Source organism: Siccibacter colletis, from assembly GCF_025914095.1.
GTDB lineage: Bacteria > Pseudomonadota > Gammaproteobacteria > Enterobacterales > Enterobacteriaceae > Siccibacter > Siccibacter colletis.
This window is the reverse complement of the sequence record NZ_CP074352.1, coordinates 1,664,134-1,719,561: the sequence shown is the minus strand read 5'-3', so window position 1 is coordinate 1,719,561 and position 55,428 is coordinate 1,664,134. Positions and strand designations below refer to the sequence as shown.

General features: G+C 57.9%; 58 protein-coding genes, 1 other RNA gene, 1 pseudogene and 1 other annotated feature (2 of these 61 cut by a window edge). Of the genes and pseudogenes, 25 read left to right on the top strand and 35 right to left on the bottom strand.

Annotated features, from left to right (window positions below; genetic code table 11):
- The 5 genes in view from sufS to sufA are tightly spaced (at most 19 nt apart) and all read right to left on the bottom strand, a layout consistent with a single transcriptional unit that may run on beyond the window.
- Positions 1-1,088: the 5' portion of a cysteine desulfurase SufS gene (gene sufS, locus KFZ77_RS08255; protein WP_264385956.1), read on the bottom strand. The gene continues 133 nt to the left of window position 1, outside the view; 1,088 of the gene's 1,221 nt are visible here — the first part of the coding sequence; it begins with the start codon at positions 1,086-1,088; its stop codon lies beyond the left edge, outside the window.
- Positions 1,085-2,359 (bottom strand): Fe-S cluster assembly protein SufD, encoded by a 1,275-nt coding sequence (sufD, locus tag KFZ77_RS08250; RefSeq protein WP_264385955.1) that lies wholly within the window; start codon positions 2,357-2,359, stop codon positions 1,085-1,087. The genes sufS and sufD overlap by 4 nt, the downstream gene beginning before the upstream one ends.
- Positions 2,334-3,080: a Fe-S cluster assembly ATPase SufC gene (gene sufC / locus KFZ77_RS08245; protein WP_031522423.1), complete on the bottom strand. Its 747-nt coding sequence runs from the start codon at positions 3,078-3,080 to the stop codon at positions 2,334-2,336. Before sufC ends, sufD begins: the two co-directional genes overlap by 26 nt.
- Positions 3,081-3,099: 19 nt before the next feature.
- Entirely contained in the window at positions 3,100-4,584 is a 1,485-nt protein-coding gene (gene sufB, locus KFZ77_RS08240; RefSeq protein WP_264385954.1) for a Fe-S cluster assembly protein SufB, read from the bottom strand.
- An 8-nt stretch (positions 4,585-4,592) separates the two neighbouring features.
- Positions 4,593-4,961 (bottom strand): Fe-S cluster assembly scaffold SufA, encoded by a 369-nt coding sequence (gene sufA, locus KFZ77_RS08235; RefSeq protein ID WP_031522420.1) that lies wholly within the window; start codon positions 4,959-4,961, stop codon positions 4,593-4,595.
- A 651-nt stretch (positions 4,962-5,612) separates the two neighbouring features.
- Here sufA and KFZ77_RS08230 point away from each other — a divergent pair.
- Both KFZ77_RS08230 and KFZ77_RS08225 read left to right on the top strand, forming a co-directional pair.
- Positions 5,613-5,861 (top strand): hypothetical protein, encoded by a 249-nt coding sequence (locus KFZ77_RS08230; protein ID WP_264385953.1) that lies wholly within the window; start codon positions 5,613-5,615, stop codon positions 5,859-5,861.
- Positions 5,862-5,868: 7 nt separating this feature from the next.
- Positions 5,869-6,174, top strand: a pseudogene (locus tag KFZ77_RS08225) (alpha/beta hydrolase); the annotation flags it as partial.
- 60 nt (positions 6,175-6,234) lie between these two features.
- Here the strand turns inward: KFZ77_RS08225 and KFZ77_RS08220 are convergent.
- From KFZ77_RS08220 to KFZ77_RS08205, 4 genes are all read right to left on the bottom strand, one after another.
- Positions 6,235-6,423, bottom strand: a complete 189-nt coding sequence (locus tag KFZ77_RS08220) for a YjfB family protein (RefSeq protein ID WP_031522415.1) — start codon at positions 6,421-6,423, stop codon at positions 6,235-6,237.
- 87 nt (positions 6,424-6,510) lie between these two features.
- Complete coding sequence (locus tag KFZ77_RS08215) at positions 6,511-6,870, bottom strand: TfoX/Sxy family protein (protein WP_264385952.1); 360 nt, start codon at positions 6,868-6,870, stop codon at positions 6,511-6,513.
- 177 nt (positions 6,871-7,047) lie between these two features.
- The gene (locus tag KFZ77_RS08210) at positions 7,048-7,428 is read right to left on the bottom strand and encodes an anti-adapter protein iraM (protein WP_264385951.1); all 381 of its coding nucleotides are present in this window, start codon (positions 7,426-7,428) and stop codon (positions 7,048-7,050) included.
- 318 nt (positions 7,429-7,746) lie between these two features.
- On the bottom strand, positions 7,747-8,175 hold the full coding sequence (locus tag KFZ77_RS08205; RefSeq protein WP_264385950.1) for a PACE efflux transporter: 429 nt from the start codon (positions 8,173-8,175) through the stop codon (positions 7,747-7,749).
- Between the two features lie 115 nt (positions 8,176-8,290).
- On the opposite strand from KFZ77_RS08205, the gene KFZ77_RS08200 reads away from it, so the two are divergent.
- From KFZ77_RS08200 to KFZ77_RS08180, 5 genes are all read left to right on the top strand, one after another.
- Entirely contained in the window at positions 8,291-8,827 is a 537-nt protein-coding gene (locus KFZ77_RS08200; RefSeq protein WP_264385949.1) for a TetR/AcrR family transcriptional regulator, read from the top strand.
- Positions 8,828-9,046: 219 nt separating this feature from the next.
- The gene (locus KFZ77_RS08195) at positions 9,047-9,367 is read left to right on the top strand and encodes a hypothetical protein (protein WP_051640530.1); all 321 of its coding nucleotides are present in this window, start codon (positions 9,047-9,049) and stop codon (positions 9,365-9,367) included.
- Between the two features lie 214 nt (positions 9,368-9,581).
- Positions 9,582-9,827 carry a regulatory protein YcgZ gene (ycgZ, locus tag KFZ77_RS08190; protein WP_031522405.1) on the top strand — a complete coding sequence of 82 codons (246 nt, stop codon included), beginning with the start codon at positions 9,582-9,584 and terminating at the stop codon, positions 9,825-9,827.
- A gap of 160 nt (positions 9,828-9,987) precedes the next feature.
- Positions 9,988-10,278: a hypothetical protein gene (locus KFZ77_RS08185; protein ID WP_031522403.1), complete on the top strand. Its 291-nt coding sequence runs from the start codon at positions 9,988-9,990 to the stop codon at positions 10,276-10,278.
- A gap of 35 nt (positions 10,279-10,313) precedes the next feature.
- Entirely contained in the window at positions 10,314-10,568 is a 255-nt protein-coding gene (locus tag KFZ77_RS08180) for a biofilm/acid-resistance regulator YmgB/AriR (RefSeq protein WP_031522402.1), read from the top strand.
- 56 nt (positions 10,569-10,624) lie between these two features.
- On the opposite strand, the gene KFZ77_RS08175 is transcribed toward KFZ77_RS08180, so the two are convergent.
- The gene (locus tag KFZ77_RS08175; RefSeq protein WP_264385948.1) at positions 10,625-10,828 is read right to left on the bottom strand and encodes a hypothetical protein; all 204 of its coding nucleotides are present in this window, start codon (positions 10,826-10,828) and stop codon (positions 10,625-10,627) included.
- A 225-nt stretch (positions 10,829-11,053) separates the two neighbouring features.
- Between KFZ77_RS08175 and KFZ77_RS08170 the strand changes: the two genes are divergently transcribed.
- The 5 genes from KFZ77_RS08170 (at position 11,054) to KFZ77_RS08150 (ending at position 14,211) form a co-directional block, all read left to right on the top strand.
- Positions 11,054-12,265: a diguanylate phosphodiesterase gene (locus KFZ77_RS08170; protein ID WP_264385947.1), complete on the top strand. Its 1,212-nt coding sequence runs from the start codon at positions 11,054-11,056 to the stop codon at positions 12,263-12,265.
- A 323-nt stretch (positions 12,266-12,588) separates the two neighbouring features.
- Positions 12,589-12,900, top strand: coding sequence for a hypothetical protein (locus KFZ77_RS08165; RefSeq protein ID WP_051640528.1), 312 nt, complete (start codon positions 12,589-12,591; stop codon positions 12,898-12,900).
- Between the two features lie 228 nt (positions 12,901-13,128).
- Positions 13,129-13,368 (top strand): regulatory protein YcgZ, encoded by a 240-nt coding sequence (ycgZ, locus tag KFZ77_RS08160; protein WP_031522397.1) that lies wholly within the window; start codon positions 13,129-13,131, stop codon positions 13,366-13,368.
- Positions 13,369-13,544: 176 nt separating this feature from the next.
- The gene (locus tag KFZ77_RS08155; RefSeq protein ID WP_264385946.1) at positions 13,545-13,838 is read left to right on the top strand and encodes a hypothetical protein; all 294 of its coding nucleotides are present in this window, start codon (positions 13,545-13,547) and stop codon (positions 13,836-13,838) included.
- 124 nt (positions 13,839-13,962) lie between these two features.
- Complete coding sequence (locus KFZ77_RS08150) at positions 13,963-14,211, top strand: biofilm/acid-resistance regulator YmgB/AriR (protein ID WP_031522395.1); 249 nt, start codon at positions 13,963-13,965, stop codon at positions 14,209-14,211.
- Positions 14,212-14,242: 31 nt separating this feature from the next.
- Here the strand turns inward: KFZ77_RS08150 and KFZ77_RS08145 are convergent, their stop codons facing one another.
- The 5 genes from KFZ77_RS08145 to ydiJ form a co-directional block, all read right to left on the bottom strand.
- On the bottom strand, positions 14,243-14,434 hold the full coding sequence (locus KFZ77_RS08145) for a hypothetical protein (RefSeq protein WP_152548391.1): 192 nt from the start codon (positions 14,432-14,434) through the stop codon (positions 14,243-14,245).
- 245 nt (positions 14,435-14,679) lie between these two features.
- Positions 14,680-14,868, bottom strand: a complete 189-nt coding sequence (gene ymcF / locus KFZ77_RS08140; RefSeq protein WP_264386166.1) for a cold shock small protein YmcF — start codon at positions 14,866-14,868, stop codon at positions 14,680-14,682.
- Between the two features lie 10 nt (positions 14,869-14,878).
- Positions 14,879-15,091, bottom strand: a complete 213-nt coding sequence (gene cspE, locus KFZ77_RS08135; protein ID WP_031522393.1) for a transcription antiterminator/RNA stability regulator CspE — start codon at positions 15,089-15,091, stop codon at positions 14,879-14,881.
- A 372-nt stretch (positions 15,092-15,463) separates the two neighbouring features.
- Positions 15,464-15,874 (bottom strand): 1,4-dihydroxy-2-naphthoyl-CoA hydrolase, encoded by a 411-nt coding sequence (menI, locus tag KFZ77_RS08130; protein WP_264386165.1) that lies wholly within the window; start codon positions 15,872-15,874, stop codon positions 15,464-15,466.
- Entirely contained in the window at positions 15,871-18,927 is a 3,057-nt protein-coding gene (ydiJ, locus tag KFZ77_RS08125; RefSeq protein WP_264385945.1) for a D-2-hydroxyglutarate dehydrogenase YdiJ, read from the bottom strand. Before ydiJ ends, menI begins: the two co-directional genes overlap by 4 nt.
- A gap of 294 nt (positions 18,928-19,221) precedes the next feature.
- Between ydiJ and ydiK the strand changes: the two genes are divergently transcribed.
- Positions 19,222-20,334, top strand: coding sequence for an AI-2E family transporter YdiK (gene ydiK / locus KFZ77_RS08120; protein ID WP_264385944.1), 1,113 nt, complete (start codon positions 19,222-19,224; stop codon positions 20,332-20,334).
- A gap of 182 nt (positions 20,335-20,516) precedes the next feature.
- An RNA gene (rprA, locus tag KFZ77_RS08115) (antisense sRNA RprA) lies at positions 20,517-20,624 on the top strand.
- 106 nt (positions 20,625-20,730) lie between these two features.
- Here rprA and ppsA read toward each other — a convergent pair.
- On the bottom strand, positions 20,731-23,109 hold the full coding sequence (gene ppsA, locus KFZ77_RS08110) for a phosphoenolpyruvate synthase (RefSeq protein WP_264385943.1): 2,379 nt from the start codon (positions 23,107-23,109) through the stop codon (positions 20,731-20,733).
- A 391-nt stretch (positions 23,110-23,500) separates the two neighbouring features.
- Between ppsA and ppsR the strand changes: the two genes are divergently transcribed.
- From ppsR to KFZ77_RS08070, 8 genes are all read left to right on the top strand, one after another.
- Positions 23,501-24,334 carry a posphoenolpyruvate synthetase regulatory kinase/phosphorylase PpsR gene (gene ppsR, locus KFZ77_RS08105; protein WP_031522382.1) on the top strand — a complete coding sequence of 278 codons (834 nt, stop codon included), beginning with the start codon at positions 23,501-23,503 and terminating at the stop codon, positions 24,332-24,334.
- A gap of 155 nt (positions 24,335-24,489) precedes the next feature.
- The gene (locus KFZ77_RS08100; protein ID WP_264385942.1) at positions 24,490-25,536 is read left to right on the top strand and encodes a 3-deoxy-7-phosphoheptulonate synthase; all 1,047 of its coding nucleotides are present in this window, start codon (positions 24,490-24,492) and stop codon (positions 25,534-25,536) included.
- A gap of 169 nt (positions 25,537-25,705) precedes the next feature.
- A complete protein-coding gene (gene hemP / locus KFZ77_RS08095; RefSeq protein ID WP_264385941.1) occupies positions 25,706-25,894 on the top strand; it encodes a hemin uptake protein HemP in 189 nt (62 codons plus the stop codon).
- Positions 25,895-25,969: 75 nt separating this feature from the next.
- Positions 25,970-27,946, top strand: coding sequence for a TonB-dependent hemoglobin/transferrin/lactoferrin family receptor (locus KFZ77_RS08090; RefSeq protein ID WP_264385940.1), 1,977 nt, complete (start codon positions 25,970-25,972; stop codon positions 27,944-27,946).
- Positions 27,947-27,992: 46 nt separating this feature from the next.
- A complete protein-coding gene (locus tag KFZ77_RS08085; protein ID WP_264385939.1) occupies positions 27,993-29,027 on the top strand; it encodes a hemin-degrading factor in 1,035 nt (344 codons plus the stop codon).
- On the top strand, positions 29,024-29,842 hold the full coding sequence (locus KFZ77_RS08080; protein WP_264385938.1) for a heme/hemin ABC transporter substrate-binding protein: 819 nt from the start codon (positions 29,024-29,026) through the stop codon (positions 29,840-29,842). Before KFZ77_RS08085 ends, KFZ77_RS08080 begins: the two co-directional genes overlap by 4 nt.
- 35 nt (positions 29,843-29,877) lie before the next feature.
- Complete coding sequence (locus tag KFZ77_RS08075; RefSeq protein ID WP_264386164.1) at positions 29,878-30,843, top strand: FecCD family ABC transporter permease; 966 nt, start codon at positions 29,878-29,880, stop codon at positions 30,841-30,843.
- Positions 30,833-31,609, top strand: a complete 777-nt coding sequence (locus tag KFZ77_RS08070; RefSeq protein ID WP_264385937.1) for a heme ABC transporter ATP-binding protein — start codon at positions 30,833-30,835, stop codon at positions 31,607-31,609. The genes KFZ77_RS08075 and KFZ77_RS08070 overlap by 11 nt, the downstream gene beginning before the upstream one ends.
- On the opposite strand, the gene selO is transcribed toward KFZ77_RS08070, so the two are convergent.
- The 6 genes from selO to KFZ77_RS08040 form a co-directional block, all read right to left on the bottom strand.
- The gene (selO, locus tag KFZ77_RS08065; protein WP_264385936.1) at positions 31,610-33,049 is read right to left on the bottom strand and encodes a protein adenylyltransferase SelO; all 1,440 of its coding nucleotides are present in this window, start codon (positions 33,047-33,049) and stop codon (positions 31,610-31,612) included.
- Between the two features lie 72 nt (positions 33,050-33,121).
- Entirely contained in the window at positions 33,122-33,832 is a 711-nt protein-coding gene (locus KFZ77_RS08060; protein ID WP_264385935.1) for an EAL domain-containing protein, read from the bottom strand.
- Positions 33,833-34,190: 358 nt separating this feature from the next.
- Complete coding sequence (locus KFZ77_RS08055) at positions 34,191-35,507, bottom strand: 6-phospho-beta-glucosidase (RefSeq protein WP_264385934.1); 1,317 nt, start codon at positions 35,505-35,507, stop codon at positions 34,191-34,193.
- A gap of 153 nt (positions 35,508-35,660) precedes the next feature.
- Positions 35,661-36,125 (bottom strand): C40 family peptidase, encoded by a 465-nt coding sequence (locus KFZ77_RS08050; protein ID WP_031522360.1) that lies wholly within the window; start codon positions 36,123-36,125, stop codon positions 35,661-35,663.
- A 115-nt stretch (positions 36,126-36,240) separates the two neighbouring features.
- Entirely contained in the window at positions 36,241-37,164 is a 924-nt protein-coding gene (locus KFZ77_RS08045) for a LysR family transcriptional regulator (protein ID WP_264385933.1), read from the bottom strand.
- Between the two features lie 142 nt (positions 37,165-37,306).
- Entirely contained in the window at positions 37,307-38,083 is a 777-nt protein-coding gene (locus tag KFZ77_RS08040) for an MBL fold metallo-hydrolase (RefSeq protein WP_035891298.1), read from the bottom strand.
- Between the two features lie 319 nt (positions 38,084-38,402).
- On the opposite strand from KFZ77_RS08040, the gene zinT reads away from it, so the two are divergent.
- Positions 38,403-39,071 (top strand): metal-binding protein ZinT, encoded by a 669-nt coding sequence (gene zinT / locus KFZ77_RS08035; protein ID WP_264385932.1) that lies wholly within the window; start codon positions 38,403-38,405, stop codon positions 39,069-39,071.
- Positions 39,072-39,194: 123 nt separating this feature from the next.
- On the opposite strand, the gene btuD is transcribed toward zinT, so the two are convergent.
- Complete coding sequence (btuD, locus tag KFZ77_RS08030) at positions 39,195-39,938, bottom strand: vitamin B12 ABC transporter ATP-binding protein BtuD (RefSeq protein ID WP_264385931.1); 744 nt, start codon at positions 39,936-39,938, stop codon at positions 39,195-39,197.
- Entirely contained in the window at positions 39,938-40,486 is a 549-nt protein-coding gene (locus tag KFZ77_RS08025) for a glutathione peroxidase (protein ID WP_264385930.1), read from the bottom strand. Before KFZ77_RS08025 ends, btuD begins: the two co-directional genes overlap by 1 nt.
- Positions 40,487-40,703: 217 nt before the next feature.
- On the opposite strand from KFZ77_RS08025, the gene KFZ77_RS08020 reads away from it, so the two are divergent.
- On the top strand, positions 40,704-42,122 hold the full coding sequence (locus KFZ77_RS08020; protein ID WP_264385929.1) for a glutamine synthetase family protein: 1,419 nt from the start codon (positions 40,704-40,706) through the stop codon (positions 42,120-42,122).
- A 34-nt stretch (positions 42,123-42,156) separates the two neighbouring features.
- Positions 42,157-43,569 carry an alpha,alpha-trehalose-phosphate synthase (UDP-forming) gene (locus KFZ77_RS08015; protein ID WP_264385928.1) on the top strand — a complete coding sequence of 471 codons (1,413 nt, stop codon included), beginning with the start codon at positions 42,157-42,159 and terminating at the stop codon, positions 43,567-43,569.
- Positions 43,570-43,590: 21 nt separating this feature from the next.
- Here KFZ77_RS08015 and btuC read toward each other — a convergent pair whose 3' ends face one another.
- The 11 genes from btuC to KFZ77_RS19705 all read right to left on the bottom strand — a co-directional run.
- Entirely contained in the window at positions 43,591-44,574 is a 984-nt protein-coding gene (btuC, locus tag KFZ77_RS08010) for a vitamin B12 ABC transporter permease BtuC (protein WP_264385927.1), read from the bottom strand.
- Between the two features lie 158 nt (positions 44,575-44,732).
- A complete protein-coding gene (gene ihfA / locus KFZ77_RS08005; protein ID WP_024550574.1) occupies positions 44,733-45,032 on the bottom strand; it encodes an integration host factor subunit alpha in 300 nt (99 codons plus the stop codon).
- A 4-nt stretch (positions 45,033-45,036) separates the two neighbouring features.
- Positions 45,037-47,424, bottom strand: a complete 2,388-nt coding sequence (gene pheT, locus KFZ77_RS08000; protein WP_264385926.1) for a phenylalanine--tRNA ligase subunit beta — start codon at positions 47,422-47,424, stop codon at positions 45,037-45,039.
- A 15-nt stretch (positions 47,425-47,439) separates the two neighbouring features.
- A complete protein-coding gene (gene pheS, locus KFZ77_RS07995) occupies positions 47,440-48,423 on the bottom strand; it encodes a phenylalanine--tRNA ligase subunit alpha (RefSeq protein WP_031519782.1) in 984 nt (327 codons plus the stop codon).
- Between the two features lie 91 nt (positions 48,424-48,514).
- Positions 48,515-48,641 (bottom strand) — a sequence feature (Phe leader region).
- Positions 48,592-48,636 carry a pheST operon leader peptide PheM gene (gene pheM, locus KFZ77_RS07990; RefSeq protein WP_201770422.1) on the bottom strand — a complete coding sequence of 15 codons (45 nt, stop codon included), beginning with the start codon at positions 48,634-48,636 and terminating at the stop codon, positions 48,592-48,594. Its footprint overlaps the feature before it by 45 nt.
- Before the next feature lie 113 nt (positions 48,642-48,754).
- Positions 48,755-49,111, bottom strand: coding sequence for a 50S ribosomal protein L20 (gene rplT, locus KFZ77_RS07985; RefSeq protein WP_013366084.1), 357 nt, complete (start codon positions 49,109-49,111; stop codon positions 48,755-48,757).
- A gap of 46 nt (positions 49,112-49,157) precedes the next feature.
- Positions 49,158-49,355, bottom strand: a complete 198-nt coding sequence (gene rpmI / locus KFZ77_RS07980) for a 50S ribosomal protein L35 (RefSeq protein WP_001124225.1) — start codon at positions 49,353-49,355, stop codon at positions 49,158-49,160.
- Positions 49,356-49,447: 92 nt separating this feature from the next.
- Positions 49,448-49,990 (bottom strand): translation initiation factor IF-3, encoded by a 543-nt coding sequence (infC, locus tag KFZ77_RS07975; RefSeq protein ID WP_072001962.1) that lies wholly within the window; start codon positions 49,988-49,990, stop codon positions 49,448-49,450.
- Between the two features lie 3 nt (positions 49,991-49,993).
- Positions 49,994-51,922 (bottom strand): threonine--tRNA ligase, encoded by a 1,929-nt coding sequence (gene thrS, locus KFZ77_RS07970; RefSeq protein ID WP_031519786.1) that lies wholly within the window; start codon positions 51,920-51,922, stop codon positions 49,994-49,996.
- Positions 51,923-52,172: 250 nt separating this feature from the next.
- Positions 52,173-54,503, bottom strand: a complete 2,331-nt coding sequence (locus tag KFZ77_RS19710; RefSeq protein WP_319640969.1) for an NAD(P)-binding protein — start codon at positions 54,501-54,503, stop codon at positions 52,173-52,175.
- A gap of 54 nt (positions 54,504-54,557) precedes the next feature.
- Positions 54,558-55,428: the 3' portion of a beta-glucosidase gene (locus KFZ77_RS19705; protein ID WP_319640968.1), read on the bottom strand. It continues 518 nt past the right edge of the window; only the last 871 of its 1,389 coding nucleotides appear in the window; the start codon falls outside the window, past its right edge; it ends in the stop codon at positions 54,558-54,560.

Here is a 55,428-nt window from a genome sequence, read left to right as displayed (position 1 = left end):
TGGTGCCCGGTGCGCACGGCAATCCCGTAGTTATCGAGGAAGCTGCCCACGTCATAGGCATGATGCTTGCCGAGATTAAAGGAGATCACCCCGAGGCGTTCCGGCGGACCATAGATAGTGAGGTCCGGCACCTCGCGCAGGGCGTTAAGTGCATAGCGCATCAGCGTCTGCTCGTAGTCGGCGATATTATCGAGGCCCAGATTATGCACATACTCTATCGCAGCACCGAGACCGATAATCCCCGCCGTGTTCGGCGTACCGGCTTCAAAGCGCCACGGCGCGGCATTCCACGTCGTGCCTTCGGTCAGACTGACGGTGCCGATCATCGACCCGCCTCCTTCCCACGGCGGCATGGCGTTAAGAATGTCGCCCCGCACGTAGAGCACACCGATGCCGGTTGGCCCGTAGAGCTTGTGCGCCGAGAAAAGATAGAAGTCGCAGCCCAGCGCCTGCACGTCAACCGCGTGATGCATTACCGCCTGCGCACCGTCCACCAGCACCTTCACTCCTGCCGCATGGGCGGTAGTGATGATATCGCGTACCGGGTTCTCGACCCCCAGCACGTTGGAGACGTGAGACACCGCCAGCAGGCGGGTGCGCTCGTCAATCAGGGACGGCAATACCTCAAGGTTAAGCGTGCCGTCGTCGTTGAGCGGGATCACCCGCAGCTCGGCGCCGACGCGCTGGCACAGCATTTGCCACGGCACAATATTGGCGTGATGCTCCATGGTGGTGACGATAATGTTATCGCCCGGCCCGACGTTGCTCACGCCCCAGGTATTCGCTACCAGGTTAATGCCTTCCGTAGTACCGCGCACGAACACCAGCTCCTCATGGGAGCGGGCTTTGAGGAAGCGCGCCGCCAGCGTGCGCACGTTCTCCATCTGCGTCGTCGCGTCGGCGCTCAGGGTGTGAATGCCGCGATGTACTGCGGCATAGCCGGTGCGATACAGGCCCAGCTCGGCGTCAATCACCTGGTTGGGTTTCTGCGCGCTGGCCGCGCTGTCGAGGTACGCCAGCGGCTGGCCGTTCACTTCCCGGGCGAGGACCGGGAAATCGGCCCGCACCTGAGCTACGGAAAATGTCATGCTTCTCCCCCTGTCAGACGCTGACCGATACGGGCCAGCACCTGCTGTTTGAGCGTCTCGTCGTCAATGCTTTCGGTCAGCTCTGCGGCAAAGGCGTAAATAATCATCTGCTCCGCCGCCTGAGCCGTAATACCGCGCGAACGCAGATAGAACAGCTGCTCATCGTCGATACGGCCGATGGTGGCCCCGTGGCTGCACTTCACGTCGTCGGCATAGATCTCCAGCTGCGGCTTGGTGTCCACTTCTGACAGCTTGCCGAGCAGCAGGTTGTTGTTGGTCATCTGCCCGTCGGTTTTAATCGCGTGCTGGGCCACTTTAATCATGCCGTTGAACACTGCACGTCCGCGGTCGCGCACGATTATTTTGTGCATCTGACGGCTGTTGCAGTAGCCCTTGTTGTGCTCAAGCCAGGTGCGGGTGTCGCACACTTCGCTGTTCACCGGCAGCGCCAGGCTGTTGAGGCGCAGGTTGACGTTCTCGCCGTTGAGCTGGGTGCTGGTGTTGTGACGCAGCACCGCGCCGCCGAGCAGGAAGCTGCTGCTGTAAGCATCCACATCCTGCTCCGCCAGCAGATCGTTATGGGCGAAGTGGTAGCTGTTGGCATTCTCAAACGCCAGCTTGTAATGACGCAGCTGGCTGTTAGCCCCGGCGCGGAAGGTGAAGCGCGCGCCGGTAAAGTGGCGACGCTCATCCTGGCTGACAAAGTGCTCAATCACCGTGGCTTGCGCCCCTTCGGCGAGGTCGAGGTGGTGACGATAGTGCACCGTATTCAGCGTCTCATCGTCGCTGCCGCAGGTGATATGCATCAGCAGCAGCGGTTTCGCCGGCTGGGTATTGCGCGCGACGCGAATACGCGTCACGGTCGGCGCCAGGCTCTCGGTCAGATGCAGGAACACATCCGGCTGCACCGGCGCGGCCAGGCCCGCACGCTCGTCGTCGATGGTGACGTCAAAGCCGCTGCCGGTAAGATCGTCACTCAGCGCTGCACTGAACTGCCCGTCCACATACACCAGGCGCAGCGCGTCCAGTGGCAATGCCAGCGCGTCACGCTCGGCATGCGTCAGCTCGCGCGGCGTTGGCAGCACAAAGGTGTTATTGAGCAGGCCGTCCAGCGGCGTGTATTTCCAGTTCTCATGCTTGCGCGTCGGCAGGCCGAGACGCAGCATCTGCTGGAGGTGCTGCTGTGCTTCACCTGAGCGGTTAGCCCCCTGGGTTTCAAACAGGTGGTGCCACTGCTGTAGTGCGTTACTCTTGTTCTGTAAGCCAGCCATAGCCCTGCTCCTCCAGTTGTTTCACCAGCGAGAAGTCGCCTGATTTCACAATACGGCCCTGGTAAAGCACGTGCACGAAGTCCGGCTTGATGTAGTCAAGGATGCGCTGATAGTGCGTGACGATAACGAACGAGCGGTTGCCGTCGCGCAGGGAGTTGACGCCGTCAGAGACGATTTTCAGGGCATCGATATCGAGACCGGAGTCGGTTTCATCGAGGATGCACAGATCCGGCTCCAGCACCGCCATCTGCAGAATGTCGTTACGCTTCTTCTCACCGCCGGAGAAACCAACGTTCACCGAGCGGCTGAGCAGATCTTCTGGCATCTTCAGCAGTTCGATCTTCTCTTCCATCAGATCCTGGAAGTCGAAGCGGTCTAGCTGCTCCTGACCACGGTATTCACGCACGGCGTTCAGCGCGGTTTGCAGGAAGAACTGGTTGCTGACGCCCGGGATTTCAACCGGATACTGGAATGCCATGAAGATGCCTTCCCCGGCGCGATCTTCCGGTGCCAGCTCCTGCAGGTCTTTGCCCTTGAACAGGATTTCGCCGCCGGTGATCTCATAGTCTTCACGGCCAGCCAGCGTTGCCGAGAGGGTACTTTTCCCGGAGCCGTTCGGCCCCATGATGGCGTGTACTTCCCCCGGACGCACTTCGAGGTTCAAGCCGCGCAGGATGGCTTTGTCTTCAACGCTGACATGTAAATCTTTGATGCTTAACATGAAATATCCTTTATCGACATTACCCGACGCTGTGCTCGAGGCTGATGGCTAATAATTTTTGTGCTTCCACGGCAAATTCCAGTGGCAGTTCGGAGAAAACGTCTTTACAGAAGCCGTTAACGATCATTGAGATGGCGTCATCTTCGCTGATGCCGCGCTGCAGGCAGTAGAACAGCTGGTCTTCCCCGATGCGCGAGGTAGTGGCTTCATGCTCAAGCTGGGCACTGTTGTTGCGGCACTCGACGTACGGGAAGGTATGCGCCCCGCTGTCCGGGCCGATGAGCATGGAGTCGCACTGGGTGAAGTTACGCGCGTTAGTGGCGCTCGGCATGATTTTCACCAGCCCGCGGTAGCTGTTCTGGCTGTGCCCGGCAGAGATCCCTTTCGAAATAATGGTCGATTTGGTGTTCTTGCCGATGTGGATCATCTTGGTGCCGGTATCCGCCTGCTGGTGCCCGGCGGTCAGCGCCACGGAGAAGAACTCACCGATAGAGTTGTCACCGCGCAGCACGCAGCTCGGGTACTTCCAGGTGATGGCCGAACCGGTTTCCGACTGGGTCCAGGACATCTTGCTGTTTTCGCCTTCGCACAGCGCGCGCTTGGTCACGAAGTTCAGGATGCCGCCGGTGTTGTTGTCACCCGGGAACCAGTTCTGTACCGTCGAGTACTTCACTTCTGCGTCTTTATGGATGATAACTTCCACCACCGCGGCGTGCAGCTGGTAGCTGTCGCGCACCGGCGCAGAGCAGCCTTCGATGTAGCTGACGTAGCTGCCTTCATCGGCAATCAGGATCGTGCGTTCAAACTGACCGGTTTTTTCCGCGTTGATGCGGAAATAGGTAGACAGTTCCATCGGGCAGCGCACCCCTTTCGGGATGTAAATAAAGGTGCCGTCAGACGCCACCGCCGCGTTCAGGGCGGCAAAGAAGTTATCGTTCGACGGCACCACGGTGCCGAGATACTGCTTCACCAGCTCCGGATGATCGTGGATCGCCTCGCCAAAGGAGCAGAAGATAATGCCCTGCTCGCCCAGCTTCTCGCGGTAGGTCGTCGCCACCGAAACGGAGTCGAAGATGGCATCCACCGCAACTTCGCGCCCTTCACGTACCGGCACGCCGAGCTGGTTGAACGCTTCTTCGACTTCCTGTGTCAGCCAGGCATTTTCCCCGGACTGCTGCACCGCACCCGGCTGGGACGCGCAGGTATCGTCGCAGCTGCCGCAGGACGGCGCGGAGTAATAGCTGTAGTCCTGATAGTCGAGCTTGTCGTAGTGGGCTTTCAGCCAGTGCGGCTCTTCCATCTGCAGCCACGCGCGGAAGGCGTTGAGACGGAACTCCAGCATCCACTCCGGCTCATTGCGGCGCGCAGAGATGGCGCGCACCACGTCTTCATTAATGCCTTTGGCAAACTCTTCGGTTCGCACCTGAGTGAAGAAGCCCTCTTTATAGTTCAGAGGCCCGGTCCAGGTCTGCACATCATCGGTCGTTTCAGTGTTACGAGACATATTACCGCCTATACCCCAAAGCTTTCGCCGCAGCCGCACTCGTGCTGCGCTTTCGGGTTATTAAATTTAAATATCTGGTTCAGCCCTTCGCGTACGTAATCGACTTCGGTTCCGTCGATAAACGGCATGGCGTCGGCTGGCACCCACAGGCGCGCGCCGTCGCGCTCGAACAGCAGATCGTCTTCGCGCGGCTCGGTGACCGTTTCCAGCACGTAGCCAAAGCCGGCACAGCCGGTCTGCTTAATACCCAGACGCACGCCGAGGAAACCTGACTGCTGCTCCGCCAGGTCTCGGATATGCGCTGCGGCTTCAGGGGTCAGATGTAGCCCCTGCCAGCCCGGTTGGTTGGGATCAAAAGTTCCTGCTGACGTTTCCATAGGTGCACCTCATGTTTTAAGCCAGAAAGCGATAACGCCATGTTAGTGATAATAATTATCACTTCAACCTCTGCGGATGAGGGTTATTAGCAAAAAATCGTTTTTCAGGCGCGTGTATTAAGCATAGACGCTGTTAAAAAGACGATCGGCTATGCGTAAAACGGGATAACCTGCTGATGTGCAAGATAAATGTATTATACCTGATGCCACAGCGGATTATGTTAATAAGTTGTATAGATAATACCTATTTATAAGATAGGGTTCAAAGAAATGTGTGCGCTGATGTGCTCGCATTCCTGAAGCACGGTTAGCGGGCGGCGGCAGTCTGCCCTGCACATAACCTTACTTTTTGTGGCTCCGGCTTCGTTTATCGGCATTAAGACACATTCAGCAGCCTTTTAACCCGGCACGCCTTTGACGACGCGCTGACGCCGCAGTGCATTATTAATTATACCCCGCCCCGGCAAAATAACCTTTATCCCTCTCTGCGGTTCTCACCGGGCTGGGTCAGCATTCAATCATTAGCCCGATTTGAGTATTGCCGCCGCGCGCCAGGGTTTCATACCACGATTAATGGCAATGCAGAGTTGACGTCCGGGAAAAATTGTACGAAAAATCTAATGGATTACACATCACAAAGGGAATCTCTCTATGTCCGTTGAAGACAGGATCAAGCAGCTGGAACTGACCGTACACCGCTTAACCATCGAAACCAGAGTGCTGCGTGAACTTATGCAGGTACAGGTGGGTATCAACAACATCAATCTCAAGGGGCATTTTGATGATGTGATTATCAAACTGGCTACGGAATACCAGAACCGTGGGCTTGATAAAGACGATAATCAGGCGCTCCACGATACGCTTCGCGACTACCTGCGGGACAGCAAAAGCCAGCATTAATGCCGGCATGCCGCGCGGTTTCCATGCGCGCTCTGTTAACTCCACGGGTGCGTGGAACGCGACAATGCCGCTGTCGTTTATGAATATGCCGCTGCTCAGCTATGCCAGTGAGATTACTATCCCGACGCTGGTCGTGACGGGTGAAAAAGCGCACTCGCGCTATTTTGCGGAAGATGCCTTTAACGCCGTCGGCAGTAAACAGAAAGCGCTGGTGATTGTTCCGGGGGCCAACCACGTTGACCTGTACGATAACGTCGCCGGTAAAATTCCGTTTACCCGCTTCGGGCAGTTCTTTGAAACCAGCCTGAAATAACATCGGATCCTGAGCCATTAAAAGCCACCGCACGGTGGCTTTTTTGCGTTGGCTGCTGGTTCAGGCGGTGGTATTGATGTTCCGGCCGATGGCCGGGTTGGCGGGCAGCTGAGGAATGGCATCGAGGATACCGGATGCCACACTCTGCTGATTATCCAGTGCTTTCTTCAGTACTAACGTGCTCACCTGATTATTAAGCTGCATGCTATCGAGGCTGGTTGCAAGGGAAGCGATGTTCGCTGCGTCCATGATGTTCTCCTGTGTGATACGAGGTTAGCGGGAACGGATGCCGGCGCGTGATGACGCCTCAGGATAGTATCGGCAGCATCGGGCAAATCATAAGCGATCCCCTGCCGTCGCCCGGCGCGCTGCATCGATACCAGTTTTCACCCAGTTGATAAGCTCATCCTGTTCTTCAACCACCCCTTCCGGCAGCTGCGAAAACGACAGCGCCACTTCTCTGACGCCGGACGGCCCGCGCCGGGTATAAGTAAACGGCTGGCAGCCCGCCTCAGCAAAGCGATGCTGACTGGTAGCGTCAGTCTTTACATAGATCTCACCCTGCCGGGTAATCAGCAGCACCATCAGGCCATCAAGAAACAGCGCGGTACAGCCAAACATTGCCCGGGCGCTGAAGCGACCTGTCGGGCTGAGCTGATCGATAAGATAGTGGGCCAGTTCATGGGAAACTTTCATCGGCTATGCTCCTGAACGTATTCAGACGCATAATGCCTCCACATCACCGCGCATGAAAGAATGACGCTATAAGCTTTAAGGCCAAATTACCCACTTAAATAATCTTGAAAATTAAGTATTAGTGATAATTACTAATTAACATTCAGACACTTAACAATCAACCTTAATCCCACAAAGCTAAACTTCTGCCTTATTTTGGTCTTGATTCTTAACTTCAGGAATATACGACTTCATACCCCAGGGGCAGAGCGCAAACAGGCACCGTTTTCCGCGCGGGCATTCACTGTGAATCTCACCTTTGTTACCCGGACAATCCGTCATGGCCAGCAGGTTTTGCCACATCCGGGCGTTAAACGGCGAAGCATGTATCACGTTCAGTTCCTGAGGTTTACCATCCACATATAAACCGCTGTCATGGGTAGTGATGGTCTGCCCCTGCCGTAAAAAGTAATCGCCGCGAAACCACAAAACATATTTGAATGCCTTTGCGGTCTGGGCCACGGTAAAGATGGTCCCGGTGTCCGGGCTTGCCAGTGAATCTACGATCTTCCAGTCCATATTGCTCCACGATGGTATGTCATGCAGGCGGGTGGCATGTCCCCATGCCCTCGCCCTTGATGCGTTTTTACCCTGAATATTTGCGGGAAAAGAGGGTCACCTGCACCCACAAAATTCGCGATGTAAAAAAAGGCTAGAACAAAATGAGATTTCTACAAAAAAACTTACAATCCTTATGGGATACACGAGCGAGAGATATTTGCCCTCAGCCCGCTATCGCGCCACAGGTGTTAGACAGGCGCAGATTCAGGCAGCTGGAAGGGCGGTAGTAGCAGTGAAGTGGCGCTGCCGGGAATCGACAGCGCGGGGCTGGGCGAATCAGTGTTGCGAGGCGGCGGTGGGAACGATCTTGTCGAACAGCCAGGTAAATACAAAGGTGTACACCAGGAAGAAAACCAGGATCCCCAGTTCCATCATAAATGCCGTAACGAACGAGACATGGTACCACCACATAAACAAGGGCACGGCGAGCACGATAAAGCCGGCTTCAAACAGCACTGTGTGAGCCACTCTCAGCGTCACGCTCCTGTTTGTAATGCCCTTTTTCCGCTCCCATGATTCAAACAGCGTGTTGTAAACATAGTTCCAGACGACAGCAATCAGCGAAACGCCCACGGCGACAGGAAGCGAATCGGTTACCTGTCGATCGCTCATTCCTGAAAGGATCATAGATGACAGCATGACGGCAATCAGTTCGAAAATAACAACGTAGGTGATCCTGCGAGTAACGGGTTGTAAACTGAACATAAATATCCTCTTTCGCGATAACGAAGCCAGTCCATCGCGATACCATGTATTCTACCGGGCCGGTGCTGAGGAAAATTAACATACGGTCGTATCTAAATCAATTGCCGGAGAAGTCATGGCGCGTCCACGTAAAAATCATCGCGAAGATCTGCTTGATGCCGCTGAGGCTGTGCTGACTAAAGAAGGCGCTAAAGCCCTTTCGTTCGGGAGCATTGCGGTCGAATCTGGCCTCTCAAAGGCCAGCGTCCAGTCAGTTTTTGGTTCGCGGGAAAATATTCTTGATGCACTGCTGGCGCGCTGGATGCAGCGCGAGCAGGTAAAATATGAGCAGCTGGCAGGGGAACATCCTGATGCCCGTTCACGCCTGATGGCTCACATCAAGGCAACCAAAGAGGTGAATGATAAGGCGGGTAGCCGTATTTCGACGCTGCTGGCCGCCCAGGTGGGTTCCGGTTCACAAAGCGAGTATATGAAGCAGTGGTATCAGGAGAGAATCGGTGATTTCAGCGCTGACGATGAGCAGGCGCGTAAACGCCGGATCGCCTATTTAGCCGTTGAGGGCGCCATCCTGATCCGCAATCTGGTGGGCTACGACATCAGCGAGGAGGTGTGGGAAGACATCTTTTCCGATCTGGAACAATACGCACAATAGCGTTGCCCTGCAGCGTACCCGGCGGCGATTACCCGCCTGCCTGGTTATGTGGCGTGCCTCTCTTTCTTTAATCCTGAATCGCGCGTCGGAATAACGCACTGCCCGCCCGGCTATCAACCGCACTAAACCAGAATATTCTTGAGATTTTTACAGAAATAGCCGAAACAAATCACTACGGCCTGAAAAGTGCACCATTTTTTTATATACTCAACGTGCAGTATGTTTTTTACCAACCAATCGGAGGCATACGTGTTTATTTCTGACGAAGAACAGAGCAACATGCTAATTGGCCAGGCGGCAATGCAGCTCCTTCTCAGAAGCCAGGACGTGAACGTCCAGACCCTGCAGAAAGAGATGCTGACGATGGCGGAAACCGAGCACGATGAACAACGGCTGATGCTGATGCATGAAACACGCCGCTGGCTCGCAGGCTACTGCTCACTCAGCAGCCGCACCCCGGAACGGGCTGGCTGGCTGGAAGGGAAATTGCCCGGTGAGTTTCAATTTGCTGTGACACCCGAGCCCCGTGCCAAAAAGTAGCGCATCGCCACCACCGACACGCCACACGGTGGTGGTTTTCTAAGTATTTTAATGACTTAGAATCCACAACACCCCTTCACAAACACCCTCACATTGACAAAGTTTGACCAAAAAGATCCTGTACAACGCAGACTTCCCTGTACAAGAAGCACAAAGTTGTATAGCTTTGTAGTTATCAACAGGTTAATTTCAACTCAACGTGAAGGATATGCCAATGCGCCAGCACGGATACACTACGCTCCCCAACGCCGACATTGCACGTTACTTCAGCGAAGCGTCGCTTCCCTCTCAACAGGAAACGCTGGGCAGAGTCGTGGTGGAAATTCTCCGAGCGGGACGTACGCTGAATCGCAAAGCGATTTGCACTAAGCTGCTGGCACGCCTTGAGCACGCCGACACCAGCGAAGAAAAAACGCACTTCCAGGAACTCATTCGCCTGCTTTTCGTTCGGGATGCATAATGCCGGCTGGTCTCGTCTGCCCGTTTATTACCCGGTCGCGACGTGCCAGCTTTCATCTCTGAGCCTCTTCATCTGAAGCCAGCCCGGAATTTGCAGCACGCATTCCACCCCTGCCCCGAGAAACGAACAGCAGGGCAAACTGACTTCCAGAGAATCAGATATGAACAGAGATACAGTACAAAAATTGACGGACATCATGATGGGTGAAGCCGTCCTTTCGCTGTTACATGATGGCAGCACCGTTTCCGCCAGCGTGCTGATTACGCGCTTACATATGCTGGCAGCAAATGAGCAGAGCGAAGCACGCCGACAGGCCTGCGAGTGGGCGATTGCTGAAATTCGCAATAGCCACAATGCCTCATCAAACAGTGACACACAGCAGGTGCACAATGGCGAAAACGTGCACTATCTCTTCAACCACGACGACACGCCGGAAGACGACAAGCATTAAACTGCCATCGTTTACCGTCTTACAGGATCTGATACATGCAGCAGCAATTTGTCCACCCCGCTATTCTTCAGCACTTCATGAACGCGGGCGATTTGTATACCAGTGAAACCGAGGTTCTCGGGGCAACTATCCGCCATCTTGCTGCGCATCAGGGTCAGGTTACTAACAAGGCCATCATCATCCATCTGATTAAACAGCTGGAGTGCACAGATGATGTCGTACAGCAGGATATTTTGCGTCAGACGCTGGAGCTGGTGGTGAGCCACACGCCGGACGATCTGCATATCTGAATGATTTTACCCGGAGCCGTTGCACCCTGCGGCTCTGGTTTCATCTGCTCACCCGGCTAGTTCATTTTTGCGGCAATTATCCGGACCGCATGCAACAGCGAACGTTTCTGGGTCTCGTCGGTGGTCTGTTCTACCAGCTCGTGTAACCGCGCCGTGATGTCATGCATATGTACCGGTTTACCAGCCCTGATAAGCTGGGATACGGCGTAACCTACTGCAGCAAGGGCTTCTTCGGGGATGTTGGGTTTCTCATGATCCAAACGTTCTCCTCCGTTTATTACTGGACGGACATTCAAGCTATCATCTCACCGTCCAAAGTGACACCCGTCTTCAGGCACCGCATTATCCTACAGACTCTGTGGCGTAACTGATACAGCTCAGAAATGAGTTGTCTTAATTCATTGATATGAACAGGACATTGCTGGACATCCCCCGCGGGGTATCTGCTACAGTACCGGCCACATTCGCCAAACCGGAACCTCGTTATGCTGACTACCCTTCTCTACCGCAGTCACATTTCCGATGACGTCACGCTGAAAACGCTGGAAAACATGGTCCATAAAGCCAGCGAACGCAACGCGTCCTATGACGTCACGGGCATTTTGTTGTTCAACGGCACCCACTTTTTTCAGCTGCTGGAAGGGCCGGAAGACGGGGTAAACGCCGTTTATAACCGCATCTGTGCCGATGTAAAGCACCATAATGTGGTGGAACTGATGCGCGATCACGCTCCGGCGCGCCGGTTTGGCAATGCCGGTATGGAGTTGTTCGATCTGCGGGCGCATGAGGAGTTTTCCGTGTTGCAGTCGGTGCTCGATCGCGGCACATCCCGCTATCAGCTGACCTACGATGACCGCGCGCTACAGTTTTTACGGACCTTCGTTGAGGCCACAGAGAAGAAAAACTATTTCGAAGTACTGCCTGCCGACCACTGGGTGTTCCTGCCCGATGAGCAGTCCGCTCCGCAGCCTGTTTCTGCCCTGCCACACGCCGATGAGTACAGTTTTGCGTTTCAGCCCATCGTTGATCCGATGGCCCGTGAACTGGTGTCGGTGGAAGCTAAAATGCGTGGCCCGAATGGCAGCAGCCTGAAGGAGTTCTTCGCTACTTTGTCCCCTCATGGGATGTATGAAACCGATCTCAATGCCAAAGCGCTGGCGTTTGCCCAGGCCAGCAGCCTCGGCATCGACGGCCTGACGCTGTCGATTAACCTGCTGCCGATGTCGCTGGTTAAGGTGCCTGATGCCATCGATTTTCTGCTGCGCGCGATTGATGAAAACGGTCTGGTCCCACAGCAGGTGGTAGTGGAAGTGATGGAAAGCGATGTGGTTTCCCGGGGTGACGACTTCGAACAGGCGGTACGCCAACTTAAGGCGGCGGGAATTGGTCTGGCGATTGATAATTTCGGTGCCGGCTCGGCGGGCCTGTTGATGCTCACGCGGGTACAGCCGGACCGGATTAAAATCGATCGCAACATCATTCGCGATGTGCATAAAAGCGGCCCGAAACAGGCCATCGTACTGGCGATCATCAAGTGCTGTACCGCACTGGAAATCGCCGTGACGGCTGAGGGTGTTGAACAACCCGAAGAGTGGATGTGGCTGGAAGTGGCAGGTATTTCCAGCTTCCAGGGCGCTCTTTTCGCAGCACCAGCTTTGGGTGCATTGCCCCCGGTTGCCTGGCCTGAACTTCGGTAACCACTATACGCTATTTTATGGCCGGCTCGTTCCGGCCATGCTATTTCTCTGGCCTGGCGTTTTCACGCTGCGTTTATTTCTTGTTTCGCGCCCAGCTGCATAATCCAAGCGTCGCGATGTGCTATTAGCGTATGCCGTTACGCTGAAATGACCTTACGAAATATATTGTAAAACATAATTTCAACTTTAAAATTGCCATGTTATCAATTTGTTATGGTTGACAGCCGCTCTATCCCTGTTTTCTTCTGTTCGGGCCGTTGTACAAACCTGAATAATGAGAAATTATAGCTTCTGCACATGGGTAAAATATTACAGGAGGATGCTTGTATTTTAATAACGATGAGAAAACCAGGGTTATTATTGGTGAAGCGGCCATGTACCTGGCGCTTAATGAACAGGAAATTGACGTAGCAGCACTGGTAAGGCAGCTGGGTTTGATGGCGCATCGCACCACCTCACCCGAACGTCAGGCCGCGATTTATGAAGCCTGCGACTGGCTGAATACCTTTCGCGAGTTGGGTAGCCAGCATATCGCTGCGCTTAACTGGGACATTATGGGCCATGATGAAGCCGAACATCATGCCGAACGAGATAACGTTGTTACCCTGGAACAACGTCCACGAACTAAAAGCTGACGCTAACGCGATTTGCTGGTGTTTACCTTGATGTCACGGATGACATTCAGAGAGTCCTGTTCGCGTAACCGGTTTCTCCCCCCCTTTATCTGCTCCACGCCTCACTTAGCACGAATTGCTAAAAAAAACTTACCTGTACGCTATGATCAATCCTGTACAACTTTTCTGAATTTCGTTAATTTTTACCTTTTAAATGTAATCCTGACTTAATCATTTAAGGGTGAAATCATGCATCGGTACGGTTCGAGGTCGGACTCTGCCAGCGACATCTCACGTTATTTCAGTAAAGCCGTTAATCTGTCGCAGCAGGAGACGCTGGGAGAAGTGGTGGTTGAGCTGTTGCGCGAAGGCAAAAGGCTCAGCCGCAGGGCGATTTGTGCAAAGCTCATGTACCGACTTGAGATGGCCTGTACTCCGGAACAGGATGCTCATTACAGAGAGCTCGTCGGAATGATGTTCCAGCGCTAATACCCGCAGGTATGGCGCCCATGATTGCACCTGATTTGTTGATGCGCGACATTCAGGATGGGCTTATCGGGAGTGATGTTCTCACGCTACGCGATTAAGTCCCACTGCGCCCTTACGGGTGCGTGTCCGGCGCGGTTAACCGATCTGCCAGGCAAAATGTAATCAGAGAAGTTGTTATGTACGAAAGTGATAAAGATAAATTAGCAGACCATATTATCGGCGAGGCCGTGCTGGCGTTACTCAATGACAATGCGCCCATCAGCAGCGCGTCACTTATCGCCCGGCTTGAAGTGATGGCCGCGGGTGAAAATGATGCCCTGCGTCAGGAGGTCATTAAGAGTGCCATTGCTGAAGTGCGCCGTGGGGTCCCTGCGAAACGCGGTAAGCGCCTACCGGGGAGTCGTGATAAAGAGGGCAGAGGTACGCTGTTTGATGGCGATGCGCCGCCTGCCGGGACAAAAAAGCATTAAGCGCGTAATTTTATCGGGTCGTAACCGGGGCAGAGGTTCCCCGGGCATTGTGTTTTGAGCAGGATGTTCAGGCTCAGCCGGTGCCGGACGGCTAAAGACTTATTCTTTTCGCAGAGCAAATACTATGCAGCAAAATTCTTCAGAAAAAGAGATCGTTTCGTTTTTCAAAAGCGCAGGCGATCAGCTGGCCCAGGAGTCAGAGGTGCTGGGTGCGGTGATCCGCAACATTCTTGCCGACGAGCGGAAAGTGACCAATAAAGCCATCATTCTGTATCTCATCGCCGAAATGGAAAGCACCACCGATGTGGTTCATCTGGATGTGTTGCGCAGTACGCTGGAAATCGTCGTCGGCAGAACCCCTGACGACGCATAAGGCTATCGCCTCGCGTCACCCGACGCGGGGCTTAATGCATTTTCGCCTTCAGCAGGCGAATAGCATGGTGACAGGATGCAGGATCGTCATCCGTCAGGCTGAGCTGATGCAGCACATGGATGATATCCTGCACTCTCACCGCCCCCTGGGGCATCAGCAGATGCGTTACCGCACTGCCGATGAGCATTTTTACCGCACAAGGTATTTCCGTTTCATTGTCCACATTACCTCCGGGTATTCAGCAGCATAACGCCGGCTGAACTTTTACCTTTCATATGAAGCAGTCTTCCGCCTCGTATTTTCACGCGCTGGTATACCCAACGCCGTCAGCACATCCCACCGTTCCGGAATATATCCCCAGCGTAACCGATGTTGTGCCGCCATTAATGACATGGGGGCATAATGGTTAATAAAAAAGGGGGCGGAAAAATAAAGCCCCGCATCGCTGCGAGGCTTTATCTATTTATTTTATTTCCGGAACTCAGACGCTGAATAGCTTTTCTGAATCAGGTGGGTAATGTTATCGAAAGTCGTCATCGCTGACTTACAAAAAATACATTTTGCACCAAACGGATTATTTTCTGTGACGTCGAAGGCTGAGGTTCGGTATTGTGAACCGTGACAGCACGGACATCTGAAATGAATTTGATCAGTGATAGTGTTGTCCTTAGAGCGCAACCACGTTAACAGCTGACGGGCCTTTTGGGCCGTTCTCAACTGAAAACTCAACTTTTTGATCTTCGTACAGGGTACGGAAATCATCACTCTGGATAGCGGAGAAGTGTACGAACACGTCTTTGCTGCCGTCCTCGGGAGAAATAAAGCCGAAGCCTTTTTCCGGGTTGAACCATTTTACGGAACCAGTCATTTTACCAGACATATTTTTTATCCTTTTCTTTGTGCCTTTCGGGCGTAAATGGTCTGAGAACAGCGTAAATCAGAGCGTAAAGTGGAGACTCAAAGGAAGAGGTATCGTGGATACGTAAAGATGAGGACTGCTTTAATGAAATGCTGAGATGTGTCTGTCAATCAAACCGACACCATCATTAACGCATGTTTAACTTTTCGGCGCAAGCTTTATTTATCCTTAGAGATTTATCTCATTCGACTTTGCTTTTCTTTACGTTTACACGTTTTTAATAGGTGAAAAAAATGCGCGCTTCCGAGGATAGGTAAAAATAAACGCAGCGCTGAATAACATTAATTTTTAACAGCGCTGCGTTTATTTATTTTTATCTTGTCGCCGAAGGCACTACACCACCGCCGTGGTCAGCCGTGACGTGCAGCATAACCTGCCCTGCTCATCAACGATCTCTATCTGCCACACCTGGTGACGCCGGCCCACGTGCACCGCCCGACAGACGCCGCGCACCAGGCCGCTGCGCACGCTGCGGATATGATTGGCATTCACTTCCAGCCCGACCACGCTCTGGTCGCCTTCAGTGCAGAGATATCCCGCCACCGACCCCAGCGTCTCTGCCAGCACCACCGATGCGCCGCCGTGGAGCAGGCCGAAAGGCTGATGAGTGCGGCTGTCCACCGGCATGGTCGCCTCCAGCCGCGCGTCATCAAGATAAACAAAACGAATATCAAGCAGGCCGGTCATGTTCCCGGCGGTCATGGCGTTGAGCGCCTCAAGGGTGGCAGTTCGTTTCCACATCAGCCAATGATCTCCAGCAGCGCCTGTAACGGATGACGCACCCCGCTCCCCTCAATGCGCTTCACCTGGCTGCGGCACGAGTAGCCGGTCGCCAGGCAGCGGTTGCGCGGCAGACGTGCAATCGCCGGGTGCCATGAAAGCTCGTAGATACCGAGGGATCGGGCGTGATTTTTTACTTCGTGTCCGTAGGTGCCCGCCATGCCGCAGCAGCCGACGCTGACGCTCTCAAGCTTTGCGCCGAAGCGGGCAAAGATAGCGGCCCACTGGCTGCCGGTAGCGGGCAGCGCGGTCATCTCGGTGCAGTGCCCGAACAGATACCAGGACTCGCCGCTCACGCTTCCCGGCTGCGGTGCGGGCAGTGCCCCCGCCAGCCACTCGTGCACCAGCTGAACGTGGAAGTCGCCACGCGCCTCACCGAGCGTCTGCTTGTACTCGTCGCGGTAACACAGCACCAGCGCCGGATCGACGCCCACCAGCGGAATACCGGTGCGCGCCACGCGGGTAAGAAACTCCGCCGTTTTTTGCGCGGTGCGGGCGAAGCGCTGCAGGAAACCTTTAATGTGCTGCGCTTTACCGTTGGGGGAAAACGGCAGCACTACCGGATTGAAGCCGAGCTTCTCCGCCAGACGCACAAAGTCCACCACCACCTGCGCATCGTAGTAGCTGGTGAACGGGTCCTGCACCACCAGCACGGTTTTCGCTTTCTCCTCCACGCCAAGCTTCTCCAGCTGTTCCAGCGTGGTGTTCGCCCAGGCATGGCCAACCAGCTGCTGCTGCAGCGTCGGGGTGGAGAGCAGCGGCAGATCGACCATCCCGATATGTTTCTCGGACAGGCGACGCAGCCAGGGCTGGCGCAGGAAGAAGTTAAAGGTTTTCGGCGCGTGGGCCATCAGCGGCGCGTAGCTCTCAACGCTGGCGACCAGATGATCGCGCACAGGGCGCAGGTAGCGGGTGTGGTAGAGCTGTAAAAAGCGCGAGCGGAACTCCGGCACGTCGATTTTAATTGGGCACTGCGTGGAGCAGGCTTTACAGGCCAGACAGCCGGACATCGCCTCTTTCACTTCGTGAGAGAAGTCGTACTCGCCTTTACGGGCATGCCACGAGTTGCGGCTGCGCTCAATCAGGGAGCGCAGGCTGGCGCGTTTCTCCGGCAGGGCTTTCTCCAGCTTCAGCGGATCGACGCCGCGATCCGCCAGCAGGCGCAGCCACTCGCGCACCAGCGTGGCGCGCCCTTTCGGGGAGTGAATGCGTTCCCGGGTGATTTTCATCGACGGGCACATCGGGCTGTTGACGTCGAAGTTGAAGCACAGGCCGTTGCCGTTGCACTCCATCGCCCCGCGCCAGGAGGTGCGCACCGCCAGCGGGATCTGCCGGTCGAAGGTGCCGCGCTTCACGTCGTCCACCTGCATCATCGGCGCGTCCTGGCCTGCCGGCGGGCAGATTTTGCCGGGGTTCAGTCGGTTATCCGGGTCGAATGCGGCTTTAATCAGGCGCAGTTCGTGGTACAGCTCGCTGCCGAAAAAGGCCGGGCTGTATTCGGCGCGGAAGCCTTTCCCGTGCTCGCCCCACAGCAGGCCGCCATATCTGGCGGTCAGCGCGACCACCTCGTCGGAGATACGCTTCATCAGGATCTCCTGCTGCGGGTCGCACATATCCAGCGCCGGACGCACGTGCAGTACGCCCGCATCCACATGGCCGAACATGCCGTAGCTCAGACCGTGACTGTCGAGCAGGGCGCGGAATTCCACGATGTAATCCGCCAGCTGCTCCGGCGGCACGCAGGTATCTTCGGCAAACGGGATCGGTTTCGCCAGCCCTTTGGCATTCCCGAGCAGGCCCACCGCTTTTTTACGCATCGCATAGATGCGCTCGATGCCCGCCAGCTCGCTGCACAGCTGCCAGCCGATGACGCCCGCCTGGCCCGACACCATCAGCGCGTCGAGGCGGCCACACAGGCTCGCCACCTGGCCATCAATCAGCGCTTCGTCATCCCCGGCGAATTCAACTATATTAAGACCGAGCATCGTTTTATCCGGCACATCGGTAATCAACTCTCTCACCGAATGCCAGACGATGTCCTCCCGCGCCAGGTTGAGCACCTTCGAATCCACGGTTTCCACCGACAGCGCCCGCGCCTCAACCATAAACGGGGCGTTGCGCAGCGCCGAGTCGAAGGAGTCATACTTGACGTTGACCAGCCGCCGCACCTTCGGTAGCGGAGTAATATCAAGTTTCGCCTCGGTGATAAACGCCAGCGTGCCTTCGGAGCCGGTGAGAATGCGCGTCAGGTCGAACTCGGTCATTTCGTCGTTGAACACGTGCCGCAGATCGTACCCGGTGAGGAAGCGGTTGAGCTTCGGGAATTTATCGAGGATCAGCTGGCGATTGTCGCGACAGCGCTCCAGCACGGTTTTATAGATGCGGCCAACGGTGGTGGCTTCGCGGCCCAGCACTTCCGCCAGCGCCACCGGCATTGCCTGGGTATCGAGAATATCGCCCCCGGCCAGCACGGCGCGCAGGCCAAGCACGTGATCCGAGGTTTTGCCATACACCAGCGACCCCTGCCCCGAGGCATCAGTGTTGATCATGCCGCCGAGGGTAGCGCGGTTGCTGGTAGAGAGCTCCGGCGAGAAGAAGTAGCCGAACGGCTTAAGATACTGGTTGAGCTGATCCTTAATCACCCCGGCCTCAACCCGCACCCAGCCCTGTTCGATGTTGATCTCAAGGATGCGGTTCATATAGCGCGACATATCGACGATGATGCCGCGGTTGAGCGCCTGGCCGTTGGTGCCGGTGCCGCCGCCGCGCGGCGTGAAGACCAGTGAGGCAAAACGCGCCTCGCCGGCAATGCGGGCAATCAGCGCCACATCGGCGGTGGAACGGGGGAAAAGAATGGCGTCCGGCAGCAGCTGATAAACACTGTTGTCCGTCGCCATGGTAAGCCGGTCGGCGTAGCTGGTGGCGGTGTCGCCGGTGAATCCCTGCTGCTCCAGCGCCTGCAAAAAGTTGAGCACCAGTTGAACTAAGCCCGGTGCCTGAGAAATCTGTGGGATCATTAGCCTGTGACCCTGCCTGACGAAGTGTGTTGAGAGTTAAAACCTGACCTGACGTTGTATCGTTATTCTCGCCACCGCTGGCGCAGCGCTGAGCCAGAATGGCGCGTAAGCCGCCGTAAAGGTTCGAAGTTATCGTTTGCGTTGTGCACCGATGGTTGTATCACATTTTTTTCTTATACGCCCACCTGAAATAGCGGCAGAATCGCACTGTCAAAAACCGCTGAAATAATGAATCATTGTCGGCGACTCTCTTCTCGCCAGGGTCTGGCGATTGTTAATAAGGTAACGGTGTTTATGGTAAAACTCAGACAGCCCATGGATGTGCCACAGATTTTGCTGTCCGTCCTGTTTCTTTCGGTGATGATTATCGCCTGCGTGTGGATTGTGCAGCCGTTTATTCTCGGCTTCGCCTGGGCCGGCACGGTGGTGATCGCCACCTGGCCGCTGATGCTGCGCCTGCAGCAGATCCTCTGGGGCCGCCGCTCGCTGGCGGTGCTGGTGATGACGCTGCTGCTGATCCTGCTGCTGGTGATCCCGGTGGCCCTGCTGGTGAACAGCCTGGTGGACAACAGCGCGCCGCTGGTGCACTGGCTCTCCTCCGGGCAAATGACACTTCCGGATTTAGCCTGGCTCAACAGCGTGCCGATGGTGGGCGCGAAGCTCTACGCCGGCTGGCATAACCTGGTGGACAGCGGCGGCAGTGCCATTATGGCGAAGCTGCGCCCCTATATTGGCACCACCACCACCTGGTTTATCGGCCAGGCGGCGCACATTGGCCGCTTTATGATGCACTGTGCGCTGATGCTGCTTTTTGCTGCCCTGCTCTACTGGCGCGGCGAGCGCGTAGCCCAGGGCTTCCGCCACTTCGCCACCCGCCTGGCCTCCAGCCGCGGCGATGCGGCAGTGGTGCTGGCGGCTCAGGCGATCCGCGCGGTTGCGCTCGGCGTGGTGGTCACGGCGCTGGTGCAGGGCATTCTCGGCGGCGTCGGTATCGCCATCGCCGGCATTCAGTACGCCACCATCCTGACGGTGGTAATGGTGCTCTCCTGCCTGGTACAGCTCGGCCCGTTGCCGGTGCTGATCCCGTGCATTATCTGGCTCTACTGGAGCGGGGATACCACCTGGGGCACGGTGCTGCTGGTCTGGAGCTGCGTGGTGGGTACGCTGGATAACGTGATCCGTCCGGTACTGATCCGTATGGGTGCCGATCTGCCGATGGTGCTGATCCTCTCCGGGGTCATCGGCGGCCTGATTGCCTTTGGCATGATTGGCCTGTTTATCGGCCCGGTAGTGCTGGCCGTCTCCTGGCGTCTGTTCTATGCCTGGGTGCAGGAGAGCCCTGCGCCGCACAAGCCGGTTGATGAAGTAATCGAAAACGTCGCTGACGAGCAGCAGAAAGCAAAATAAACAACAGGCGGGGAAACCCGCCTTATTGTTTAGCGCTGCTAATCATTTAATTAAGTAATTTCGCTTTGTTCCGCCCGGTACGCCATGATTAATTTCTCCCGCCTCGCAGATTATTTATCTTTCTTAAACTAATGAGAGGAATCCGATCGACGCCTCAAGGTGACGGTGGCTACTATTAGGTCATGGTTATAAATCAACACCTTGATTTATATGCATGGAAATCCCCTGAGTGAAACAACGAATTGCTGTGTGTAGTCTTTGCCCATCTCCCACGATGGGCTTTTTTTTATCCTGAAAAACCGCGACCTGACATTGAGTCGTTAATTTCGCTTACGGAATGTGACAGCATATTTCGCGCCGGGGAAATAAAAAACCCCTCCGTAGAGGGGCTTGCTGTTATTTATTCAGCTCGGCGAGGCTGAGCCAGGTTTGCACCACGGTATCGGGGTTGAGCGACAGGCTGTCAATGCCCTCCTCCATCAGCCAGGCAGCAAAGTCCTCGTGATCCGATGGCCCCTGGCCGCAGATACCCACATATTTCCCCTGCTGCTTCGCAGCGCGGATCGCCATAGAGAGCAGCGCTTTTACCGCCTCGTTGCGCTCGTCAAACAGCTCAGACACCACGCCGGAGTCGCGATCCAGCCCGAGCGCCAGCTGGGTCATGTCGTTGGAGCCGATAGAGAAGCCGTCAAAGTACTCCAGGAACTGCTCCGCCAGCAGGGCGTTAGACGGGATTTCGCACATCATGATGATTTTCAGGCCATCTTCGCCACGCTTCAGCCCCTGGCGCGCCAACTCGTCCACCACCGCTTTCGCCTGATCCACGGTGCGCACGAACGGGATCATGATTTCGACATTGCTCAGCCCCATTTCATTGCGCACGCGCTTGACGGCCTGGCACTCAAGGGCGAAGCAGTCGCGGAAGCTGTCGGCCACGTAACGGCCCGCGCCGCGGAAGCCGAGCATCGGGTTTTCCTCTTCCGGCTCGTAGCGTTCACCGCCTACCAGGTTGGCGTATTCATTGGACTTAAAGTCAGAGAGACGCACGATCACGCGCTTCGGCCAGAAGGCCGCGCCGAGGGTAGCGATCCCTTCGGTCAGACGCCCGACGTAGAATTCCACCGGATCGTCGTAGCCCTTCATCATCTCGCGGATCTCGTTCTGCAGCTTCGCCTCCTGCTGGTCGAACTCCAGCAGCGCGCGCGGGTGCACCCCGATCATGCGGTTGATGATAAATTCCAGCCGCGCCAGGCCGACGCCTTCGTTCGGCAGACAGGCGAAGTCAAACGCGCGGTCCGGGTTACCGACGTTCATCATCACCTTGAGCGGCAGGTCCGGCATGGTATCGACGCTGGAGCTTTTCACGCTGAAGTCCAGCAGCTCGGCGTAAACGTAGCCGGTATCCCCTTCGGCACAGGAGACGGTAACCTGCTGGCCATCCTGCATACGCTCGGTGGCATCACCGCAACCGACCACCGCCGGGATACCCAGCTCGCGGGCGATAATCGCCGCGTGACAGGTACGCCCGCCGCGGTTGGTGACGATCGCCGAGGCCTTCTTCATGATCGGCTCCCAGTCCGGGTCGGTCATGTCGGTTACCAGCACGTCGCCGGCTTCGATGCGGTGCATCTCGGCGATGTCGTGGATGACCTTTACGGTGCCCGCCCCGATGCGGTGCCCAATGGCGCGGCCTTCAGCGATAATTTTGCCCTGGTTGTGCAGGGTATAGCGTTCCATGACCTGGCCGCGAGAGCGCACGGTTTCCGGGCGCGCCTGCACGATATAGAGCTTGCCGGTATGGCCATCTTTTGCCCACTCGATATCCATCGGGCGACCATAATGTTTCTCGATGATCACCGCCTGCTTCGCCAGCTCCTGCACCTCTTCCGGGGTGATACAGAAACGATCGCGATCGGCCTGGGGGACATCCTCAATGCGCACCTGCTTGCCATGCTCCTGAGTCGGGGCGTACACCATGCGGATCTTTTTCGACCCCATCGTGCGGCGCACAATGGCCGGTTTGCCGACGGCCAGGCCCGGTTTGTGGACGTAGAACTCATCCGGGTTCACCGCGCCCTGCACCACCATCTCGCCCAGGCCATAAGCGGCGGTGATGAACACCACCTGGTCGAAGCCGGATTCGGTATCGATGGAGAACAGCACGCCGGAGGCGGCGAGATCCGAGCGCACCATGCGCTGAACGCCTGCCGAGAGTGCCACGCCACGGTGATCGTAGCCCTGGTGTACGCGGTAGGAGATGGCGCGGTCGTTAAACAGTGAAGCATAAACGTGCTTCACCGCCACCATCACCGCATCAATGCCCTGCACGTTAAGGAAGGTTTCCTGCTGCCCGGCAAAGGAGGCGTCCGGCATATCTTCGGCGGTGGCCGAAGAGCGCACCGCGAAGGACGCCTCGCTGTCATCCGCCGAGAGCGTGTTGTACGCCTCGCGAATGGCGTTTTCCAGCTCGGGCTGGAACGGGGTATCCACGATCCACTGACGGATCTGCGCCCCGGCTTTTGCCAGTTCGCTGACGTCATCGATATCGGTTTTATCGAGCAGTTCGTAAATACGCTGGTTTACGCCGCTCTGATCGAGAAACAGGTTAAACGCCTCCGCCGTGGTCGCAAAACCACCCGGTACCGAGACGCCTGCGTCGGACAGGTTGGTAATCATCTCACCGAGCGAGGCATTTTTTCCCCCCACTCTGTCCACATCATTCATGCCGAGTTGGTTATACCAGAGAACCAGTGGTGCAGAGCCATTATTGGACATCGAAACAATCCTTTTTTTGCCATACCAGTCTCCGGCGCACTGGGGTTTATCCCCGACAGGTGCAGGAGGCGCGGTAATAAATGAACGGGTATAAGAAAGACCTGACAACGCATTTAGCCTGGCATAATTAACCGGGCGGGAAAAACGGTGAATCGTTCAAGCAACTGCACTTTTTTATTTTTTCGACCTAATCCGATTATTATTTAACTCGTTGATTACCTTGAAAGCGCTTACAAAACACGGCGTAGCGGCAATCAATTAAAAATGAACCCTGCATTTCATTAAAAATAAAAACAGCATTTCATTTTAAAAAATGAGATAAGTGCCATGCCGGACGTCTGGGTTTTAAATTAAGCTTTCAGAAATTTATCCCTTGCCTCAGGAAGAAAAAATGGAAAATGCGGTTGATCGCCATGTGTTTTATATTTCAGACGGAACGGCCATTACGGCAGAAGTATTAGGCCATGCAGTAATGTCGCAATTCCCGGTGGCGATCAACAGCATTACCCTGCCGTTTGTCGAAAACGAAAGCCGCGCCCGGGCCGTTAAAGAGCAGATCGATGCGCTCTACCAGCAGACCGGGCAGCGTCCGCTGGTGTTCTACTCCATCGTTATCCCGGAAATTCGCCAGATCATTTTGCAGAGCGAGGGATTTTGTCAGGATATTGTGCAGGCGCTGGTGGCCCCGCTGCAGGAGGAGATGAAGCTCGATCCCACCCCGGTGGCGCACCGTACTCACGGTCTGAATCCCGGCAATCTCATCAAATACGACGCCCGTATCGCCGCGATTGACTACACCCTGGCGCACGACGACGGCATCTCAATGCGTAACCTCGACCAGGCGCAGGTGATCCTGCTCGGGGTATCGCGCTGCGGTAAAACCCCCACCAGCCTCTACCTGGCGATGCAGTTTGGGGTTCGCGCCGCCAACTACCCCTTTATTGCCGACGACATGGACAACCTTGGCCTGCCGGCGGCCCTGAAACCGCTGCAGCACAAGCTGTTCGGGCTGACCATCAACCCGGAGCGGCTGGCGGCGATCCGCGAAGAGCGACGGGAGAACAGCCGCTACGCCTCGCTGCGCCAGTGCCGGATGGAGGTGGCGGAAGTGGAAGCCCTGTATCGCAAAAACCAGATCCCCTACCTCAACAGTACGAATTACTCGGTAGAAGAGATTGCCACCAAAATTCTCGACATCATGGGGTTAAGCCGCCGCATGTACTAACAGGCTAGTACAATGGCGCGATAATCGCTAGAATGGTTGCTCTGACGCGGTAAGTGACACCCTTTCCAGGGTTGAATTCAGTATGAATTGGTTTATCGTGATGCCCATCACTTTCCGGCACGATGCCGTGAGAGCAACACTTTTTGAGAAATCCCATGACGAAAACTGACGAACTGCGCACGGCACGTATCGGGAGTCTGGTCACCCCAGGCGAACTGGCGCAGCGCTTCCCGGTCTCTGCGACCATAGCGGAGCATGTCCTGACCTCCCGCCGCCACGTTGAAAATATCCTCAAGGGCGAAGATCCGCGCCTGCTGGTGATTATCGGCCCCTGCTCGATTCACGATCTTGATGCAGCGATGGACTATGCCCGCCGCCTGCAGACCCTGCGCGAGAAGTATTCCCACCGCCTTGAGCTGGTGATGCGCACCTACTTTGAAAAACCGCGCACCGTGGTGGGCTGGAAAGGCCTGATTTCCGACCCGGATCTTAACGGCAGCTACCGCGTTAACGACGGGCTTGAGCGCGCGCGTCGCCTGCTGCTGCAGGTCAACGAGCTGGGCGTGCCAACCGCTACCGAGTTCCTGGATATGGTCACCGGGCAGTACACCGCCGATCTTATCTCCTGGGGCGCTATCGGGGCGCGCACCACCGAAAGCCAGATCCACCGCGAAATGGCCTCGGCGCTCTCCTGCCCGGTCGGCTTTAAAAACGGCACCGACGGCAATACCCGCATTGCGGTGGACGCCATCCGCGCTGCGCGCGCCAGCCACATGTTCCTCTCCCCGGATAAAACCGGCCAGATGACCATCTATCAGACCAGCGGCAACCCGTACGGGCATATCATCATGCGCGGCGGCAAAACCCCGAACTATCATGCTCAGGATCTGAGCGCCGCCTGCGATGCGCTGGGCGAGTTCGACCTGCCCCAGCATCTGGTGGTGGACTTCAGCCACGGCAACTGCCAGAAGCAGCACCGCCGTCAGCTGGAGGTCTGCGAAGACATCTGCCAGCAGATCCGCAACGGCTCCCGCGCCGTGGCCGGGATCATGGCGGAAAGCTTCCTGAAAGAAGGCACCCAGAAGATTGAAGCCGGTAAACCGCTGGTTTACGGGCAGTCAATCACCGATCCGTGCCTGAGCTGGGACGACACCGAAACCCTGGTGGCCATGCTGGCTGACGCGGTAGAAAGCCGCTTCTGATCGCCTCTCCCCGCCGCGTGGCGGGGAGTCTTTTCCCTGTATCCACCGTGGTTTACCGCACCTGCCCCTCCATAATCTTTACATTCCGGTTACAAATAGTGCTTGCCGCTGCGTAGCGCTTTGTTGATAATGATTATCATTGTCAGACTAATTTTCATTTGTAAACAATATGACGCGTATGGACAATCCCTGTAACTATGAAGCTCGCGCTACGCCTGCACCGTCTCACGCCCTCGCCGATCGCGCCATCGACAGCAAAACGCTGTTGGGCGATGAGGGCCGCGTGGTGATCGTGCATGACGGTCAGCACTACCTGCTGCGTCAGACGCAAGCCGGAAAATTGATCCTCACAAAATAAGAGAGTCGCCAGCCACCCAGGTCTCCTCCCAGGCAGCCAGCGTAACCCTGACTTTTTCTCACTGGAGAGTTGGTTATGCTTTACCTGCACACTGCCGCCCCGCGCCTGTCCGCGCTGGCTATCGCCCTATCCTGCGCCCTTCCTGCCGCCGCCGGCGACCAGATCACCGTTACCGCCACCGGCAATCAGCGCAGCACCTTTGACGCGCCGATGATGGTCAGCGTCATCGATGCCGCCAGCCCGGCCGGGCAAACCGCCTCGTCCGCCGCGGATATGCTGCGCGCGGTACCGGGCATCACCCTCGACGGTACCGGCCGCACCAACGGCCAGGACGTTAACCTGCGCGGCTACGACCGCCGCGGCGTGCTGGTGCTGGTGGACGGCGTGCGTCAGGGCACCGACACCGGACACCTGAACAGCACCTTCCTCGACCCGGCGCTGATCAAGCGCATCGAAGTGGTGCGCGGCCCGTCGGCCCTGCTCTACGGCAGCGGTGCGCTGGGCGGCGTGATCGCCTATGAAACCGTGGACGCCGCCGATCTGTTGTTCGACGGCCAGCGCAGCGGCTACCGCGTGTTCGGCAGCGGTGCCACCGGTGACAGCAGCCTCGGTATGGGTGCCAGCGCCTTTGGCCGCAGCGATAATTTTGATGGCATCGTCTCCTGGTCCAGCCGCGAGCGCGGCGATATCCGTCAGAGCGAGGGGGAAGACGCGCCAAACGATGAAAGCATCAGCAACTGGCTGGCAAAGGGCACCTGGACGCTCGATCCGGCCCAGTCGCTTTCCGGCTCGCTGCGCTACTACAACAACCGGGCGCAGGAGCCAAAGAACCCGCAGAGCGTTGAAGCCTCAGACGCCAGTAACCCGATGGCAGATCGCTCCACCATCCAGCGCGATGGCCAGCTCAGCTACCGCCTGGCACCTCAGGGGCAACAGTGGCTGGATGCAAAAGCCACTCTGTACTGGTCGGAAGTGCGTATCAATGCCGAAAGCAATGACGACGGCAACGAGTTCCGTAAGCAGACCACCACCGGCGGCAAGCTGGAAAACCGCACCCGCCTGTTTGAGCAGAGCGCGGCCTCGCACCTCATTACCTGGGGCGGCGAGCACTACCGCCAGGAGCAGTCGCCAGGCGGCCTCACTACCGGCTTCCCGGACGCCGACATCGCCTTCAGCTCCGGCTGGCTGCAGGATGAGATCACCCTGCGGGATCTGCCGGTCTCCCTGCTGGCAGGCACCCGCTACGACAGCTACAAGGGAAGCAGCGACGGCTATGAGGATGTGGACGCCGACAAATGGTCATCGCGCGGCGCTATCTCCGTCTCTCCCACCGACTGGCTGATGCTGTTCGGCTCGTATGCCCAGGCCTTCCGGGCCCCGACGATGGGCGAGATGTATAACGATGCAAAGCACTTCTCCATCGGCAGCTTCTACACTAACTACTGGGTGCCGAACCCGAACCTGCGTCCGGAAACTAACGAAACCCAGGAATACGGCTTCGGTCTGCGCTTCGACGATCTGCTGCTTGCCAGTGACGCGCTGGAGTTCAAAGCCAGCTACTTCGACACCAAAGCCAAAGATTACATCTCCACCAGCGTCGATTTCATGGCGGCGACCACCATGTCTTATAACGTCCCGCATGCGAAAATCTGGGGCTGGGACATGATGGCAAAATACAGCGCCGATCTGTTCAGCCTCGACCTGGCCTACAACCGCACCCGCGGGAAAGACGAGGACACCGGCGAGTACATTGCCAGCCTGAATCCGGACACCGTGACCAGCCGGCTCGACATTCCGCTGCCGCAGAGCGCCTTCTCGGTGGGCTGGATGGGCACCTTTGCCGATCGCTCCACCCATATCAGCAGCGGCTACAGCAAACAGCCGGGCTATGCGGTAAATGACTTCTACGTCAGCTACCACGGCCAGCAGCAGTTGCGCGGCCTCACCACCACGCTGGTGCTGGGCAACGCCCTCGATAAAGCCTACTGGTCGCCGCAGGGCATCCCGCAGAACGGCCGCAACGGTAAGATTTTTGTAAGTTATCAGTGGTAACCACGGTGCCCCGCTGCGGCGGGGCGTTGACGGGAAGGAGAGAGAGATGAGCCACCTGTACGACACCTGGCTGACGCTGAAAGCGCAGCACAGCGATAAATATGCCCGCGATATCGCCGGGATGATGAATATCAGCGAAGCGGCGCTGGCCCATGCCCGGGTCGGGCACGATGCCTCGCGCCTGCACAACGACTGCCGCGCCATTCTCGCCGCGCTGGAAGCGGTGGGCGACACCAAATGCATCTGCCGTAACAACTATGCGGTCCACGAGCAGGTGGGCCGTTTTGAAAATCAGCACCTGAACGGCCATGCCGGGCTGGTGCTCAACCCACGCGCCCTCGATCTGCGTCTGTTCCTCGGCCAGTGGGCCTCGGCGTTTCACCTGCGGGAAGCGACCCGGCACGGCGAGCGGCAGAGCGTGCAGTTCTTCGATGGTCAGGGCGATGCCGTGCTTAAGGTCTACGCCACGGAACAGACCGACATGGCGGCCTGGGAGGCGCTGCTTGCTCAGGCTGCCACCGCCGACAACGCCCCGCTGACCTTTGCCGCGGCCGACAGCGCCCCGGCAGCGCCGGGCACCGCGGATGCCGCCGTTGTCGATCGGGAGTGGCGTGCCATGACCGATGTCCACCAGTTCTTCGCGCTGCTGAAGCGCCATCACCTCACGCGTCAGCAGGCCTTCCGCATGGCGGGTGACGATCTGGCGTGGCAGGTGGATAACGACGCGCTGGCCCGGCTGCTCGCTCTCGCAGGTGAAGCGAAAAATGAGATCATGATTTTTGTCGGCAACCGCGGCTGCGTGCAGATCTTTACCGGCGCGATTGAGAACGTGACGCCGATGCGTGGCTGGCTGAACGTGTTCAATCCGCAATTCACCCTGCATCTGCTGGCGGATTGCATCGCCGAAAGCTGGGTAACGCGCAAACCCACCGCCGACGGGCACGTCACCAGCCTGGAGCTGTTCGCTGCCGACGGCACGCAGATCGCCCAGCTTTACGGCCAGCGCACCGAAGGCCAGCCGGAGCAGGACACCTGGCGTCAGCAGGTCGAAACCCTCGGCAGCAAGGGGCTGGCAGCATGAAACCCTGGCTCAGTCTGCTGCTTCTGCTGCTGCCCTTCTTTGTGGCGGGGGAAGCACGCCTGGTCACGATCGGTGGCGACGTCACCGAGATCGTTTATGCCCTGAAAGCTGACCACCAGCTGGTCGGGCGCGACAGCACCAGCACTGCGCCTGAGGCCGCCACCCGGCTGCCGGACGTGGGCTATATGCGCCAGCTCAACGCCGAAGGTATTCTCTCCCTGCGCCCGACGCTGGTAGTAGCCAGCGCCCAGGCCCAGCCGTCGCTGGTGCTGCGCCAGCTGACGCAGAGCGGCGTGAAGGTGGTGACCGTGCCCGGGGACAACAGCCTGACGGCGATCCGCGACAAAATCACCGTTGTGGCCGGGGCGCTTAACGCCAGTGCGGCGGGTAAAGCGCTGGTCGCGCAGATGGATAGCGCGCTGGCGCAGCTTCCGGCGCGGCCGCTGGATAAAAAGGTGCTGTTCATCATGAGCCACGGCGGCATGACCGCGATGGGTGCCGGCCAGCAGACCGCCGCCGACGCAGCAATTCAGGCCGCCGGGCTGCGCAATGCGATGCAGGGCTTCAGCCGCTATCAGCCGCTCTCGCAGGAGGGCGTGATTGCCAGCGCACCGGATCTGATCGTCATGGGTCGCGACAGCGTGCAGGCCCTCGGCGGCGCATCCCGCGTCTGGACGCTGCCGGGGCTGGCGCAGACCCCGGCCGGCGCGCAACACCGGCTGCTGCTGGTGGATGATATGGCCCTGCTCGGCTTCAGCCTGCGCACGCCGGGAGCGATCCTCGCGCTGCGCCAGGCGGCGGAGCAGCTGCCGTGAAACCGGTCATCAGCGCCACGCGCGCCCTGTGGCTGATGGCGCTGGCCCTGCTGGCGGTGTCTCTGACCGCGGCCAGCCTCGGGGCAATGCGCCTGCCGCTCACTCTGCTGTGGCAGGAGGGCGATGCCATGCTGCGCCAGATCTGGTGGAACATTCGCCTGCCGCGCGTGCTGCTGGCGGCGCTGATTGGTGCCGCCCTGGCGCTGGCTGGCTGCGTGATGCAGGGGCTGTTTCGTAATCCGCTGGCCGACCCAGGCTTGCTCGGGATCAGCAGCGGTGCGGCGCTGGCGGTGGGGCTGTACATCGTCCTGCCGCTCTCGCTACCGCCCCTGCTGCTGCTGTATGCCCCGATGGCGGCGGCGTTTCTCGGCAGTCTCGCCGTAACCGCCGCCATCTTTTTCCTCAGCCGCGACGGCAGCAACACCCTGGCCCGCCTGCTGCTGGTGGGGATCGCCATCAACGCCCTGTGCGGCGCGGCGGTGGGCCTGCTCTCCTGGATAAGTAATGACGCCCAGCTGCGCCAGCTCTCGCTGTGGGGAATGGGCAGCCTCGGCCAGGCCCAGTGGACCACCCTGCTCGCCTGCGCGTCGCTGATCCTGCCTTCGATGCTGGTGATTGCCCGTCTCGCCGGGCGGCTCAATCTGCTGCAGCTCGGCGAAGAGGAAGCGCACTATCTGGGCGTGGAGGTGAAAACCACGCGTCGGCTACTGCTGGTGTTCAGCGCCCTGCTGGTAGCGGCGTCCGTGGCGGTCAGCGGCGTGATCGGTTTTATCGGCCTGGTGGTGCCGCACCTGGTGCGGTTGTGGCTCGGGGCGGATCACCGGGCGCTGATGCCGGGGTCGCTGCTGGCTGGCGCAATACTGCTGGTGCTGGCCGATACCCTCGCCCGCACCCTGGTAGCGCCCGCGGAGATGCCTGCCGGCCTGCTCACCAGTCTGGTGGGCGCACCGTGGTTCCTGTGGCTGATCTTCCGCCGCTATGGAGGTATGCATGTCGGGTAACCTGGTGGCCCGTCACCTGTGCTACCGCCGGGGTGAACGCCAGCTGATCGACGACCTGTCATTGACGCTGGCCCCCGGCGAAATGGTGGCGCTGATCGGCCCCAACGGCGCGGGGAAATCCACCCTGCTGCGCCTGCTGGCGGGTGGACTGACGCCGGACAGCGGCGAACGGCTGCTGGAGGGACGCCCTCTGGCGGAGTGGCCGCAGGCGGCACTGTCGCGCACCCGGGCGCTGATGCGCCAGCAGAGCGACATCGCCTTCCCCTGGCCGGTGGAGGAGATCATCGCCATGGGTCGCGCCCCCTGGGGCGGTGTACCCGATCGGGCAACCATCGCGCACATCATGGCCCTCACCGGGTGCGATACCCTGCGCGGTCGCGATTTTCGCTCGCTTTCCGGCGGGGAACAGCAGCGGGTACAGCTCGCCCGGGCGCTGGCCCAGCTCTGGCAGAACGACGGGCCACAGGGCTGGTTGTTTCTTGATGAACCCACCTCGGCGCTGGATCTTAACCATCAGCAGCAGATATTGCGCCTGCTGAAACGGCTTGTGGCGCAGCGGCTTCACGTCTGCGTGGTGCTGCACGATCTGAATCTGGCGGCACTGTGGGCGGATCGGATGGTGTTGATGCACGGCGGGCAGGTGGTGACACAGGGCACGCCGCACGAAGTGATGCAGGAAGAGACCCTGCGGCACTGGTACCAGGCGGAGGTGACGATCGCCTCGCATCCGGAACGGAACGTGCCGCAGGTAATGCTGCGCTGGTGATCAGCTGGAGCAGCTCACTTCCAGACGCTTGCCCCAGTCCGGCGGACGCTGAGAGAAGTCGTCATCGCGATCGGCCCAGGGGTTTTGCAGAACCTCGAGCAGCGCGGCCAGTTCGGTGGTGTCATCCAGCTCGGCCCCGGCAATTGCGCGCTGGGCCAGCCAGTTGCGCAGCACCACGGCGGGGTTGGTGCGCTTCATGCGCTGCTGGCGCTCGCTGTCCTCCACCCCATCACGGGCCAGACGCGCGCGGTAGTCAGCAAACCAGCTGTCGAAACCGGCGCGGTCGATGAACTCATCGCGCAGCGGCGAGGCGCTGCTGGCCTGTTCGGTAACGCTGAGCAGGCGGAAGGTGCGCGTCCAGTCACTGCCTTCACGCGCCATCAGGTCGGTCAGGCCGTTCAGTAGCACATTGTCCTCCTGCTGCTCGGTGTAGAACCCGAGCTTGCTGCGCATCAGCTTGCCGTAAGCGCGCATCAGCGCGGGCTGGTAGCGATCCAGCGCGGCATTCAGCGCCTCAACGTCAATAAACGGCGACAGCGTCTGGGCCAGGCGTTGCAGGTTCCACAGTGCCACCGCCGGCTGGTTGTTGAAGGCGTAACGGCCCTGATAGTCGGAGTGGTTGCAGATGTAGTCCGGCTGATAATCGTCAAGAAAACCGTAGGGACCATAATCGATGGTCAGACCGAGCAGCGACATGTTATCGGTGTTCATCACGCCGTGCGCAAACCCGACCGCCTGCCAGTGGGCGATGAGCGACGCGGTGCGATCCACCACATCGTTGAACCACACTACGTAGCGGTCAGCCTCACTGACCAGCTGCGGCCAGTGATGGGCGATAGCATAATCCGCCAGCTGCTGCACCTTCTCCGGCTCGCGGCGATAGTAACAGTGCTCGAAGTGACCAAAGCGCAGATGGCTTTCGGCAATGCGTATCAGCATCGCCCCGCGCTCCGGGGTTTCACGCCGCACCGGGGTATCGCTGGTAACGATGCTCAGGGCGCGGGTGGTGGGAATGCCGAGATAGTGCATCGCCTCGCTGGCGAGATACTCGCGCACCGTAGAGCGCACCACCGCCCTGCCGTCGCCCATGCGGGAGTACGGCGTCAGGCCAGCCCCCTTCAGATGCCAGTCCATTTTGCGCCCGTTAGCAAGCTGCTGCTCGCCGAGCAGAATGCCGCGTCCGTCGCCGAGCTGCCCGGCCCAGACGCCAAACTGATGGCCGCTGTAGACCTGGGCCAGCGGCTGCATGCCCGGCAGCAGCGTTTCGCCGGCCCAGATGTGCGGATCGGCAAACAGCGCCTCGGGGATACCCAGGTCCGCCGCCAGCGCGGCGTTGTGCCAGATAAGACGGCTGTTGGTCAGCGGATCGGGACGTTGTGCGGTGTAGAAACCCGGCAGTTCATTATGCCAGGTATTATTGAATGTCAGGGTTTGGGTCATAGCGCCTCCTGCCTTAAGTGTAGTGCGTATCTGCTGCGGCAAACACGGTTAAGGCGCAGGGTTATTGGCGCATCAGGGGATCAGAGAGGCAATATCATCCGGCTCTACCGGTGGCCAGAGCAGGCCCTGCATGGCCGCGAAGCCGAGAGCATGCGCGCGCTGACGCGCCGCATCGGTATCGATCCCGGCAATAGCCAGAGAAGTGCAGTACCCGGCAAGCTGGCTGACAATGGCCTGCATAAAGGGGTCAAACGAGGGGCCGTCGATCAGGCGCAGCACAAAGTTACGGTCCAGCATCACCCGGCGAAACAGCCCTTCCACCACCGGGCGGGTGGTGGCGATGCCCGCGCCGAAATTACTCAGCACCAGGGAATAGTGCTGCGCCAGGTTTTTTAATAACCCATTTTCCTGACCCTGATTAATTTCAGGGAAATTCTCATTAATCGCCAGCTCAATAAATGGTAAACGGGATATTCGGCGGGCGAGACCGGCATCATTTAAAATTGCCCGCACGCAGTCGGCATCCACATTAATCCAGGCGAGTTTCTGATGGCGAATAAAAAAATCCTGATGGGCTTCAACCAGCGCCAGCTTCTCTTTGAAAAATTCAACATGCTGCTCAGGGGAAATTCGCGGGATAAGTAATTCCGTAGGTATTCGCACCCCGGTCTGAGGATTAATAAAATGTGCGATAACCCCCACGCCCAGCAGCTCGCCGCGGCCCGAGCGCACGGGAGACAGCAGCAGATGCGAGCGGAAGTCGGTATCCAGCGTAACAATCATCAGTCAGCCCCACGAAAATTAATTTAATAATCCTGACGCAACTCACGCTTCGGTTCAATATGATTGAATTGATTAACTTTATTTTCGCCCCGGTTTAAGATTAATCTTTTTAAATTACGCTGACCGGCTGCCGGAAAATGCATCATTACCGTAAGATCAATTCAGAAAAAACCTGAAAGTAATGCATGTAGCTAATTATTGCTGTGCTTTGTTTTATTGCTGTGCGGGGTGCTATTTCATTCAGAATAGTGAAATAGCGGCGTTTTCACCTGGTTAGATTATACAGCATATAATTTTCAGGTGACGGGAGATTATTCAAAGGAGCGGCGGGATGCGAATCCGGCACCCCGCCGGGTGGTCAGCGGGTGAATTGCGGCAGATACTCCCGGTTAAGGGTCAGTACCTCATCAAGCAGTGCGCTGGCGGTCGCTGCATCGCCGGTCAGCGGGTTGGTGATAAGCGCCAGCAAACCGGCGTCCCTGTCGCCATTTACCGCTGCCTGGATGGTGAGACGTTCATAAGATTTAATCTGCGTCGTCAGGGCATGCATCGCCGGTGCCAGCGCGCCAAAGACCAGCGGCTGCGCCCCGGCAGCGTTGACAATGCAGTTGGTTTCAATCACCGCATCGTCCGGTAACCCCTGAATCGCCCCGCGGTTGGCGGTGTTAACCACCAGCTCGGCGCCGCGATCGTTGTGAATTGCGTCGATCAGCTCCAGCGCCACCGTTGAATAAAACGCCCCGCCGCGGAAGCTTAACTGTTCAGGCTTGTGGGCGAGCGCCGGATCGCGATACAGCGCAAACAGCTCCTCTTCAACCTTCATCACCTGTTCGGCGCGGGTGCCCTGGGCACGGGCAGCCTCCTGCTCCTCCTGCAGCATGGTGTTACTCAGGTAGAAATAGCGATGATACGGACAGGGGATCGCCCTCAGCGCACGCAGCAGCGGGGCGGGCCACGGCATCTCTTTGATATTATTCATACTCATCACCGCGCCGTTGCACAGCATGTCGATAGCCTGCGCGCTGCGGTTCTCGCCGCGTACCCACACCTGATGCACCCACACCATATGGTTCAGCCCGGCAAAGCGCAGCCGGACATCACGCTCCGGCTCGTTCAGCATGCCGGCAATCATATGGTGCATCGCCACCGGAACGTTGCACAGGCCAATCACTTTCGCCCGGGTGTGGCGCTGCAGCGCTTCGGTGACAATCGCCGCCGGGTTGGTGAAGTTGATGATCCAGGCGTCCGGGGCCAGCGCCTCAACGCGCCGGGCAATGTCGAGCAGTACCGGAATGGTGCGCAGCGCCTTGGCGAACCCACCGACGCCGGTGGTCTCCTGGCCGATAAGCCCGTACTTCAGGCCCAGCCGCTCATCGGCGGCCCTGGCCGCTAAGCGCCCGACCCGCAGCTGGGTCAGCACGAAGGAGGCGCCGCGTATCGCTTCATCCGGCTGGTAATGGACGCTCACCCGCACCGCTTCCAGGCCGTTACGCGCCAGCATCCGTCGCGTCAGGTCGGCGATGGTTTCGACTTTGTCGCGCCCGGCCTCGATATCCACCAGCGCCAGCTCGCGCAGCGGGATCGCTGCTTTACGGGCGATCAGCCCCTCGATGAGCTCCGGGGTATAGCTGCTGCCGCCGCCGAAAATAGCGATCTTGATGCCCTGCTGTTCCATGTTTTCTCCCGTGTCGTCAGTGAATTGCGCTCGCGCGCTGACCAAGCATGGATGAAACCGGGGAACCGGGGTGTGAAGCGCTTCGCAGATAAGGGCGGCGGTACGCCCCGGGGCGGAAAAGTGTGAGACAGCCCGCAGCGCGGGCCGTTGCCGTCAGATGCGGCGCGCCTGCCAGAATTTGGCGCGCCAGTAGACGTTGTCCAGCGAGGATCGGATCACCCCGCGGCTGGTGGAGGCGTGGATAAACTGATTGTCGGTGTCGTAGATGCCGACGTGCAGGCCGTTTTCGCCGGAGCCGGTTTTGAAGAACACCAGATCGCCGGGCAGCAGATCGTCTTTATCGATTTCGGTGCCGATCTCTGCCTGATCGCTGGTCTGACGCGGTAGCTGCATCGCAAACCGGTCGCGGAAGGTCATCAGCACAAAGCCCGAGCAGTCCACGCCGCTGCGGCTCATCCCGCCGTAGCTGTAGGGCGTACCGCGCCAGTGCTGCAGCTGATCGTTCAGCTCGGCAATCACCGTGATGGAGTCAGACAGGCGGGCATCCGGCGGCGGTGCGCGATGGCTGCTGCACCCCACCAGGAGTAATGACAACACTGCAAGTATCCAAAGCCGCATTTCCAGTCCAGTCCTCTGGTCTTAATTTTTTTCCGTAATGTAGCCTGCTTCGCCTGAAACAGGCAAGCCGCGGCATGATACGGATAACTCTACCCGAGGCTGAGCCCTGTACCGGCTAATCATCCCGCGCGGCGATCCCCGCCAGCCGCTCTCGTAGCGCAGGGGCGGCAACATCGAGGAAGCATCGAACTTTTAATGCCATTTGCCCAGGTGACATATGCACCAGGTGCACGGGTAACGGCGACTCTTCGTAGTCACGAAGCATGACACGCAGCGTGCCGCGATCCAGGGCATCCATTACCTGATAATGCAGAGCCCTTATCACTCCGACACCCTGCTCGGCCGCCAGAACCGCAGACTCCGAGGTGGTAACCGCGAGTCGTGGAACCATCACAGTATCAATGACAGCCCGGGAGCCTCTATCACAGAAGCGCCACGAGAACTCGGGCATCGCCGCAACGTTCAGTATCACAGCGGGCCAGTGATGAAGATCTTTGGGATGGCGCGGCGTACCGAATGCATCTAACAATGCTGGGCTGGCGCAGGTAACGCGGCGTAACACGCCAGCCCGGGTGGCAATCATTGAGCTGTCAGGCAGATTGCCGATGCGCAGCGCTACGTCGACATTTTTGTCGATTAAATCCAGATTGTTGTCTGAGAGAACCAGGCGGACGTTAATGTCCGGAAACGCCGCGAGGAATTCAGCCACTACCGGTAACACATGCATGCGGCCAAACATGATGGGTGCGGTGACAATCAGCTCCCCTTTGGGGCAGGAAAATTCCCCTGCCGCCTCGCGCTCAGCCTCACTCACCTGCTCAAGAATACGGCGTGAGGCTGACAAATAGGCCTCGCCTGTGCTGGTAAGCGTAAGCTTTCGGGTTGTACGCGTCAGCAGGCGCGCACCCAACAGGGTTTCGAGTTCTGAAATTTTTCGGCTCAGGGTGGGCAACGGCACATTAAGCACCCGGGCTGCCGCAGAAAAGCTGCCCTGCTCTGCGACTTGTACGAACATCGTCATGGCTTCAAACCGATCCACGTTCTTTTCCTGTTGCCGGGGGACGAAAAATGTCTGAAGTGAGGCCTAATTCATAATCACCCCCCTCAAGCTTTCTGCATAATACCGATTGCGCCTGCAAAAAAACATTTGTATTCAGAATGATGAAGCCGGGTTCACACGCTTAGCTGAGGCTTATCCACTCGCCATTTTTCATCACAACAGGCGTGACGCCCAGCTCAACGGCCCTGACGCACAGGCGCTCAATCGCATTTGCCGCCTCTTCATAGACGCCGGGTCGGTTAAGTTCGGAATGATGAACTGGAACCACCCTCGCGGCACCCAGAATATGGGCGGCAACTGCAGCTTCCTCCGGCAACATAGTGGCGTTGAACGGACTGGAGGGCTGCAGATGAGGAAGCGTTACAACAGCGCCATTGATGGGCATAAAGGCAATATCAATCTGGCCGACATGACGTGCCAGCGACCACCAGTAGCCATGATTAATGGTGTCCCCGGCATGCAGGATGCATTTGTCACCGGCCTTCACTATCCAGCAGCATTGCGGATCCCCCAGCCCATCCACTGCAGGGCCAGACATTATTTTGAAGGGTCCGACGTCCTGCCACTCCCAGCATCGGGTTATCCGGGTGTTTATTTTCAGTTCACGAAACTGCAATTCAGCTTTCGCCGTCCATTTAAGATCGTCGCCCGAGCCTGGCGTGGCTTCAGGCCTGAATACGGGTGCTCCGTCAGCAAGCGCCGTCGCCAGTGCAGCAGGATCGGCGTGGTCGGAATGTAAATGCGTGACCAGTGCTGCCGTGGCATTTCCCTGACGTAGTGGCTCGGGAAAACGCACATCAGAAAGAATGGATGAAGTGTCCCTGATGTAATCAATTAATAGCGTATGTCCTTCATAATCTATTTCAACGCCAGCCCATCCCAGATACCGTAATTTCATTTTGTCTCCTGTGCGCGTTTTGAACGCCAGCTTTACTCTTCGGGAAGTTACGGTATTTCATTCAAAGAGATGAAACAATTGAGCCAGACTGATAATAACTATTCCAGAAAATGAAACTATCACGTCAATGTTAATGAACAGCGCGTGAGTTTTTCACTCAGGGAGATTTAAACCCGGACCGCAGCGACATCTGCTTTAATGTAGCAGCAACCGGCACGCAGCAGCTGCCTGAGAGCTGCCTGCGCAGGTAGCACTTTACGGAAGTGATTGTTATGTTATAACATATCTTTTTGATTGCTTCTGAGGCTAAGGGTTTAAAATGAAAAATAAGTTTCTGGCATTATCTTTGGGGACCGTACTGATTTCCGGGCAGGCTTATGCACACGGCGATCATGGACACGACCACCATCATGACCACGCTCACGGCGCGCCGATGTCAGAGATGGAAATAAAAGCGTCCAAAGGCGTGTTCAACGATAGCGACGTAAAAAACCGTAAGCTCACGGACTGGGAAGGGAAATGGCAGTCCGTCTACCCCATCTTCCTGACAGGCGCTATGGACCCCGTATTCAGAAAGAAAGCTGAGGAAGATAAATCTAAGTCTTTCGTAGAGTATAAGGAATATTATAAGAAAGGTTATGCCACTGACGTTTCGAGCATCGGCATCGAAAATGGCGTGATGACATTTACCTCCGGAAGTAAGGTGTCTTCATGCCCTTACGTTTATGCGGGTCGCGAGATCCTGCATTATACGTCTGGCAAAAAAGGCGTTCGCTATCTGTTCGAATGTACGAAGACCAATACTGGTGCACCCAAGTTTGTTCAGTTCAGTGACCACACTATCGCGCCGCGCAAATCCGCGCATTTCCATATCTTCATGGGGAATAGCTCGCAGAAAGCGCTGCTGAAGGAGATGGATAACTGGCCCACTTACTTCCCGGCGAATTTAACCAATTCACAGGTGGTGGATGATCTGCTGCACCATTAATAAAATTTAAAATCGATATATACAGGTATGGGGATAGTAAATAACCCATACCTTTTTTATTGCAGCGCGAGCGTAATCCACCCTTCCGACACTCTTTCTCCTGTTCGCCCCATCCGCCACAATTCAGCGCGGCCAGAGAAAGCGTTCGCCGTCGAGGTGCATTTCACGGAACGGCACGTTCCAGGTCTGCTCGAGCAGCGCGGGCGTCAGAATTTCTGTTCCCCCCTCCGCCACCAGCTTACCCTTGCGCAGCAGCCACACCCGGTCGGCGTAGCGCAGGGCGTGGTTGAGATCGTGGCTGCTCATTACCACCGTCACCCCGGCAGCACACAGCGCCAGCAGGAGTTTATCCAGCGCGGCCTGCTGCGCCACGTCGAGGCTGTTCATCGGCTCGTCGAGCAGCAGCAGTTTGCCGTGGGGATTGGCCTCGGGATGGATCTGCAGGATCACCGCCGCCAGCCGCACCCGCTGCCACTCCCCGCCGGAAAGCTGATTTACCGGGCGGGTCAGTTTATCGGTGAGCCACAGGGCTTCGGCGATACGCGTCATCCACTGCGGATCGCGGCTGCTCTGTTGATGCAGCGACAGGTAGTGCCACACCGGCATGGCGAACGGCGGCGTCTGGTGCTGCGCAAGCCACGCCCGCCGGTGCGCCAGCGCCTCGCCCTGCCAGGCGTCGAGAGGCTGGCCGGCAAACTGAATGCGGCCGGTGCCATCCACCAGCCCGGCCATCAGCGCCAGTAGCGTACTCTTCCCTGCCCCGTTCGGCCCGGCGAGGTGCAGCCAGATACCGGGTTCAACGCTGGCGCTCAGCGGTCCAAGCCGGCCCGCCAGACCAACGTCCTCCAGCTGCATCAGCACCGACATTATTTTGCCAGCGCCACTTTAATGGCTTCCATCACGATGGGATCTTCCGGCAGCATGTCCGGTGCGAAACGTTGCACGACTTCGCCATCGCGGCCAATAAGGAATTTTTCAAAGTTCCACAGGATGTCGTCCGGATAGAGCGGCGCGCGGCCTTTGCTCGCCAGGCGCTCATAAAAGCCGCTCTGCTCAGGGGCCACGGCGGTGGGGGCAGCGGCGATCAGCTTCTGGTAGAGCGGATGACGCGCGTCGCCGTTCACCTCGATTTTGCTGAACATCGGGAAGGTCACGCCGTAGGTGGTGCTGCAGAAGGTTTTGATCTCCTCTTCGCTGCCCGGCTCCTGGCCTAAAAACTGGTTGCACGGGAAGCCCAGCACGCGGAACCCGGCATCAAACCAGGCCTTGTGGATGTTTTCCAGCTGCTCATACTGCGGCGTCAGGCCGCACTTTGAGGCCACGTTGACCACCAGCAGCACGTTGCCTTTGTACTGCGCCAGAGAAACCTCTTCGCCATCGATGGTGGTAACGGTAGTGTTCAGTACATCAGACATAACAACCCCTTAATCAGTGTGATGAGTGGACGTCGCGTCCAGCCTTTAATCATAGCCAGTTAATGCAGAAAAAAACAAAACGCTGTGCCGATCGGCGCGATGCCGTTTACGCTTTTTTAACGCCCCGGTCCGCTCTTTTAACGTCGCCTTTATATCAATGAAAAGCCAGCTTTTTTATGCTGAGTTCATCGCCGCAAGGCCTCACTGAACGATAACCATGAACTCTCCGATCAAGCTTCCCTCAATGAAAAACCTCCGGGCGCTGTTCTCCTTTTCCCCGGTCTGCTGGCCAGCGGATCGCTACAGCGACCTGACGCTGGCAACCAGGATCGCTGACCTGGCGCAGGACTATCCCGGCGAAATTCGCGACTACCTTGCACAGTATCCCGATACCCGCCACGTGGATATCTACCTCACCGATATTCACGGCACCTTTCGCGGCAAACGGGTGTCGGTGGAGAGCCTGTTTTCACTTGCCCGGGGCTGCTATTTCCCGCAGTCGGTTTATGCGATGGATCGCGAAGGAAAAGTGCTAAGCCAGCCGGAGGGAGACAGCCTCAGCGACGAACCCGATATGCTCTGCCTGCCGGTGCCGGGCACCCTGCGCCCGTGCGCGCACGATCCGCAGCACAACGCCCAACTGCTGCTGACCATGCAGGGTCCCGACGGTAGCGCCCACGCGCTGGAACCGCGTGTCATTCTTGAAGAAGTGCTGCACACCTTTCATCGCCACGGCCTCTACCCGGTGGTCGCGCCGGAGATCGAATTTTATCTGGTGTCTAAAACCGCCACGCCGACGCGCGGCCAGGGGTGCTATCAGATGGCGGTGCCGTCCGCGCACGGGGCGTTTATCGAGGCGCTGGAAACCATGGCGGCGGCCCAGCGGCTTCCGCTTTCAGGCATCGTCTGTGAGGCCGAGGACGGTCAGTTTGAACTTAATCTGCGCCATTCCCACCGCGTGGTGGATATCTGTGAAAACGTGCTGGCGCTGCGACGGCTGACCAGCACCGTAGCGGAACAGTTCGGCTATCAGGCAAATTTTATGGCTAAGCCCTTCACACAGCTGGCCGGGAACGGGCTGCATTTCCACGTCAGCCTGAATGACATTCATGGCAACAATGTGTTTGCTTCACCCGCCGACGAGCTTAATGAGATGGCGCGCCTCTGCCTTGCCGGGATGCTGCATCTGATGCCGGCCTCGGTGGCAGTGATGGCACCGGGCGTAAACGCGTTTCGTCGCCTGCGCAAAACCCTGAGCGAACCGCTGTTTAATTCGTGGGGGTTTAACAAGCGATCCGCGGCGCTGCGTATTCCCTGCTCCGGGGAGGGCGATCGGCGCATCGAGTACCGCCTTGCCGGGGCGGATGCCAACCCGTATCTGGTGATGGCCACCATTCTCACCGGCATGCTGTACGGGCTGGAGAACATGGATGACGAGGCCATCGTCAGGGTCACCCGTACGCCACCTCCGCTCCCGCTGTTTCAGCAGGCGGCGCTGGACGCGTTTGCTCAGGAGCCCTACCTGACGGCGCAACTCGGCGAGGCCTTTACCCGCCACTGGACCCACAGCCGGCTTTCGGATCTGGCGTGGTTTGAAAGTATCGTCACCCGCGAAGAGTCGGCCCTCGCCTGCTGAACGCATGGCACCCGCTGCTTAACTGAGGTTCTTTATGTCTCGCCTGATCGTTGTTTCCAACCGCTGCGTCCAGCAGGACGACGGCTATATCGATCCGTTTATCACTACACTCGGGCAGATTTTCAGCAAACATCCCGGGGTGTGGTTTGGCTGGAACGGTGGCGTGACCGCCGGAAAGCGAAGCCGCAGCTGCAGCGTTACGCACCATGCGCATTACGCCACCCACGGCTGGGATCTCTCCCCGAACGAGTATGACAATGCGTATCAGGGCTACGTCCATAACGTGCTGTGGCCCATTTTCCATAACCGCCCCGATCTCGCGGCCTATAAAAAGGAGTATTTCACCACCTGGAAAAGCTATAACACGGACGTTGCCCGCACGGTAGGCACCCAGCTTCGCCCGGACGATCGGGTGTGGGTGCATGACTATCACCTGCTGGCGGTGGGCAAGCAGCTCAGGGAGGACGGGCACCACAACCGCTGCGGTTTCTTTCTGCACCAGCCGTTTCCACCCGGCGAGGTGATACGCGCCGTGCCCGAACACGACACGTTGATGCGCGCCCTGCTGCAGTATGACGTCATCGGCTTCCAGTCGAGCGCGGACATCAATAATTTTCTCTCCTGCGTGCTGCGCTTCTACCGCGCCGAACGCATCGCCGGAGATACCATTCAGGTCAACGGGCGGTCGATACAAATTGGTATCTTCCCCTGCGGCATTGATACCAGCGTGGTAGGGCCGTCGCAGGCGACGCCCCAGGCGGTCGAGGAGTATCAGCGGCAGATTATTATCAGCAATGATGTGATCAACGACGTCAGCGGCATTCATTACCGGCTGGATGCGATGCGCGCGTTGATCAACACCTGGCCGCACTATGTGCGCGGGGTAAGCCTGTTGCAGATCTGCGACCCGGCGCGGGAGTATCCCTGGTCCTCACCGGATTTGTGTACGCGGCTGGAGCGCTTCTGCGGGGAGATCAACGGCCAGTACGGGGATTTCACCTGGTATCCGGTGAACTACATCCATAATGCGCTGTGCAAGCATGAGCTGCTCTCAGCGCTCTATGCCCGGGCGGACGTGGCGCTGTTCACTCCGCTCTCCGAAGGTATGAGCCTCAGCGCCAAAGCCTTTACTCTGGCGCAGGACCCGGAGGACCCCGGCGTGCTGATCCTGTCAGCGTGCAGCGGCGCGGCGGAGCAGCTGACGGAGGCGCTGATCGTCAACCCCTACGATGCCCGGAGCACCGGCGAGGCGCTGCACTCTGCGCTGTCGATGCCGCTGCACGAACGTAAGCGCAGGCACAACCGGCTGCTGGCAAAAGTGCAGCGCTACGACTGCCACTGGTGGGCGGCGGCCTTTCTCACTGCCCTGAGCGGCACCGCCCCGCCCTGGCAGGGGGCGTTCCGGACGTCGCACCACGGCGTTTTCACGCCGCAAAAGCTGTACTGAGGATTAGGTGGCAGGGAAGCCTCACCGAACGCCGGCGCGCATCAGCAGCCAGATAAACACCGGCGCACCCAGCGTGGCAGTAACCACGCCGATGGGCAGCTCGGCGGAGGTTAACACCAGCCGGGCGGCGACGTCTGCACCGAGGAGCACGGCCGCGCCTGCCAGCGCGCTGGCGGGCAGCAGAGCGCGATAATCCGTTAAACCACACAGGCGCAGCATGTGCGGGATGACCAGCCCGACGAAGCCGATAGCCCCCGCCAGCGCCACGCTCACCCCCACCAGCCAGCCGGTGGCGGCCACCAGCAGATTGCGCCACAGCCAGAGCGGCAAGCCCAGCTGGCGCGCCGAGGCATCCCCCAGCGCCAGCATGTTGAGCGGTGCTGATTGCCGGCACAGCCAGAGCGTAACCGGCAGCAGCGCTGCCATCAGCCAGCCCTGACGCCAGTCCACACCACCGAAACCGCCCATCAGCCAGTACATCAGCTGACGCAGATCGAGGCTGGTGGAGAAGTAGACCGCCCAGGTCATCAGGGCGCTACAGATAATGCCCAGCGCGACGCCGGCCAGCAGCAGGCGGCTGATGGAGAGATGACGCCGGGCAAAGCGCAGCAGGATGAAGGTTACCGCCAGCGCCCCGGCGATAGCGAACAGACCGAGCGACCAGTCGGGTAAGCCGCCCTGGCCGAGCATCACCGCTGCAATCACCCCGACGCCAGCCCCGTTGGAGACCCCGAGCAGCCCGGGTTCGGCAAGCGGGTTTTCGAACAGCGCCTGCATCACCGCGCCGGAGACGGCCAGCGCCGCGCCAACCATCAGCACCGCCAGGGTGCGCGGCAGGCGGATTTGCCAGACAAACAGCTCGCTGCCGGCATCAAACCAGCGTAACGGCGCGATCCAGATTTCACCCGCGCACAGGCTCACCGTCAGCATGGCGAGCAGACAGAGTGCGAGCAGAGCAATAATTCGCCGTTCACGGCGGCGTTGAGGCAGAGCAAGTGCGTGCATAGAGAGCGGCGGTTATGCGGGACATGCCATTGATTTTATGGCCTGTGTTGAAATCAGGAAAGAAAAAAGGCCGCCTGCCTGCAGAAGTGATGGGGTGCCCACGTCTTAAAACGGGCATTCACTCTGCACACACAGCGGCCTTTTTGGGTCAGCTACGCTTAATCATCCTTTGGCGTGGCGTTTTCGACCCGGCTTTTCAGCTTCTGACCGGGTCTGAAAGTCACCACACGACGAGCGGTGATGGGAATATCCTCACCGGTCTTAGGATTTCGTCCCGGACGTTGATTTTTATCGCGCAAATCAAAGTTACCAAAGCCCGAGAGTTTGACCTGCTCACCATTTTCCAGAGCGCGACGGATCTCTTCGAAAAACAGCTCTACCAGCTCTTTGGCATCCCGCTTGCTAAGCCCAAGCTTATCAAACAGATATTCTGACATTTCAGCTTTTGTAAGCGCCATAGGTTCAATCCCTCAATGATGCCTGGAATCGCTCTTTTAGTGCCTCTACGCATCTGGCAACGGTAGCGGCAATCTCCTCTTCTTCGAGTGTACGGCTGGTATCCTGCAGGATAAGGCTGATGGCGAGGCTCTTATAGCCCTCAGCAACGCCCTTGCCACGGTACACGTCAAACAAGTTTACGCCAACTACCTGATTTGCGCCAACTTTCTTACATTCGACCAAAACATCTGCTGCGGGCACGTTTTCCGCGACCACGACAGCGATGTCGCGGCGGTTCGCCGGGAAGCGGGAAATCTCCTGCGCCTGCGGTACTGCGCGCTCTGCGATGCGGTCCCACAGCAGCTCGAACACCAGCGTACGGCCGTTCAGCGAGAGCTTACGTTCCAGCTCCGGATGAACAACACCAATGAAACCAATGCGTTCACCCTTTAAATAAATGGCAGCACTTTGGCCAGGATGCAAGGCCGGAATAGCTTCTGCACGGAATTCAATTTCGGATAATTTACCGGTAAGTTCCAGAACCGACTCCAGATCGCCCTTCAGATCGTAGAAATCGACCGCGCCTTTTGCCATATCCCAGTGCTCGTCGGTACGGTTACCGGCGATGACGCCAGCCAGCATAACATCCTGGCGGATACCGAGGTCTGCCTGCGTATCAGGTACAAAGCGCAGGCCGGTTTCGAAGATGCGCACGCGGTTCTGCTGGCGGTTCTGGTTGTACACCACGGTGCCCAGCAGGCCGGTCCACAGCGACAGACGCATGGCGGACATTTCGCTGGAGATCGGGCTTGGCAGGATCAGCGCCTCTTCGCCCGGATGCAGCAGCTGCTGCAGTTTCGGGTCGACGAAGCTGTAGGTGATGACTTCCTGGTAGCCTTTATCCACCAGCATGGTTTTCACCCGCTTCATGGGGAGCGCGGCTTCGCGATGGCTGCCCATCACCAGACCCGCCTGTACCGGGGTATCAGGAATATTGTTATAACCGTAGACGCGCGCGACCTCTTCCACCAGGTCTTCTTCGATTTCCATATCGAAACGCCAGCCCGGCGCAACGGCCTGCCACTGGTCCTGACCTTCGGTAACCTCACAGCCCAGACGGCGCAGGATGTCGCTGACCTGTGCATCTTCAATGTGATGGCCAATCAGACGATCAAGCTTGCTGCGGCGCAGCGTGATGGTGGCGCGCGCTGGCAGGTGCGCGTCGTTAGTGACATCGATCACCGGGCCGGCTTCGCCGCCACAGATCTCCAGCAGCAGGCGCGTAGCGCGCTCCATCGCTTTGTACTGCAGCGTCGGATCGACACCACGCTCATAGCGGTGGGAAGCATCGGTGTGCAGGCCGTGACGTCGTGCGCGACCGGTGATTGCCAGCGGGCTGAAGAAGGCACACTCCAGCAGCACGTTGCGGGTTTCGGTATTAACACCTGAGTGTTCACCGCCGAAGATGCCGCCCATCGCCAGCGCACGGTTATCGTCGGCGATAATCAGGGTATCGGCTTTCAATCTGGCTTCGGTGCCATCAAGCAGCACCAGCGTTTCGTCGGCGTTCGCCATACGCACGGTGATACCGCCATTAATGCGATCCAGGTCGAAGGCGTGCATCGGCTGACCCAGCTCAAGCAGCACGTAGTTGGTGATATCCACCACTGCGTCGATCGAGCGAATACCGCAGCGGCGCAGCTTCTCGCGCATCCACAGCGGCGTTGGCGCAGACACGTTGATGCCTTTCACCACGCGGCCCAGATAACGCGGACAGGCCTCCGGGGCGTCAACGCGGATCGGCAGCGTGTCGGTGATGGTGGCAGCAACCGGGGCGATTTCCGGTTCGTTGAGCGGCAACTGATTCAGCACCGCCACGTCGCGCGCAACACCAATGATACCGAGGCAGTCGGCGCGGTTCGGCGTCACGCTTATTTCGATAGTGTTGTCGTCAAGCTTCAGATACTCGCGGATGTCGGTACCGATCGGCGCATCCGCCGGCAGCTCGATGATCCCGGCGTGATCGTCGGAAATTCCCAGCTCGGAGAAGGAGCAGAGCATGCCTTCAGACGGCTCGCCGCGCAGTTTCGCCGCTTTAATTTTGAAATCGCCCGGCAGTACTGCGCCGATGGTCGCCACGGCTACTTTCAGGCCCTGACGGCAGTTCGGCGCGCCGCAGACGATGTCCAGCAGGCGTTCGCCGCCGACGTTAACTTTCGTAACGCGCAGTTTGTCAGCGTTCGGGTGCTGGCCGCACTCCACCACTTCACCGACCACAACGCCGTTAAACGCGCCCGCGACCGCGTCAACGCCGTCAACTTCCAGACCCGCCATCGTAATCTGCCCGGCAAGTGCTTCACTGTCGAGGCCCGGATTTACCCATTCACGTAACCAGAGTTCGCTGAATTTCATTGGATTATCCTGCCCTTATTTAAACTGTTTGAGGAAACGAAGATCGTTTTCGAAGAAGGCGCGCAGATCGGTCACGCCGTAACGCAGCATGGTCAGACGCTCCATCCCCATGCCAAATGCGAAGCCGGAGTAGACTTCCGGATCGATGCCGACGTTGCGCAGCACGTTCGGGTGCACCATGCCGCAGCCCAGCACTTCCAGCCACTTGCCGTTTTTACCCATTACATCCACTTCTGCGGAGGGTTCGGTGAACGGGAAATAGGACGGACGGAAGCGGATCTGCAGATCTTCTTCGAAGAAGTTGCGCAGGAAATCGTGCAGCGTGCCCTTCAGGTTGGTGAAGTTGATGTCTTTATCAACGATCAGCCCTTCCATCTGGTGGAACATTGGGGTGTGGGTCTGGTCGTAGTCGTTACGATAGACGCGGCCCGGCGCGATGATGCGAATCGGCGGCTGCTGGTTTTTCATGGTACGGATCTGCACGCCGGAAGTCTGGGTGCGCAGCAGACGGGTAGCGTCAAACCAGAAGGTGTCGTGATCGGCACGCGCCGGGTGATGACCCGGTATATTCAGGGCATCAAAGTTGTGGTAGTCATCTTCGATTTCCGGGCCGGTGGCGACAGTGAAGCCCAGTTCGCCAAAGAAGCTTTCGATGCGATCGATGGTACGGGTGACCGGGTGCAGGCCGCCATTCTCGGTACGACGACCCGGCAGGGAGACGTCGATGGTTTCCGCGGCAAGGCGTGCATTCAGGGCTGCGCTTTCGAGTTCGTTTTTGCGTGCGTTAAGCGCCTGCTGCACCTGCTCTTTCGCTTCGTTGATCACAGCGCCTGCTGCCGGACGCTCTTCCGCCGGCAGCTCACGCAGGGTGGTCATCTGAAGGGTAAGGTGCCCTTTTTTTCCCAGGTATTCGACGCGTACGTTATCTAACGCGGCAACATCCTGGGCATCGTTTATAGCTGCCGTTGCACTGGCAACCAGCTCTGCGAGATGTGGCATGGTTTTCCTCGTTATACCGGTTTGTCTCCCGGCGTAGTGGTTTTTCATTCGTCATATCGCACTGTTTTGACGCTGCGTTGCAGCAGGACAAAACAAAAAAGCCTCCGCGAGGGAGGCTTTTGGCGTGTTATTTTCCGTTTCTTTTCTTACGCGCAAAGCCCCCTGGTGTCAGGCGCTAAAGTAAAAAAAGAAGCGGAAAAGAGCAGCGTTCATGCTTGCAGTGACCTTGTTGATGTAGTTGATAACGCTATTGAAAGATTCTACGGCTAAAAAGTCAATCTTCGCGGCGGGCGGAAATGAAAAGAGGGAGCAAGCTCCCTCTTCCACCGGCTTACGCCAGAGCTGCTTTCGCTTTTTCAACCAGTGCAGTGAATGCCACTTTGTCGAATACAGCGATGTCAGCCAGAATCTTACGGTCGATCTCAACAGACGCCTTTTTCAGGCCGTTGATGAACTTGCTGTAAGAGATACCGTTCTGACGTGCTGCTGCGTTGATACGCGCAATCCACAGCTGACGGAACTGACGCTTTTTCTGACGACGGTCACGATAAGCGTACTGGCCAGCTTTGATAACAGCCTGGAAAGCAACGCGGTAAACGCGTGAACGCGCACCGTAGTAGCCTTTGGCTTGTTTAAGGATTTTTTTGTGACGAGCACGTGCAATTACACCACGTTTTACGCGAGCCATTTAGCTCTCCTGTTCTATTCTGTAAAAAAGTTAAAAGTTAAACGACTTATGCGTACGGCAGGCACGCAATTACCAGACCCAGATCGCCTTTAGAAACCATGGCTTTCGGACGCAGGTGACGTTTACGCTTGGTAGCTTTTTTGGTCAGAATGTGACGCAGGTTAGCGTGCTTGTGCTTAAAACCACCTTTACCGGTTTTTTTAAAGCGCTTAGCAGCACCGCGTACGGTCTTGATTTTTGGCATTTTTTAACTTCCACTTCGCATTGTTAATAAATGAAACACAGGCGAACATCTCTGTGAGGCTTAACACCCCTCAGAGATGCTACTTGATGGCCTTATTGTTTCTTCTTCGGAGCGAGCACCATGATCATCTGGCGGCCTTCGATCTTCGATGGGAAGGATTCGACCACTGCCAGTTCAACCAGATCTTCTTTCACGCGATTAAGCACTTCCATACCGATCTGTTGGTGGGCCATCTCACGACCGCGGAAACGCAGTGTGATCTTGGCCTTATCGCCCTCTTCAAGAAAGCGAATCAGGCTGCGGAGTTTTACCTGATAGTCGCCTTCATCTGTGCCAGGACGGAACTTAATTTCCTTAACCTGGATAACCTTTTGCTTCTTCTTCTGTTCCTTAGAAGATTTGCTCTTTTCATAGAGGAATTTGCCGTAGTCCATAATACGGCAAACGGGCGGCTCGGCGTTAGGGCTAATTTCGACTAAGTCGACTCCGGCTTCTTCAGCTTTTTCCAGAGCTTCTCTCAGACTTACAATACCAAGCTGCTCGCCTTCCAGACCAGTTAAGCGAACTTCCTGGGCGCGAATTTCGCCATTGATACGATTTGGACGCGCCGTTTGAACTCGTTTTCCGCCTTTAATACCTTATTCCTCCAGTTGTTGAAGACTGCGGCTGCGAATTTCTTGTTGCAGCTTCGCGATCACGTCGTTTACGTCCATGCTTCCAAGGTCTTTACCGCGACGGGTGCGCACGGCAACTTTGCCTGCTTCAACCTCTTTATCGCCACAAACCAGCATATAAGGGACACGACGTAAAGTGTGCTCGCGGATTTTAAAGCCAATCTTCTCGTTTCTCAAGTCCGCTTTTACACGAATGCCCGCATTTTGTAGTTTACGGGTCAATTCGTTAACGTATTCAGACTGTGAATCGGTGATATTCATCACCACCACCTGTACCGGGGCGAGCCATGTCGGGAAGAAACCCGCAAACTCTTCAGTCAGAATACCGATAAAGCGTTCCATAGAGCCCAGAATCGCACGGTGGATCATCACCGGCACCTGACGCTCGTTGTTTTCGCCTACGTAGGATGCGCTCAGGCGGGACGGCAGCGAGAAGTCCAGCTGCACGGTACCACACTGCCATGCGCGATCCAGGCAGTCATAGAGGGTGAACTCAATTTTCGGGCCGTAGAACGCGCCCTCACCCGGCTGGTACTCGAAGGGAATGTTGTTCTCTTCAAGCGCCACCGCCAGATCCGCTTCGGCGCGATCCCACATGTCGTCGCTGCCGATACGTTTCTCCGGACGGGTGGAGAGTTTCACCACGATTTTTTCAAAGCCGAAGGTGCTGTACATGTCATAAACCATGCGAATACAGCTGTTCACTTCGTCGCGCACCTGATCTTCAGTACAGAAGACGTGGGCATCATCCTGGGTAAAGCCACGTACACGCATCAGGCCATGCAGTGCGCCAGACGGTTCGTTACGGTGGCAGCTACCGAACTCAGCCATACGCAATGGCAGGTCGCGGTATGATTTTAGACCCTGATTGAAGATTTGCACGTGGCCCGGGCAGTTCATCGGCTTGATGCAGTATTCACGGTTCTCGGAAGAGGTGGTGAACATCGCATCTTTGTAGTTATCCCAGTGGCCGGTTTTTTCCCACAGCACGCGGTCCATCATGAACGGACCCTTCACTTCCTGGTACTGGTACTCTTTGAGCTTGCTGCGCACGAAGGTTTCCAGCTCGCGGAAGATGGTCCAGCCGTCGTTGTGCCAGAACACCATACCCGGCGCTTCTTCCTGCATGTGGTAGAGATCGAGCTGCTTGCCAATTTTACGGTGGTCGCGCTTCGACGCTTCTTCCAGACGCTGCAGATAGGCGTTCAGGGCTTTTTTATCCGCCCACGCGGTGCCATAGATGCGCTGCAGCATTTTGTTGCTGCTGTCGCCGCGCCAGTAAGCACCGGCGGTTTTCATCAGTTTGAAGTGATGACAAAAACGCATGTTCGGCACGTGCGGACCGCGGCACATGTCGATGTATTCTTCGTGATGATACAGGCCCGGCTTGTCGTCCTGAGCGATGTTTTCATCAAGGATGGCGACCTTATAGCTCTCACCGCGGGACACGAAGGTCTCGCGCGCTTCCTGCCAGCTTACTTTCTTCTTGATAACGTCGTAGTTGGATTCCGCCAGCTCGTGCATACGCTTTTCAAGCTGGTCCAGATCGTCCTGCGTCAGGGTGTGCTCAAGATCGATATCGTAGTAGAAGCCGTTATCGATAACCGGACCAATCGCCATTTTGGTGTGCGGCCACAGCTGCTTGATGGCATGGCCCAGCAGGTGCGCACAGGAGTGACGAATGATTTCCAGCCCTACTTCATCTTTCGCGGTGATGATAGCAAGCTGCGCGTCACGCTCGATGAGATCGCTGGCGTCAACCAGTTCACCGTCAACGCGGCCCGCGATACAGGCTTTTGCCAGGCCTGGACCGATGTCCATCGCAACATCCATGGGGCTGACTGCACGATCGTAATGGCGTTGGCTGCCATCAGGAAGAGTAATTACCGGCATGATAAATCCTTATTCACAGTGGTGACCCACACGAAAGATCACATATGACATTAATGAGAGTGTGTTTTCAGCAAGTGACGAAACCATCTAACCAACCGTTGTTAAATTGGTCCGCACTTAAAAAAAATGAGGGCAGTTTCCTGCCCTTACGCGTAGGCCTATGGTAACACTAATAAAAGCAGGAATGCTATTTATCGCGACGCTCGCCTCGCTGTCTTCTCAGAAACAGGAGGCGATACACAACAAACATTTAGCGTGGAGGAAGGGTTGCAGCGCGACTGCGAGGCTGCGCGCACACTTTTTCTGCCGCGTGTTTGCCGGCAAGGAAGGCGTGGTCTGAGTTGTAGTACTCCCATTCGCTGTAGCGGCCCGCCAGGGTGATGTCATAGTGCTGGAGCCACTCCCGGGCCAGCGCAACGTTCTTTTCGCGGGCGTGATCGTAAATCACATAGGCGTAAGGAATATCCACCTGATTAGCCGTCAGGATAGCATCGTCCTCATTGATAATCCCGACGCTGATGCACTCGGCGATACAGCGGTCTGTCAGCGCCTGGCCATCCATCGGCAATGGCATTTTATCGGAGTAGCTGATCTCGCAGGTCAGGCCGCAGCCCCCCGGGGGGTTGCACCACGGGCTGGCGTTGCCCTGTACGAAAATGCGGTGAAAAATGGTCTCCTCGGGATAGTAAATCCAGTGCTTATCGGTGAGATCCGCCCGGCCAATGCCGAGGTTTACGCAGCGTACCGAAGTATGCCGCAGCCCCTCTGCCGCGGCGGCAACCTCCGCCGGCACTTCACTCCCCGCCATGCGCAACAGGACCGGCAGCGGCAGCGTACTGATCAGCTGCTCATAGCGATAGCTGCGCCCGTCCGCCAGCACCGCAATATGCTCGCGTGGGAAGATCGCCGTCACCTCTGCCCCGGTCACCAGCGGCCCTTTCAGCAGCGGCAGGAAGCCGGACATCAGCGCCTGAAAGCCGCCGCGCAGCGGATAGCCAAAGCGGGCATTCGGCCCCACCGGCTTACCGGCTGGCGTCAGCGCCCCCTCGATGATCTGTCCCAGATCCGGGAGCGGCACGCGGCCGCCCAGCCATGAGGTCTCCATCTCGGTAAGTGGCACCTTCCACAGCTTGCGGTTGTAGGGAATAGCAAAATAGCGCGCAATGCCCGCCCCCCAGGTCTGATAGATAAAGGCCTCAAAGCTTGACGCGGATTTATCGCGAGCGGTCAACACACAGTCCCCGCCGGGCACCACGCCGTCAGCGCAGCAGTCGTCCGGCTGAGAAGCGGACCTGTCGCCTGAAAGCGTAGCAGTGGTGGTGCCGCCGTAACGCGCCTCGACCGCGCCCAGGATGCACTCTTTAATCACCGGCGCGGGCAGGCCATGGAGCGCACTCTGGTACGGATAGCGGGTATAGACGTTCTGGCTGTAGATCCAGGCTTCCCGATCCTGCCAGTGCAGATTGTCTTTCAGCAGCAGCCTGTACATATCCAGCACATAGGGATCGGCTGAAAACATGATGTGTCCGGCGTAGTCGAAGGTGAAGCCATGATCCTCAATCGACCGGCACCAGCCGCCGACCTCGGCGTTACGCTCCAGCAGTACCGCTTCAGCGCCGTAGTGAAATGCCGCGCTCAGCCCCGTCGGCCCGGCACCGAGAATCAGACAGCGAGCAAACGCCGGCGCTTCTTTATTGGCAGGCTGCAGGCGGGTAAGCGCCTCCCCGGCAGTTAAATCCGCGCCCGAGGAATCCGACGCATTCGCCGCCAGTGCCCGTTCGATCAGCTGCTGCATGGTCTGCGCGGTGGTGTCCCAGGATGTCGCCTCTACCACGGCACGCATACGCTGCGCCTGCTCGCTGCGCGCCGTCGCGGTCATTGCCAGCGCCGCTTCGCAGCCGCGAATGAACTCGTCCGGGGTATGGCCGATGGCAACCAGGTTGCCGTAGGGAATTTTTACGTCGGTGATCGCGGTGCTGACGATGGGCAGTGCCGCCGCCATGTACTCCAGCACTTTTGTCGGGCTGATGTAGCGCGTCGAGGCGTTGATAGCAAACGGCATCAGGCAGACATCCCACCCGGCAAGGAATTGCGGCAGCGCCTGATAGGGCTGCTGACCAAAATAGTGAATGTTATCGCGCTGCGGCAGCGTGGCCGGATCGATCTTCACCACCGGCCCAACCATCACGATCTGCCATGCCGGATGGGCATCGGCCAGGGCGGCGATCAGCGCCAGGTCCATACGTTCATCGATTACGCCGTAGTAGCCCAGCCGCGGGTGCGGCAGCGCGTCCTGAAGCGGATGCGCGTTGCTGCGGTCCAGCGCCTGCTCAAAGTGAACGGCATCCACGCTGCTCGGGAAGCACCAGGCATTATCGTGCCGGCCCTGCTTGGCAGCATGCAGGCTCGGCCCGCCGGTGAACAACAGATCGGCGCGGGTCATCAGCGCCGACTCGCGCTGCAATAGCTGGCGCGGCGCATTTTTAAACGCCGACAGCTCGTCCATGCAGTCGTAGATCACCAGCGAGGGCGTAAACGCGGCCAGCAACGGCAGCGCCATCGGCGTGTAGAACCAGACCACTGCATCGGGGTGCTCATCGCCCAGCGCCCCCAGGAGCGGCAGCAGGCCCGCGATCTATTCATCGTGAAAACCGGGCGCTGCCACGTCGGTGTGCGGGCAGATAACCGTTACGCCGGGCGCAGGCGCGCTTCGGTGTAACCCCGGCGGCCCGGCTTCATACACCGGCTCCTCGATAAAGATCACCTGATAGTAGCCGGCAAGACGGGACAGCAGATGCTGCGGACGCTGATAAACAAAATCCCAGCGCAGATGGCTGAACACGATAAGCGTTTTCATAGGTTGCTCCTTTCCCGTCTGACAGGAACTCAACTGCAGGTGAAATAGCGAGAGGGTGTGCTGCGCCCTGCGCAATGCGTGCGCGTAAGGCAGACAGAGGGTGCGGGCCAGCGGATCGGGGCCAGCGTGACGCGGCTCCCACAGGCCGCTGCGATGCCAGTGCGCACCGTGGTCCCAGTCGGGACGGTCAACAATGGGATAGAGACAGATGCCGGCGATTTCCGCGCCGTTTAACTGCGCCTGGGCCACGTCGTTGGCGACAGCGGTGATCCACGCCCCGCGCCCGCTGCCGACGTGGCTGGTTTCTGCCACCAGCAACGGACGTTGAAAGCGCTGGTGAAGGTCGCTCAACATGACGTGGAACGGCCGTCGTCGCCGATCGCCAAGATGCCAGTAAAGCCGCTGCTGGCCCGGAGCCTGCCACTGGTTGTCGTGGTAGTAGTTCACGCCAATCATATCAAGAATTTGCGGCTGCCCGCCCAGCTCCGGGGCGCGCAGGCCGGCCAGCATCTCCCAGGCCTCAAACTGGGCCTCATGCTGAGTGTCAGCGTGATGCTGGCTCTGCGCCTCGCCGTCAGGCGTGACAAAAATCAGCGGATCGCAGTGCAGGAAACGCGCCCGCGGATCGGCCTGGCTAATGGCAGCGCAG

Excerpts from the sequence above, each read along its gene's own strand:
- sufD (WP_264385955.1), bottom strand. The coding sequence starts at position 2,359 with ATGGCTGGCTTACAGAACAAGAGTAACGCACTACAGCAGTGGCACCAC.
- sufC (WP_031522423.1), bottom strand. The coding sequence starts at position 3,080 with ATGTTAAGCATCAAAGATTTACATGTCAGCGTTGAAGACAAAGCCATC.
- sufB (WP_264385954.1), bottom strand. The coding sequence starts at position 4,584 with ATGTCTCGTAACACTGAAACGACCGATGATGTGCAGACCTGGACCGGG.
- sufA (WP_031522420.1), bottom strand. The coding sequence starts at position 4,961 with ATGGAAACGTCAGCAGGAACTTTTGATCCCAACCAACCGGGCTGGCAG.
- KFZ77_RS08230 (WP_264385953.1), top strand. The coding sequence starts at position 5,613 with ATGTCCGTTGAAGACAGGATCAAGCAGCTGGAACTGACCGTACACCGC.
- KFZ77_RS08220 (WP_031522415.1), bottom strand. The coding sequence starts at position 6,423 with ATGGACGCAGCGAACATCGCTTCCCTTGCAACCAGCCTCGATAGCATG.
- KFZ77_RS08215 (WP_264385952.1), bottom strand. The coding sequence starts at position 6,870 with ATGAAAGTTTCCCATGAACTGGCCCACTATCTTATCGATCAGCTCAGC.
- KFZ77_RS08210 (WP_264385951.1), bottom strand. The coding sequence starts at position 7,428 with ATGGACTGGAAGATCGTAGATTCACTGGCAAGCCCGGACACCGGGACC.
- KFZ77_RS08205 (WP_264385950.1), bottom strand. The coding sequence starts at position 8,175 with ATGTTCAGTTTACAACCCGTTACTCGCAGGATCACCTACGTTGTTATT.
- KFZ77_RS08200 (WP_264385949.1), top strand. The coding sequence starts at position 8,291 with ATGGCGCGTCCACGTAAAAATCATCGCGAAGATCTGCTTGATGCCGCT.
- KFZ77_RS08195 (WP_051640530.1), top strand. The coding sequence starts at position 9,047 with ATGTTTTTTACCAACCAATCGGAGGCATACGTGTTTATTTCTGACGAA.
- ycgZ (WP_031522405.1), top strand. The coding sequence starts at position 9,582 with ATGCGCCAGCACGGATACACTACGCTCCCCAACGCCGACATTGCACGT.
- KFZ77_RS08185 (WP_031522403.1), top strand. The coding sequence starts at position 9,988 with ATGAACAGAGATACAGTACAAAAATTGACGGACATCATGATGGGTGAA.
- KFZ77_RS08180 (WP_031522402.1), top strand. The coding sequence starts at position 10,314 with ATGCAGCAGCAATTTGTCCACCCCGCTATTCTTCAGCACTTCATGAAC.
- KFZ77_RS08170 (WP_264385947.1), top strand. The coding sequence starts at position 11,054 with ATGCTGACTACCCTTCTCTACCGCAGTCACATTTCCGATGACGTCACG.
- ycgZ (WP_031522397.1), top strand. The coding sequence starts at position 13,129 with ATGCATCGGTACGGTTCGAGGTCGGACTCTGCCAGCGACATCTCACGT.
- KFZ77_RS08155 (WP_264385946.1), top strand. The coding sequence starts at position 13,545 with ATGTACGAAAGTGATAAAGATAAATTAGCAGACCATATTATCGGCGAG.
- KFZ77_RS08150 (WP_031522395.1), top strand. The coding sequence starts at position 13,963 with ATGCAGCAAAATTCTTCAGAAAAAGAGATCGTTTCGTTTTTCAAAAGC.
- cspE (WP_031522393.1), bottom strand. The coding sequence starts at position 15,091 with ATGTCTGGTAAAATGACTGGTTCCGTAAAATGGTTCAACCCGGAAAAA.
- ydiJ (WP_264385945.1), bottom strand. The coding sequence starts at position 18,927 with ATGATCCCACAGATTTCTCAGGCACCGGGCTTAGTTCAACTGGTGCTC.
- ydiK (WP_264385944.1), top strand. The coding sequence starts at position 19,222 with ATGGTAAAACTCAGACAGCCCATGGATGTGCCACAGATTTTGCTGTCC.
- ppsA (WP_264385943.1), bottom strand. The coding sequence starts at position 23,109 with ATGTCCAATAATGGCTCTGCACCACTGGTTCTCTGGTATAACCAACTC.
- ppsR (WP_031522382.1), top strand. The coding sequence starts at position 23,501 with ATGGAAAATGCGGTTGATCGCCATGTGTTTTATATTTCAGACGGAACG.
- KFZ77_RS08100 (WP_264385942.1), top strand. The coding sequence starts at position 24,490 with ATGACGAAAACTGACGAACTGCGCACGGCACGTATCGGGAGTCTGGTC.
- hemP (WP_264385941.1), top strand. The coding sequence starts at position 25,706 with ATGACGCGTATGGACAATCCCTGTAACTATGAAGCTCGCGCTACGCCT.
- KFZ77_RS08090 (WP_264385940.1), top strand. The coding sequence starts at position 25,970 with ATGCTTTACCTGCACACTGCCGCCCCGCGCCTGTCCGCGCTGGCTATC.
- KFZ77_RS08085 (WP_264385939.1), top strand. The coding sequence starts at position 27,993 with ATGAGCCACCTGTACGACACCTGGCTGACGCTGAAAGCGCAGCACAGC.
- KFZ77_RS08080 (WP_264385938.1), top strand. The coding sequence starts at position 29,024 with ATGAAACCCTGGCTCAGTCTGCTGCTTCTGCTGCTGCCCTTCTTTGTG.
- KFZ77_RS08075 (WP_264386164.1), top strand. The coding sequence starts at position 29,878 with ATGGCGCTGGCCCTGCTGGCGGTGTCTCTGACCGCGGCCAGCCTCGGG.
- KFZ77_RS08070 (WP_264385937.1), top strand. The coding sequence starts at position 30,833 with ATGTCGGGTAACCTGGTGGCCCGTCACCTGTGCTACCGCCGGGGTGAA.
- selO (WP_264385936.1), bottom strand. The coding sequence starts at position 33,049 with ATGACCCAAACCCTGACATTCAATAATACCTGGCATAATGAACTGCCG.
- KFZ77_RS08060 (WP_264385935.1), bottom strand. The coding sequence starts at position 33,832 with ATGATTGTTACGCTGGATACCGACTTCCGCTCGCATCTGCTGCTGTCT.
- KFZ77_RS08055 (WP_264385934.1), bottom strand. The coding sequence starts at position 35,507 with ATGGAACAGCAGGGCATCAAGATCGCTATTTTCGGCGGCGGCAGCAGC.
- KFZ77_RS08050 (WP_031522360.1), bottom strand. The coding sequence starts at position 36,125 with ATGCGGCTTTGGATACTTGCAGTGTTGTCATTACTCCTGGTGGGGTGC.
- KFZ77_RS08040 (WP_035891298.1), bottom strand. The coding sequence starts at position 38,083 with ATGAAATTACGGTATCTGGGATGGGCTGGCGTTGAAATAGATTATGAA.
- zinT (WP_264385932.1), top strand. The coding sequence starts at position 38,403 with ATGAAAAATAAGTTTCTGGCATTATCTTTGGGGACCGTACTGATTTCC.
- btuD (WP_264385931.1), bottom strand. The coding sequence starts at position 39,938 with ATGTCGGTGCTGATGCAGCTGGAGGACGTTGGTCTGGCGGGCCGGCTT.
- KFZ77_RS08025 (WP_264385930.1), bottom strand. The coding sequence starts at position 40,486 with ATGTCTGATGTACTGAACACTACCGTTACCACCATCGATGGCGAAGAG.
- KFZ77_RS08020 (WP_264385929.1), top strand. The coding sequence starts at position 40,704 with ATGAACTCTCCGATCAAGCTTCCCTCAATGAAAAACCTCCGGGCGCTG.
- KFZ77_RS08015 (WP_264385928.1), top strand. The coding sequence starts at position 42,157 with ATGTCTCGCCTGATCGTTGTTTCCAACCGCTGCGTCCAGCAGGACGAC.
- btuC (WP_264385927.1), bottom strand. The coding sequence starts at position 44,574 with ATGCACGCACTTGCTCTGCCTCAACGCCGCCGTGAACGGCGAATTATT.
- ihfA (WP_024550574.1), bottom strand. The coding sequence starts at position 45,032 with ATGGCGCTTACAAAAGCTGAAATGTCAGAATATCTGTTTGATAAGCTT.
- pheT (WP_264385926.1), bottom strand. The coding sequence starts at position 47,424 with ATGAAATTCAGCGAACTCTGGTTACGTGAATGGGTAAATCCGGGCCTC.
- pheS (WP_031519782.1), bottom strand. The coding sequence starts at position 48,423 with ATGCCACATCTCGCAGAGCTGGTTGCCAGTGCAACGGCAGCTATAAAC.
- rplT (WP_013366084.1), bottom strand. The coding sequence starts at position 49,111 with ATGGCTCGCGTAAAACGTGGTGTAATTGCACGTGCTCGTCACAAAAAA.
- rpmI (WP_001124225.1), bottom strand. The coding sequence starts at position 49,355 with ATGCCAAAAATCAAGACCGTACGCGGTGCTGCTAAGCGCTTTAAAAAA.
- thrS (WP_031519786.1), bottom strand. The coding sequence starts at position 51,922 with ATGCCGGTAATTACTCTTCCTGATGGCAGCCAACGCCATTACGATCGT.